Consider the following 57,671-nt stretch of genomic DNA (forward strand, 5'->3'; position numbering starts at 1 on the left):
GTCATCGATGTAATGTCCATACTCATGTAAAAGTACGATATATAGCCGTTGCAAATTGACATCATTTTCTAGTGCAGAAAGAATGGTATCTGCTGCAACATATATTTTCTTGTCTTGATGATTAAAACCAGCAGCATGACCATTGATACTTTTAGCCGTCACGATATGTTCAGGCGGTTGAATTACACCACTTTCCAAGTCCGCTTTAAACTTTAAATATAGACTGTCTGGAATATCAAAACCAAAAATTGGCGCAATCAGCGCAATAAAGTTTTCGTCAGAAAAGTCTTTTGCCAATACAACAATTTGATCATGCGCATAGGTACTTTCTAAAGTCGGTAATGCTGCGTCTGAACGTAGATTGACGATAGGCAATAGCGGTAATACAGGACTCACTTTGATCCCGCTTTGAAACATCTGTTGCCCAGACTTTACTTCAAACATTCGATCTGTTTCACATAAAATACCAGCGCCGTTCAAGGTAATCCTTGAAGATTTGCCTGTAATCTGAACTTCTTTCGAGCTATTGATTTCAACACGGTTTTCTGTCGAAGATATTGTGATCCCAAGTTTGGCAAATATATCTAGGGCATTTGCCTGCGCATGAATATTAAATTTTCCCTGTGCTGCGATAATGTTGATGCCATTCATCACTGAAAATAAACTTATTTTATTCTTGGCATGCACGATCCAGTTCTTTTGCGTACTAAAGTTAATGCTGTCACCAGCAATTTGATTGATTTGGGCATCCGCAGATAAATGGATATTTTCAGGTGTGCTTAAAGCAATCCCATCTTGGGAACTCAGTAAAAGCACCGCTTGATTAAATTTGGCAATTTCTTGTTGGAGCTGTTGAGCAAATATTTTAAGTTGCTCAACTGATTCTATTTCATCGGTCTTTTGCTTCTTGGCGATATCACTGAGTGCTTTACTTTTGTTTTGACTGTCTTCAAGTTGTTTCTTGGCAGGCGTTGCATCAAGATGATCGCCTTTGGCTTGGTCTTGAGTATAAGTGCTCAGCAATAAGCCTTTCCCTGCACGTACTGCGCCCCATTGGTCTGTTCTTAGCTCAAAACCTTCTCCGCGCCCTTCACTGGTCTCGGTTTCTTTTGGATGGCTTAAATTCCCAAGATTCAGTTGGCTTGTCGCATGACTGCTGTGTAACTGAGTACTGATCTGGTTGGTAGTATCGTCAAAGCGCAGTTGATTAAACCCATCAGATTTATATTCCTTAGTTTTGATCCCTGAAAGTTTTTTAGTATCAGGGAGCTTTCCTTGGTCATCAAACTTGGTCGGATAGCGATACCCTTCATGAATTCGTCCCACTACAAAGGGTCTATCAATGTCACCATCACTGAACGAGATCATGACGATCTCTCCGACCCTCGGTAAGAATCGTACCCCATAGCCTTCTCCTGCCCATGGCGTTAATACATCCACCCAAGCCGAGTCAGTATCATTATCGTTCGCGCCTGCGCCACCATCATGTTGGTGGTCTTCGTGACGGGTAAACAAGAAATTTACCTTAATCTGACCTCGTTCATTGACATAGATTTCCTCCCCACTCGGTCCGACTACTCTCGCTCGCATTGGATATGTAGTAGGTCGATATTTCAGCGGATTGTATTCAGGGACAACTGCTATATTGCGTCGTTGTAAAATGAGCTGATTGGCTTGGCGTTGTTCGCTGTTGTTTGTGTTGATATGGGCAACTTGCCATTGGCTTTGTTGGATGAGTGCTTCGACTTGGTGAGTTAAGTCTTTCGGTAAATTATTTTGGTGATAAAAGGTTTTGGAAATAATCAGAAATTGCCGATCGGCAACATCTTTTAGATCTAGGTTTGGATGTTGGTTAAGCTCAAAGTAATAGCCAACCTGCGCATCTCTTACTGTCGATACGGCAGTAAATTGTTTGGCTTGAGCGTCATAGTAATTGCTGAGGTTTTGGTTAAAGCGCTCAACCTGATTGTTACCCGATGGCGTTACTCCATCTTCTCCATTCAAGTCTTGGGTCCATGCAGGGCTAAACTGCCATACTTGTTCTAAACCTAAACTGGCATTGTCATAGTTTTCACTCTGCTGATACTTACTTAAAACATTGCCTGCGCCTTCTTCTATATCTAACATATCAGCTTGCCATCGTTGAATATGTACAGACGTCGGTTGAAGTGAACGTAAACCTGTCAATGCTGTGATGGTGTCTTGCTGTTCGACAGCCGAACTTCGATGAAAACGGATAATGCGACGTTCTAAACTTTTATATTGAGTATTGTCATCAATTAAACGAAGCTTTTGAGGTTGGATTGGTTCTGTTGAATGCGTAACTTTAAGCTGTGCTTCGTCAATCAAAAAATTAATAGATTCTTCACGCATCAAACGAGTTAAAAAATCATAGTCACTTTCAAATGCCTGTATACACACTGGTCTAACATCATAATCTTTGCTTAAACCACTGAGGTCCAAAGTTAGACTCGAAGCAAATAACGAACTCCGTTGTACCCATTCAGAAAAAAGTATTTGAATAACGTCAATAACCGACTTTGCCATAAACACACGGCTATTTCTTCGATACTTCCAAAGCGCAGTTGGGTCTTCTACAGAAAGGCGATAAACTGTCAACGCACCATCCGAGGAACCCAGCTCAGCTTTAGTCACAATTCCTGAAATGCGATGCAGCTCAGATCGGTCATTGACCATATCAACAGCGACTTGAGACCCGATAAAGGTCTTCAACATTATATTTGATCGCGTCGAAAGACAGATGAGCTGTAAATTTACTCCATCATTGATGGTATGTGTCCCATCGATACGTTGTAAAAAAACATGAGCAGCCAAATTGGGATTGCTAAATTGAATATGTAAAGCCCGTTTTTGAGCAGAAAGTCCCATTTTTTCCAAAACAAAATTAATATTATTAAACATGATCTATTGTGTATTTTTTCTAAATTCACCATCACCATATAATAAAATATCATGATTTGCCTACCACAAAGTATTTTTCACATGAAAGATAATTAATTGATTTATTGATAATTTTCACAGTATATTATAAATTACAGGACATATTATGAAATTGAATATTTTGCATTATTTCTTATCAATTATTTCTTTTATAAAAGAATTTATAATAGTTTTATATAAACTTAGGTTCAGTTAAAAAATCGTCAAAAAACTCCTTTTTGACTAAAAAGGAGTTTTAAGCTTTTTACCCATAATGATTAAAACAGAAAATAACGCTGTGCCATCGGTAAAACTTCAGCAGGCTCACAAGTCAAATGAACTCCGTCTGCACGAACTTCATAAGTTTCAGGGTGTACATCCATGACAGGACAATAACAATTATGTTTCATGTCATTTTTACTGATATTTCGGGTATTTTTACAGGGAGAAATCAGCTTTTTCAGTTGCAACTTTTCTGCAACACCCCGATCAATCGCAACCTGAGATAGGAAAGTAATACAGGTATTATGAACACCTCTTGGATATGCGCCAAACATCGGACGATAATGAACGGGCTGTGGCGTAGGAATTGAAGCATTAATATCGCCCATCGGCGCAGCAGCAATCATTCCACCTTTAATAATCATCGATGGTTTGACCCCAAAAAATGCAGGTTTCCACAACACTAAATCTGCCAACTTTCCTTCTTCAACTGAACCTACCTCATGGCTTAAACCATGAGTAATCGCAGGGTTGATGGTATATTTTGCAATATAGCGCTTTACACGATTGTTATCGTGATATTGATTATCACCCTCCAATGGTCCACGTTGCACTTTCATTTTATGCGCGGTTTGCCATGTTCTTAAAATCACTTCCCCCACACGTCCCATCGCCTGTGAATCCGATGACATCATCGAGATAGCACCGAGATCTTGCAAAATATCTTCAGCGGCAATCGTTTCCCGACGAATACGGCTTTCTGCAAAAGCGACATCTTCAGCAATTGCTGGATCTAAATGATGACAGACCATCAGCATATCTAAATGCTCATCAATGGTATTGATCGTATAAGGTCGTGTTGGGTTAGTAGAAGATGGCAAAACATTCGCTTGCCCAATGGCTTTTAAAATATCAGGTGCATGTCCACCACCTGCACCTTCTGTATGATACGTGTGGATTGTACGATTTTTAAAAGCGGCTAATGTTTCTTCAAGAAAACCACCTTCATTTAAAGTATCGGTATGAATCGCAACTTGTACATCATACTCGTCTGCGACAGTTAGGCAATTATCAATTGCAGCTGGTGTAGAACCCCAGTCTTCATGAAGTTTCAGCCCAACCACACCGGCTTGAATCTGTTCTGCAATGGGTGCAGGCTGACTCAAATTCCCCTTGCCCAATAAACCGATATTCATAGGTAAGTCATCTATCGCTTGTAACATCGTCGCAATATGCCACGGACCTGGGGTTACAGTTGTGGCTGAAGTTCCTGCTGCGGGACCTGTACCACCGCCAATCATTGTAGTCGTTCCCGACATCAATGCTGTTTCGACTTGCTGCGGACAAATCCAGTGGATATGTGTGTCTATTCCCCCTGCTGTTAATATTTGCCCTTCACCCGCAATAACTTCAGTTGCCGCACCTAGTGGAATGATAATATCTGGCTGAATATCAGGATTACCTGCTTTGCCTATCTTCCAGATTCGACCATTTTTTAAGCCAACATCTGCTTTGATAATTCCCCACCAATCGACAATCAAAGCATTGGTAATCACCGTATCAGCAACCTGATCTGCCAACAGTTGTGACTGCCCCATACCATCACGAATGACTTTACCACCACCAAACTTAACCTCTTCACCATAGGTGGTTAGGTCCTGTTCAACTTCAATAAATAGCTCAGTGTCTGCTAATCGAACACGATCTCCTACTGTAGGACCAAACATTTCAGCATATGCGCGACGTGACATTTTCATTATTCATTATCCTGTTGGTCTAATTTGCCCATGACGCGACCTGCAAAGCCATATACTTCACGTTTACCTGCAAGTGCAACGATTTCTACATCTCGACTTTGCCCCGGTTCAAAGCGTACTGCCGTGCCTGCGGCAATATTCAAACGAAAGCCTTTGGCACGCTCTCGATCAAATTGCAAAGCATCATTGGCTTCATAAAAATGAAAATGCGAACCGACTTGAATCGGGCGATCGCCTAGATTTGCTACACTTATTTTTAAGACTTCTCGTCCAACATTCATTTCAATATCACTATCAGGCGTGATCATTTCACCGGGTATCATCGTCTTGCTCCCAAATTTTGAATTTTATTTTATTCAATCGGTTGATGAACGGTGACTAACTTTGAGCCATCTGGAAAAGTTGCTTCAACCTGTACTTCAGCAATCATCTCTGCCACACCATCCATGACATCTTCACGACTGAGTAATGTCGTACCATAGTGCATCAATTCGCTGACCGTCATGCCATCACGTGCCCCTTCAAGCAATGCTGCGGAAATAAAAGCAATCGATTCTGGGTAGTTCAGTTTTAATCCACGGGCTTTACGTCTTTCTGCAACTAAACCGGCTGTAAAAATCAGAAGTTTGTCTTTTTCTGTAGGGTTGAGTTCCATGATTTATTCCTAACTGAGTTATATTGTTTACAAGCAAGATTCATGCAAAAAATTATTTTTTCTTCATCGTATTGAGAATATATTGCTTTAATTCTATGGATTGAATACATGCAGGATGATCTTGAGCAAGTTGACAGCTTTTATTCAATATCTTCAGCGCTTTTTGATAATCAATTTGAGGTTCTATTCCGCTGATAAGTTTTGATGCATACATGGTACAACCCCAAGGATCATTCATATCACAGGTTTGCTTGAAAGCTTTAGTAATACATTGATTTTGTTGGATAGATAGCCCTTGCTGTGCGTAAAATTCAATTCCTGATGCACGATTGGTACATGCAGTTGGTACACCCGCTTCACAACCTTTTTGAAATAATTTCTCAGCATCTATTTTGTAATTAGCACTTTGCAACTCTAAAGCGGTAAAATAACAAGCATAGCCGTCTTTATCTAAACATTTTGCATAACAACTTTTAATATTATTTTGACAACTTTGCTGCTTTTTAAAATAAGTTTTTGTTGTTTTTATTCCATCACTCAGTTTTTGATCGGCTGGACATTGATCTAATGTGTTTTTAAAAACAGGATTACTGTGTATTTTCGCCTGAATCTTTTCAAGATCTAGATTATTTACTTCAGCATAAGCCATCAAAGGTAAAAAGCTAAGTAATAGAATCAAGTTTTTCATTTATATTTCTCTCTTAAGGCACAGTTATTCTTGATAAAAACAATGCGTTTTAAATCAATTTATTGATTATAATAGACTGGCATAAAATTCTTTTTCCTATTTCTATTTTTCCATGAATTTTACGTTCGCCAAATTCTTGGAAATTCTTCATCTAAATCAAACCAAAAGCGTCTCAATTTGGCACGAATTGCAGCAAAAGCATCATGACAATGTCGAACATCATCACCGAGATAACGAGCACAGACCACATCACCCAGTAAGGTTAAAGTGACGGGCAGATTCATTCTCATGATCAATTCTCGGATTAAGTCGATATGTTGCTCTAAGAAAAAACTCGAACGAAACTTTTCAGGGGCTACCGCCCAAAAACTCCCCATCACCGCATGATGATTCATTCCTAGACAAGAACTTAACCAACGATCATTGCCTTTAAAATGCAATGTATCTGCGACCAATAATTGTTCATTGCGTTTCAGTTGAAATTGATTTTTATAAGCGCCTGTTTGAAATTTTTCTTCACGTGCCTGTCGCCCAATCACCAACATATCCCAACCAATGAAACTCGCCCGTGAATCAAGTTGAATAATGGTTTCTGAGCGCGCATTCGCACCATCAAACAACATGGTTTCTTGTGGCAACCATTCAAAAACTGCATCATTTTCTACATGGATAAAAATATGTTGGAATGCCTGTTTGGCATTGGTTCGGTACCATTTTCCTGCGCCCGGCGTAGTGACCAATGCATGTGCGGAAGCACCCACATGAATATCAAAGGTTAAATGATCTCCGCCTGCAATACCCGCAGGCGGATGAACAATAATGGCATGACAAATTCCTGTTCTTTCTGGCCAAAGCATTTTTTGAACACGTACAGGACCATAGTGCTTGCGATGACTTAGTACAGTTCGATCAGCCTGTACCTTAAAGCCCAATTCTAATTTGGCATACCACAAAGAATCATGGCATGTTTGGGTAATTAAATTTGTCATGACCATTTATACATTTTATACATCAAAGGCTTTTAAAGGTTTATTGAACATCAAGCCAATCCAATCACAGCGACTAATGCTGCCAATGTGCCAATGATCTGCTTGCCATAAGGCACATATTTTTTAATCAATGCACCAATGCCTAATCCACCTGCATAAATCAGTGCCATTGCTGTGACCATACCCAAAACTAAAAGACTGGCATGACCAGATTGACCTAATTCTGTGCCATGTGCGACTCCGTGAAAACTTGCCAATAACACAGCTGCAATCGGCAAGGCTTGATTGGATTTGCTCCACAGCGCGATCGCCAATAAAACCAAAGAAGCGATAATGCCATATTCAGCAACTGATGACGGAATTAGATCTTGACTGCCAATCATAAAGCCTCCGACCATTGCGATGGCAAGACCAATCAAACCAAATAATTTCCAACGCTGGTTCGCTGTCCACATCAACACGCCAAAAGCGATTGCCATCATCAAATGATCCAAACCTGTAAATGGGTGAATAAAACCAGCCCAAAAGCCTGTGTGATGATCATGCCCAGGATGAGCCAAAGCCAAAACAGGGATATATGCGATCAGTGTAATCAAACTTTTCTGAATTAAACGCATGTTAATTCTCCTTCAATTTTTATTAACTTTTTACAATATTTAATCTATGAATTAAGCTTTAAATAAGCCCTGTTTTTCAATAAACTCAATGATTTGATTTAAGCCATCTTGCGTTTTCATATTCGAAAATAAGAATGGTTTTTCACCCCGCATACGCTTTGCATCTTGATCCATGACGTCAAGATTCGCCCCAACCATCGGTGCTAAATCTGTTTTATTAATAATCAATAAGTCTGATTTGGTTATTCCTGGTCCGCCTTTGCGCGGAATTTTCTCACCGCCTGCAACATCAATTACATACAAGGTTAAATCTGATAATTCTGGGCTAAATGTAGCTGCTAAATTATCACCACCACTTTCAATAATAATCAGCTCCAGCCCATCAAACTTTTCACATAGATCATCGATTGCCGCAAGATTAATGGAAGCATCTTCACGGATTGCAGTATGTGGGCAGCCCCCAGTTTCAACACCTACGATTCGGTCAGGCGACATGGCTTCATGACGTGTTAAAAAGTTGGAGTCTTCTTTGGTGTAAATATCATTGGTCACCACAGCCATATTGTATTTGTTACGCAATGCTAAACAGAGATTTAAAGTTAAGGCTGTTTTTCCCGAGCCAACAGGTCCACCAATTCCGACACGCAAAGGGCTACGTTCTGTCATGATTTTTTCCTTTTTTTGTGCATGATACTGAGTCATCAAAAAGATACTTTAATCAGTATGTGTTTAACTATGATCTAAATAATCGTGAATATTGCGTTTCATGCGACATACTTAACATCGCATAGTTAGGTAAAGCACTGCTCAATTCATCATCTTCAAGTTGTAATGCTCGTTCTATTGCTTGAGGAATTAAACTGTGTAGATGCCATAAAATTCTTTGCCCACTCATTTGTCCAAGTGGAACAGTCTTTACCGTTGCAAGAACTTGGTTTTCTAAAACAGTGAATGTGTAAGCGGTCAGTACATCATGCAAATTCAGTTTTAGACTGCCACATAAATGTGCATAGACAGGGACAAAACCAAATTGCTTTTTCACTTCAACTTTTTGCAAAAGCACATCTCGAATCCATGCATTTAAAGAAAATGCCAATTGCTGTGATTCAGCCAACAATTCTTTAGATTCACGGCTGGCTCGATAAAAATTTGCCCAGACTAGAAAATGTTCATCATTCGAATAGTGTTGCATCAAGCGTTTTAAAATTGGCAATTCAAAACGCACCAACAACATCTCTAACACTTCATTAAAATAACCAATACTTGAAGCCTCATCATGAATTAAGCCTTGTTCAATTGCACTTTCTACACCTTGCGAATAGCAATAGGTACCAATAGGCAAAGCTGTAGATGACAGCGTGAGTAAGCTGAGTAATTGCGTTGCATTAGTGATGGACATGGTGCAAAGCCTTAATTGGGCTTAAACGATGATCATGCTGATGTTGTGCATAAGCCCCACTTTCAGGCTCAAACGGATGTTCAACTTCATTCACTGTTAGCCCAAGCCCTAAAATCATCTCAGCAAGCACATGATCTGGTTCGAAATAAAGTGCCGTTGGAGTCAGCATCAAAGGCACATGGCGATTGCCTAAATGATAAGCAGCTTTTAATAAATCAAAACTATTTGACGCAATGACTTGCATCAACTTTTCAGGTTTTGCATCTATTCTCAGCACTTCTCCTTGTTCAGTTGCGATATAAGACCCACTGCGCAAAATACCTGTTCTTGGTAAATCTGCACCAATATCGTGCCCATTATCTAAAGTTGCACGAAAACGGCTCTTTTGCCGAGTATCAAAAGTGAGCGCTACACTTTCTGCAGTTTTATCTGGGTGTATGCTTTCTAAACGTTTTGTATAAATTTTCATGCTCGTCCACTTTGATTAGACATCACATTTAAAATGTTCCAAATTGATGCCAAAAATTTATTCATTCATATTGCTTTGCATTAAATTAATGCATTTATCATGCCAATTTTTGTTTTGTATAGATCAATGACAGCATATTTAAAACTTTAACGATAAAATGAAATTCATATTTTTTATAAAATTATCCAGTATTTTGAAATGAAAAGTTAAGATTACAAAATAAAACCATAAAAAAAATATGTGTATTTCACAAAATATTGAAATAACAGATATTTAATCAAATTTAAATGCAATTATCGAATTGCGACAATGGCTACAATGTGTTATCAATGAATCAAGAATCAGATAAAAAGGAGACACTTATAATGGCTTATCAACATATCCTTCTTGCTGTAGATGACTCTCCTATTTCTTATGCTGCGGTTGAACATGCTGAGAAACTTGCACTTGCTTTTAACTGTAAAATTACCGTAACCAGCGTGATTGCTGTCGACCCATTTAAGGGAGTCGACTTCTATAAAGTTGCGCCTGCGGTGACTCAATATTTACTCGAAGCTGAGAAAAATGCGCTTGCACGTTTAAAAGATATTCAAGAAACATTACTGCACCATGGCGTGAGTGCTGTAGATACCAAAATTGTTCGTGAAGTTCCTCCAGCAACTGGTATTTTGAACGCTGCTGATGAATTGAATGTAGATCTTATTGTTATGGGATCACACGGGCGTACAGGTTTCAAAAAATTCTTTTTAGGTAGCGTTGCTCAGGAAGTTTTATCGATTTGTCCACTGCCTGTACTGATTATTAAATCGACACTCAGTGAAGATTAGTATTTTCAAGCTCAATAATTAAAAGGTGAAATTATGTCTTATCAAAATATTCTTGTTCCAGTTGACGGTTCAGACATTTCTTTCTCAGCAATCAAGCATGCTGCATCTATTGCCAAAGCATTTGGCAGTAAACTTACTGCGATCAGTGTTGTTGCAGATGATCCATTTGCAGCAGCGGACTTCTATTATTCTCCTGATATGCTGAAAGAATATATTCAAGAAGCAATCAAAAATGCTGAGGAAGCTTTAAGCAAAGCGAGACAGTTGGCAGAACAACAAGGTGCACAAATCGAAACTCAAGTGGTGAGAAATTCGGTGTCTGCAGAAACGTTCATTAAGACAGCGGAGTCTTTGAACACTGATCTTATTGTTATGGGATCACATGGACGAAAAGGCTTTCAAAAGTTTTTATTGGGAAGCTTCGCTCAAGACGTACTTGGACAAACTCAGTTGCCAGTGTTAATCATTAAACAATAAATTTAATTTGTTCAATATTAAAGCCCACGATATCGTGGGCTTTAATAATTAAAACGAATAGAAAATTATGTGATTGCAATCACTTTGACTAAAATGGTTTGCGACTCTTCGAAATCATCAAAAATTTGTTTTCGATTTAGCTCTTTTGACTTGACCTTGAATTCGTGATTTTGATAATGAATTACATCGGGTATTTGATCAAAATAATCACCTTCAGCTTCAATACTTTCTTCAAATAGAGGTGTGCCAAGCTGATATTCTCTGCTCTTTAAGACAACATATTTAACTGTTGTTTTCATTATTCACACTCCTTTTTCATATGCACTTTATTTTTATTTATATCACTTTTTTAGCTGTTTGAAAGATAAAATTTGATAATATTGAATAGTAATTCTCCAAATGGCATAAAAAGGAAAACCCACTGATTAAAAGTGGGTCGGCTGTAGATACAGACGTTTACGCTAATTATATTTTTAACTGATTTTGTAATTATCTTTTGTTTTTATTTTGTCTGAGTAAAGTATCGCAAAGAAATATGACAGTGTTATTTCAAAATCACGGAGGCTCATTCAGACTGATTATTTTTTACTCACAATAGTACACTATTCAGTAGGTTGATAAATTTTGCTATTATTTCAGCATTCAACTGATTGAATACAATATAATTCATCAAGAGTTCAGAACCAATGTCTTTAGTACAGTGTTGTAACCTTCTCGAACAAAAAGGTTTAAAAGTCGCCTTTATTGAAAGTGCCAGTTCTGGCTATTTGTGTAGTCAATTTTCAATTTATAAACATAGTGGTGCTGATATTTTATTAGGTGGATTAGTCAGCTATGATCCGTCTATTAAAGTTTCTGTGCTGAAAATCGCTCCTTCTCTTATCGAACAGTATACAGCTGAATCAGCTCAAGTGACTGAAGCAATGGCTGTACATGGAATGCAACTGTTTCCTTCGGCAGATATCATGGTGAGTTGTACTGGTTTGCTTAAACCAGGTGGTAGTGCAACAGATGAAAAACCGGAAGGTACATTTTTTATTAGTATCCTTTATCAGCAACGAAAATACAGTTACCAATATTTCATCGATGCAACACCTATTGCTCGCTTGGAGCAACTAACCGCAAATGTTGCCAGAGAAATTTTGAATATTTTAACAACTGATTAACATAACTGCTTCAAATATAGGCGCTGTACAATTTACTGAAATATTTTAATTCACTTTTTTACTAAAAAGCGGTAAATTTTATATACATTATGAACAATCAATAACACGAATGAACTTATTAGGAAGCGTTATGAAACTTCAATTTGCTTTAATTTCTTCTTTAGCATGCTTAACTTTGGCAGGTTGTGCTGGTTCTTATCCAGAAAGAGTCGTGACCAAAGGACCTTTAATCTGTGAAGCAAATGAAGTTTGCCCTGAGCTTTCGATGCGTTGGAAAGATGAAATCCGTGATGGTTTTAAGATTACTGCAGAAATCGATAATCCAACCAAATATGATATTACTCAGTTCGTTTTCCTTGTTGATGGTCAACCTTATACATACTCAACCATCAATAGCACACAATACGCAGGTACAGTATCATCAAACTCAATCAATGTTCCAGTAAGTTTCCTAAACTCGTTCCGTAACGGTAAAGAAATTTCGCTTAAACTGGTTACTAATCAAGGTGATGTAGAACGTTCAATTTTAAAAGCTGATGGACAACAGTCTTCTGCTTATTTGACTTTCTTAAAAGGTTATACAGGTCAGATCGTTGAAAAATAATTAAATTTTCAATGCGTTGAATAAAAAAACCAGACATCAAGTCTGGTTTTTTATGTATAGAAGTTACCATTTTTATGCAACTTCTCATACTTTTCAAAATCATAAGGGATATTTTTAATTAAAAATACCCCCGAATATTGAAATCATTTAGGCTCAATTGGCGTAAAAGGAGCAACGACATCCGCATTCTGTGCGCGATGACGCATAAAGTGATCCATCAACACAATTGCCAACATTGCTTCAGCAATAGGCGTTGCACGTACCCCAACACAAGGATCATGGCGACCTTTGGTTAATACATCCGTGTCTTCACGATTCAAATTAATGGTTTTACCGGGAGTCGTAATACTTGCAGTAGGTTTGAGTGCAATCGCGACACGAATAGTCTGACCAGAAGAAATTCCGCCCAATATGCCGCCTGCATGATTGGCAAGAAAGCCATCTGTGGTCAACTCATCACGCGTTTCATGACCAAACTGTTCTGCAACAGCAAAACCATCACCAATTTCTACGCCTTTGACGGCATTGATTGACATCATCGCATGTGCAATATCTGCATCCAAACGATCAAATACAGGTTCGCCCCAACCTACAGGCACTTTTTCAGCCAGAATCTCAAGTTTTGCCCCACAACTTGTGCCTTGTTCTCTTAAAGAAGTCACTAAGGCTTCAAAACGAGGTACTGCATTGATGTCACCACAAAAGAAAGGGTTATTAGGTACTTCATTCCAATCCAATGTTTCTGTTTTTTCAGTGCCGATCTGCGTCACATGCCCACGAATCACTATACCAAACTTTTCAGTAAGGAATTTTTTAGCGATTGCACCTGCTGCAACACGCATTGCTGTTTCACGTGCGCTTGAGCGACCACCACCTCGATAATCACGGAAACCATACTTTTGGGTATAGGTATAATCTGCATGCCCTGGGCGGAATGTTTGTGCTATATTGCCATAATCTTTGGATTTTTGATCTGTATTGCGAATCAATAAGCCAATTGACGTACCTGTCGTTTTACCTTCAAAAACACCTGAAATGATTTCTACTTCATCTGGTTCTTTACGTTGTGTAGAAAACTTGGAAGTCCCTGGTTTACGTCGATCCAGATCAATTTGTAAATCTTCGGCAGATAATTCCAATCCGGGCGGTACGCCATCCACAATTGCCATCAATCCTACGCCATGAGATTCACCACAAGTCGTTACACGGAAGAGCTGTCCAATACTATTACCTGCCATGCTTACAACTCCTTATGCTTGAATCGATTGAATAAATAAATCACGGAAAGTGCGGCATTGCTGAGCAGTAAGCGCAAATATGCCTGAACCACCTTTTTGGAACTGTAACCAGTAAAAATCAATCGTATTAAAATTCTGTTTCATTGCCCATTCAGAATTACCCACCTCAATGACAATCAAACCATCTTCAGTCAAGTAATCTGCCGCTTGAGCCAACATTTTACGGACTAAGTCCAAACCATCCTGACCAGCTGCCAACGCCAATTCTGGCTCATGATGGAATTCTTCTGGTAAATCAGCCATATCTTCAGCATCCACATATGGTGGATTAGAAACGATTAAATCATATTGATTTTCAGCAGGAATTTTTGCAAACAAATCTGATTCAAGTAATGCAACTTGATACTGCTTGTTATGATGTTCGGTATTGATAGAAGCAACTTCTAAAGCCTCTTTAGAAATATCAGTGGCATCAACCTCTGAATCTGGGAATGCATATGCCAATGCAATCGCGATACAGCCCGAACCTGTGCACATATCTAAAATGCGTTGAGGCGTTTTTGGATTTGGATTTTCTGGCAAATTATTTTTAGCTTCAAGAAGCTGTCCATTTTCATCCAAACAATAGGGTGCAAAACGATTTTCAATCAATTCAGCAATCGGTGAACGTGGAATCAATACACGTTCATCGACATAAAAAGGTTTACCAAAGAAATAAGACAAGTTTAATAAATAAGAGGTCGGAATTTTTTCATTGATACGACGTTCTAATAAATTAAGAAATTCAGCTTTTTCACTTGGCAACAATTTTGAATCTAAAATTTCAGCATCAGCATTCCACTCTAGAGATAGTGTTTGTAAGACCAGTGCAGAGCTTTCAGCAAAATAATCTTCTGTACCTTGACCTAAATGTGCATCGTATTGACGTAAAGCTGTAACCCCAAAACGAATAAAATCACGAATTGTTGAAAGGTTTTCAGCAGCTTCCTGTAAATGTTCAGGGCTAATAGTCGGTCGATCCACTTAGGGTTTCTCCAAGGTCATAATTTCAAACGCCTTATGATACCTTGTTTTCAACCAGATTTATAATCCTTTACTACAATTTACTTGCCAATTATTTATCCACTTTGTCAAAATTTACAGGCGATAAGTGAGTTTTTCTAGACTATTCGCGCGGTTTACAGTTTGTTTCAGGGCGCAATTGTAATATTTCATTTTATAATCGTCTGAAACAGATTTTTGAGCTTTATTACACTGTTGACTACGTTGTTTTAACCATTGTTTTTGATATTTTTTTTGCGCTTTCTTTTCTTTATCCGAATACAGATCAAGGGTCTGTTTAAAAAGTGATTTTAAACGATCATCTTGTTTGCTAAATTCACTTTGCATACAATTTGCTAGGCTTGCGGAATGTGTACCAGCAGCATTCATACAACTTAAATACTCTGTAGTATAACCTATTGCCTGTGCCTGAATCGGCAAAGCCAAAACCAATCCCAATGCCCAATATTTTAAATACATCAAATTCCCCATAAACAAGTTATTCTAATTTAAGTGCTTAAAATAGCAGTTTAAAAGATTTCAAATAAAATACAATCTCCTCATGTTTGTCTAGATTTTCAGTATTGAAATCGTTAAGCAATCGACTGGAAGTAAGGCTTCGCTTGAAATTGTATGGATTCGCCTTTATATATAGAAATGCCCTCAAATTTATTCTGAATTTAGTTAATTTATGAGTTACAAACACAACAATCTCATGGCCATGCGGCAATCTTGGTGGAATGATGAATCTACAGCAACTGTAAAAGCTGAAAAGCAATTTTTTCAACAAACACTCAGTGAAAAAGGTGTTTATGAAACCCCTTCACTTGAAGATGTAAAATATTTTTTCTTTAGTCTGCCGAGTATCATTATTGTCAAAGGTTATGCACTTGGATTTACAAGCCAACCAGTTAAAGACATGATTAGTCAACATATTGAAGTCAATCGACTAAGCTTATCTGCTCGGAATGAGATTAAAATTCAGTTCAGAATGTAATCATTTATTTTGCTGACGGTCTGTTGAATCAATTTAATTCCCCCATTCAGCGAATTGAACTATTTAAATACAGCCATTCCATGTAATATTCCTTACACTTAGTTCTTATTTATCTTTTCGAATCGCTTATAAAGGATTTTATCTTCATGTCAGATCAGAACGAAAAGCTCAAACAGTTAAAAACCTCGTCAATGGATCGCCGTTTATCAATTGCAAAAGCATCCTTATTGGCTGGTACACGCTGGGCAGCTTCAAGTGCGAGTTCAATCTTTTCAAGTGAAGAAGAAAAAGAGAAAAAACGTAAACAAGCGATGAAAGAACAAGCCAATTATCTGGTTCAGGAAATTGGCAAGTTAAAAGGCTCGATCGTCAAAATTGGTCAAATGATGGCACTCTATGGCGAACACTTTTTACCTGAAGAAATTACTCAAGCGCTCAATACATTAAACAATCAAACCGTTGCACTTGCTTGGCCAGCAATTAAACAACAATTGGTCAGCCAGTTAGGCTCCAAACTGAATGATTTAACCATCGACCACGAACCCATCGGCACAGCTTCCCTTGCCCAAGTTCACCGTGCAACGCGTAAATCTGATGGTTTAGAACTGGTTTTAAAAATTCAATATCCGGGCGTTGCAGATGCCATCGACTCTGACATGAGCCTATTTAAAAATATGCTCAAGTTAACGCGTATGGTTCCGCAAACACGTGAATTTGATCAATGGTTTGATGAAGTTCGCGAAATGATGCATCGCGAAGTAAATTATGAGGTCGAAGCGGCAACAACTCGACGTTTTGCACAACGACTCAAAGAAGATCCTCGCTATGGCGTTCCACAAATTATAGATGATTATTGTACCAATCAAGTGTTGTGTATGACATTTGAACGTGGTGTGCCGATTAACAGCCCAGTTATGCTGTCATTACCTCAAGAAAGACGTAATCTTTTGGGTGAAGCTTCACTCGAAATTGCAGTGCGTGAACTCTTTGAATGGGGTGAAATGCAGACAGACCCGAACTTTGGTAATTATTTGGTTCGTTTAGGCAATGGAGAAGACATCAAAGATAAAATCATCTTGTTAGATTTTGGCGCGATTCGTCAGTTTGATAACCAACTTCTTAAAGTTGCCTGTAATTTGATTAAAGCAGGTTATCACCATGATGCTGAAGCGATGGTCAATGCAATGTCTGGCTATGAGTTTTTTGATGCGATGCCGCTCAGTATTAAACCCGATATGGCAAAAGTTTTCTTATTGGCAACAGAAGCATTCAGCACACCACTAAATAACCCTGATCTACCTGCTGGTGTAATGGACCAAAATAATCGCTATGACTGGAAAAAAAGTCAGTTACACAGTCGTGTGATGCAGCGTGCTTCCAAATCAATGGCATCACGTTATTTCAGTATACCGCCGAAAGAGTTTATGTTTATCAGCCGTAAATTTATTGGTGCCTATACCTTTATGACTGTAATTGAAGCCAAAACCAATGTACGTAAAATGATTACTCCGTTTCTTTAGGTCAATCTTAAAGTTCTTTAAAGTGACTTTGCAAAAATGTCACTTTTACCAATACCCAACATTTGTTGGGTATTTTTATTTATAAATATTTCAATAAATACATAGTATTAAAATCGGTTTATTCCAAAAGTTAACCATTCATCTAAGGTCAATCAGTTTGTCATCTATGACATAGTTTTTTCTTTTTTTGCATGTCAGGATGATCGCATACCACCACTAGAATACAGGGTATTTCGGAATGACCAATATGGTAAATAAAGCTCAGGGGTTGGGCTTAAATCTAATTACAAAAATTGCAGGCAGCGATTTACTTGATCAATTTAAATTGCGCAAATTTATTGAAAGATCACTTTATCAAGGATCAAAAGCAGGTTTTAAAACGCTCAGTGCCACGCAAAAAGCCTTTAAATCAGATACAAATGTGTCTAAACAAAGACTACCCAACCAACAAAAATCGCTTTTTGATCTAAGCTTGACTGAAGAACAGCAAATGACTGTTGATGCAATGGATCAATTTGCCGCAGAAGTACTTTATCCATTGGCGCATCAAGCCGACCATCATGAAAAATTTCCTGTAGAACTCTGGCAGCACAGCATCGACTTAGGTTTGAATTACTATGCGTTGCCTGAAGCCTTAGGTGGAGTTGCTTCTGAGAAGAATATTGTCAGTAATATTTTGATTGCCGAGCGCTTAGCAAAAGGTGACTTTTCTCTTGCAGCGGGATTGCTCTCAACATTTAGTGTGATTAATGCAATTACGCAATGGGGTTCTGAGAAATCACAATCGCTTTATTTACCTAGTTTTGCCAATGATACTGAAATTCAAGCCACTTTTGCGGTACAAGAAGCAACCCCTGCCTTTAATCCAATGCGTTTAAAAACCAAAGCAACATCACAAAATGGTCAGTTTAGCTTAACGGGTGAAAAAACGTTGGTTTTGCTTGGTGAAACGGCTGATCTAATATTGGTTAGTGCTGAGTTTAATGGCAAACCTGATGTGTTTATTGTCAATCGTGACTCCAGTATTACGGTGAGAAAAACACCGGCAATGGGTCTAAAAGCGACGGAAACAGTGACCCTCAAGTTTGATCAAACGCCTGCACAACGATTGGGTGACGAGGACTTTAACTACCCTGCCTTTTTAGATTTAGGTAATTTAATGTGGTGTGCGCTGGCTGTAGGAACTTGTGAAGCAGTCAAAGAATACAGTATCAAATATGCCAATGAACGCACTGCATTTGGTGAACCTATTTCACATCGTCAAAGTGTAGCTTTTATGATTGCCGATATGGCAATAGAAATTGATGCAATGCGTATGCTGATCCTCAACGCTGCAAGTTTGGCAGAATCAGGGCAACCTTTCCATCGTGAAGCATATTTAGCACGCTTACTTTGTGCTGAAAAGTCGATGAAAATCGCCACAGATGGCGTACAAATTTTAGGTGGACATGGTTTTACCAAAGAGCATCCTGCTGAACGTTGGTACCGTGATCTGCGTGCTACAGCTGTTTTACATTCTGGTTTACATGCTTAAAACGAATAAAAAGGATATTACTCATGAATTTACAAAATCCCAAAAAATTCAAAATGCTTTTAGACCAAGCACATGAAACAGCTGTTAATGTATTACGTCCAATTTCACGTAAATACGATAAAGCAGAACATGCCTACCCAAAAGAGTTGGATATGCTTGCCTCTTTACTCGATGGTATGAACGATGGTGGTGATGGCTTAAATGCTGGTGCTGCAATCAACAAACGTGGTGACCATGATAACAGCAATAAAAATGGGACCAATATGTCAACCGCCTTAGGCATTATCGAAATGTGCTATGGCGATACTGGTTTACTTCTGTCTATGCCACGTCAAGGTTTAGGAAACTCTGCGATTGCTGCGGTTGCCAATGATGAACAGCTAGAACGATTTAAAGGTACATGGGCAGCAATGGCGATTACTGAACCGGGATGTGGTTCTGACTCCGCTGCTATTCGTACCACGGCAACACAAGACGGTGACGAATATATTCTCAATGGCGAGAAAATCTTTGTAACTTCAGGTGAGCGTGCAGATTCTGTGGTGGTCTGGGCAACATTAGATAAAAAATTGGGTCGAGCTGCGATCAAATCTTTTGTTGTACCTAAAGGTACACCAGGCATGAAAGTTGAACGCTTAGAACATAAACTCGGAATTAAAGCATCAGATACGGCTGCAATCAGCTTTATAGATTGTCGAGTACCTGCCGCGAATTTACTTGGCAATGCTGAAATTGATGTCGCAAAAGGCTTTGCAGGGGTAATGGAAACCTTTGATAATACTCGCCCTCTGGTTGCAGCAATGGCTGTAGGTTGTGCCAAAGCATCTTTAGAGCGAATCAAGGAAATTTTTAAAGATGAACTTGATGCTGACTATGCCACTCCATATTTACAGAGCTCCAATTTAGCAGCGCAAATTTATCGGATGGAAGCGGAATGGGAAGCTGCTCGTTTACTCACCATTAAAGCCACTTGGATGGCTGATAATAAAAAACCCAACTCGCGCGAAGCCTCAATTGCCAAAGCCAAAGCTGGACGTATTGGCAATGAAATTACATTGAAATGCGTCGAACTCGCCGCAAGTGTGGGCTATAACGAAGATGAATTGCTTGAGAAATGGGCGCGTGACTCAAAAATTCTCGACATTTTTGAAGGTACACAACAAATTCAACAGTTGATTATTGCCCGTCGTGAATTAGGAAAATCATCCAGTGAACTGAAATAGTTTCAAATGGTTGATCAAACCTCAACTGCTATAGTTTTGATCAATTAAATTATCAACTGATCACAAAAGGTAGAATTTTTGCTATAAAAATTCTACCTTTTTATTTTCATATTCTTATGTATCAAATTCGAACTATACACATACAAGATAATGCTGCGATTGCACAAGTCATTCGGGAGGTATCTAAAGAATTTGGTCTTGCACCTGAGTCTGGCTTTGCTGTTGCCGATCCTATTCTGGATGATTTATATCAAGTATACGCACAAGACAATGCACAATATTGGGTGATTGAGGATGGCAATGGTCGAATCGTTGGCGGTGGCGGTATTTCACCATTACAGGGCGATTCCTCTATTTTAGAAATTCAAAAAATGTATTTTTTACCCGAACTTCGTGGTCTGGGATTTGCAAAAAAGATCCTTGAACAATGTTTTGAGTTTGCCCAACATCATGGTTTTCAAGCCTGTTATTTAGAAACCACTAAAAACCTGTGGCAAGCGGTAAAACTCTATGAAAAATTAGGCTTTGAACATTTGCCCGCGCCTAAAGGCAACACAGGTCATAGTCATGCTTGTGAAGTTTGGATGCTTAAAACATTTGGACCTAGCACTTAATTCACTTTAGTCGTATTTTCATTGCTTTAAAGTCATTGGACAATGCGAAGATTAGAATCGTTTAAAAACTGAAATGTATTTTTTAATGCGACTTAAAAAAATGAATCCTTGGCAAAACAGTCATTGAAATTGCTTAACGGTAATTTACAATGAAAATGTTTAGATAATTTAATTTTTATACTTAGAAATTCATGATTTATAAGTATCTTGTGAAATTAAGGGAATGTATAAACAATGTTGTATTTGGAAGATTTAAACGTAGGTGATCATTTTAAAAGTCGTGAATACGAAATGACTTTGGATGAAGTTTTAGAATTTGCACATAAGTATGATCCGCAAGTGTTCCATACCGATGCAGAAAAAGCCAAAGATCATCCAATTTTTAAAGGATTAGCAGCAAGTGGCTGGCATACATCGGCGGTCACCATGCGACTCTGGACTGAATGCTTCCCTGTTGCATATGGACTGATCGGTTCAGAGTCCAGCTTACGATGGCCCAGACCTACACGAGTTGGCGATCGAATTCATGTCGATGTTGAAATTGTTTCGATTACCCCTTCTAAAACTAAAAATGATCGTGCTATTGTGACCTATATCACACAAGCTAAAAACCAAAATGATGATGTATTACTTATTTCAACCACCAAAATCGTGGTATTTAAACGTAATTTTGATGCGCATTAATCCTCAATTTGTCTTACAATATTTAAGGGTTTTTCCATATCATGACAATATGATGAAACAAGTAAAAGCAATGTTCAGAGCAATGGAAAGCACATGAAAACAGTCTCAGCTCGCCAAGATCAGGGAATTCCTGGTGTTTATGGACTATTATTATTAGATATCGTTTCGCGTTGGGGATATAGTGCGGAAACATTATTTGCACCGTTTAACTTTACCAGTGAACAGCTCGCAGAACCAGAATGTCGAATACCTACACCACTTGCCAATGAGCTCATTAAACATGCGCTGAAACTGACAGGCGAAAGCACATTAGGCTTTCACCTCGGAACACAGATGCGTATTTCAATTCATGGCTTTATTGGCTATGCCATCATGACTGCCAATGACATTACTGATGCATTGGTACTGGCAAACCGATTTATTCAATTGCGTATGCCCTTTTTGCAATTGTACTTCTCTACATTCGGTGAAAAAGCCACTTTACAGTTGCAATGTGATATTGAAATCGAACCTTTGCGTACTGAAATTGTGATGGGTCTGACTTTTGGTATTATGACCATGGCAAAGGCATTGACTGGAATTAATGACCTGCATGGTGATATTGATTTTGACTTTCCAAAGCCAGAAGGTTTTGACAAATACATTGAAAAACTGTCAAAGCAATATACTATGCGTTTCGAACAGCCACACTTAATTGCTAGTTTTGACAAAGCTTATTTGGGTTTAAAGATGGTCAATGCCGACCCAATTGCCAGTCAAATTGCGATTAACCAATGTGAAGCAGAACTTTCCGCTTTAGGCGAAAGACGCCGTTTAGCAATGCGTGTGCGTGATATTTTAACTCATTCAGAACAGCATTATCTCAGTATCGAAAATGTTGCAGATCGCCTACATATGTCCGATCGTACCTTAAAACGTCAATTGGCAGCTGAAGGAACTTCTTTTTCAACATTGGTTGACGAAGTTCGTTACCGTCACGCAACTTCGTTACTTTCACGTACCGACTATACCCTTGAGCAAATTGCTGATGAACTTGGCTATAGTGATGTGGCAAATTTTAGTCGTGCATTTAAACGTTGGAGTGGACGCAGTCCTAGCAGTTGGCGTAAAGATCCTTACTTATAATATGCTTTGCACTGATTATTGATTTATATGAATAAGTTTATCAGTATCTCTGCTTTTTGTTTTGTTTGAAAAAGCGGTATAACTCGTGGCAAAAATAAATGGATTAATGGAGTCATTATGAATCATCCTTCTGATTTGAAGTATGCAGCAACACATGAATGGGTAAAAATTGAGGGTGATCTTGTGATTACCGGTATTTCAGATCATGCTCAAGATGCTTTGGGTGACCTTGTTTATGTTGAAGCTCCAGAAGTAGGTAACCGTGTAACTGCTGGCGCTCAGGCAGGTGTTGTTGAATCAGTGAAAACTGCTTCTGATATTCATGCTCCTGTCTCTGGTGAAGTGGTCGAAGTAAATACCGCGCTTGAAGATGATCCAGATTTTGTCAATGATGACCCATATGGCAAAGGTTGGATTTATAAGATTAAACCAGACAATATCGCTGATGTTGATAAGTTACTCAGTAACACTGAATATGAAGCTGGGCTTTAATTTTCAGATTTTAACCGTAGTAATAAAAAGACCAGAATGTTCTGGTCTTTTTAATTTCATATCGAAAATTAGTACAGTTCTACAACTCATTAAGCCGAACACGCTAAAGTCTTTTCAGAAAGCTGTTCAGCAACTTCTAAAAGCAACTGCTCAGTTTTGCTCCAACCTAAACAGCCATCCGTAACAGATTGACCATAGGTCATATCACAAGAAATTTTTTGATTGCCATCAACCAAATGACTTTCCAGCATCACACCACGAACATGAGTTAAATGTCTTTCTTCAATAATTTGCTGTAAAACCAACGGTTGCTTTAAAGGATCTTTACTGCTGTTACCATGACTACAGTCAATCACCAGCGCAGGCAATTTTCCTTGATGTTGATGGCGAATCTGTTGAATCGATGCTGCATCATAATTGGTTCCTTTGTTAGAACCACGCAAGATGATATGCGCCAAAGGATTGCCCTGACTATGTACAATACACGGTGTACCTTTTTGACTCATGGCAAGGAATTGATGAGCATGGCCTGCAGATTGGATTGCATCTAAAGCAATTTGAATCGAACCATCTGTACCATTTTTGAAGCCGATACTGAAAGGCATGTGACTTGAAATTTCACGGTGAATTTGTGACTCACTGGTACGAGCACCAATCGCACCCCAAGCCAACAAATCATCAAAATAAGCTGTTGCCATCGGACTTAAAATTTCGCTGGCAATCGGTAAACCTTTTTCAATAATTTGCAAATAAAGTTGGCGTGACTTCTCTAAACCCAATTGCATATTGGCAGACCCGTCTAAATTTGGGTCGTATAAAAAACCTTTCCAGCCCACTGTTGTACGTGGCTTTTCAATATATGCACGCATCACTAAAAAAATATGATCTGAAACTTTTTCTTGGAGTTGAATTAAACGATCTGCATATTCAAGTGCAGACTTTTCATCATGAATTGAGCATGGACCTGTGATCACAAGTAAACGATGATCTAAACCATTGAGAATGTTTTGAATTGTTTGACGTTGTTCAGCAACTTGAAAAGCAAGTTTATGTTGTAATGGGAATTTTTCTTTTAACTCATAAGGCAAAGCTAACTGAGTTTCTATCGTTTGATTTTGTTGTAAAGCGATATTTAGAGCATTCATAATGTATTCCTTTGGACTCTCACTCAGTCCTAACTTTTATTTGAGCGTATGGGATCTATTCAAATGGGCAATCAAATTGTTCATTTGACCAAAGTAAAACCAATAAAAGTTGCTAAAATATACAGCGTTAAATTTCATCATGACATTCTCCAAAACTTTAAATTCAATCTATTTTAAAAGGTTAATATATAGGCATAAAAAAACCTGATCAGGGTTGCCGATCAGGTATTAACTTTGATGGGCAACCATTTCAGTGCCCGAACGACTTCAGGCAACTATCTAAAGAATTGCCAAAAATAATAAGAAGTAGCGATTACAGGTTGCTTTAACATCTTTATGTCGTTCATAAAAATCTATCTTGAATTCACAATACTCGCTGTGCCATGACTTTTCAAGCTCTTTTTAAAAATATTTTGATTTTATATAAATACGCTGAATAAACTGAATTAATTATGCATTTAATGATACATGTCCGGCGAAACGAGAATCTGTTTACCTAACATTTTTTGTACTTGATCTGCGTTGATCGCTTGGCTAAATAAGAAACCTTGACCGAATTTGCATCCTATCGCGATTAAACTGTCCAATTGTTGTGTGGTTTCAATTCCTTCAGCGACAATATCTAAAGATAAAATTGGACCAAGCTTGGCAATTCCTTCGACGATCGCTTTGATCGAATCTTCCTCATGCATACGGTTGACAAAATTATAGTCGATCTTGAGGCTATCTACTGGATAATCTCGGATATGTGACATTGAGGAATGCCCTGTCCCAAAATCATCTAAAGCAATACGAACCCCTGCATGTTTAAGTTTTTTTAATGCCCGAACCACATATTCATAACCACGATCTGCAAGTACATGCTCCGTTATTTCAATTTCAATCAAATGTGCCGGAATTGCATAGTTCGTCAGTCGTTTTAATAAAGTTTCGGCATAATTATCTCGCATAAACTCTACAGGTGATGCATTAATCGAAATCGGAACAACCTTTAAATCCAGATTCATCCAATGCGACATATCGGTAAAAATACGATCATGCATAATTTCACTGATTTTGGTGGCCAATTCAAAATCATTAAACGCCTCTGCTACGGTAGAGGGGAAATAGACCTCTCCTTCTACATCTCGCCACCGCAATAATGCTTCAAAGCCAATAATTGAACAATCATCCAGTTTTACTTTAGGCTGGTAAAATGCCTCAACCTGATTACTTCGTATCATGTATCGTGCAGTATGTAATTGTTTAGCTTTACGTTGTGCAGTCTCCAACATATCAGCCCCAAACATACGCACACCACCACGCCCACGCTCTTTTAAGTCATTCAATGCTGTATCGGCACATTTTAAAAGACCAGATCCATCTTTAGCATCATCAGGGTAGATTGCTCCACCAATACTCATTCCGCCGTTTAATAACTTACCAGTATAAGTAATTGGCGCTTCTAATTGTTTTAATAATTTTTTTGAGACTGTTTCAATTTGCTGATTGTTTTCTACATTTTCAACCACTACAGCAAACTCATCTCCACCTAGTCTCGCAATATAGGCATGTTCATCAAGACAATTGGCTAGTCGTTTCGATAAAACTTTGAGTAAATGATCCCCTGCTGAATGCCCTAAAGTATCATTAATGTGTTTAAAATGATCGAGGTCAAGTAACAATAATCCAATTTTGCCACGGGAATCTCGGGCTTTACTGATCGAAGATTTTAGCCTTTTTTTGAATACACGACGGTTCATCAAACTCGTCATTTCATCAAATTCACTGTTTAATCGTAGCTTTTCTTCAGCAATGCGTTGTTTCGTAATATCTCTTGATACACACAAAATACTGGTCGTTTGCCCTTGTGCATTGACAATAGGCGTCAATATATTGTCCCAATACATGGTGACATTATTAAAAATACTCTTTCCAGCAAATCGGGCATTTTTTCCTTTAGCCGCTTCTTTGATTGCTTTTTTACCTTGCTCACGCACTTCAGGGGGCAACAATCCCAACCATTCCATACCAAAACTTGTGACTTTTTCTTGTCCGAGTAGTGCGAGACTGCCCGATTTATTCATGTGTAAAACATAACCATCTGGGCTAATGATTTTGATACAGTCAACACTCGCATCGAGCATGTCAGTATTGGCTTTTAATAATTGTTGAGTTTCCTGTAATTTTGAAAGGCGTTCATGAATATTGCTACATGTGATTGTCCAATCAAAATATTGCTTTTGATATAACGCACTTTGTGCGTTCAATAAAAACCATTGATATTTACCATCATGGCGTCGGATACGGCATTCTTGTTCAAAACGTTGACCTGTTTTGTATGCTTTCATCCAAATGTTTTGCATCAGCGCTCTATCTTCTGGATGTAAAAACTCCATCCATTGATGAGCGTCAATCTCATTATGATCAATTCCGAAATATTGTTTTAAAGCAGTATTACAATAGCCTTCACCAAATTTAGTCATCCAAATTAAATGTGGAACTTGGTCTAAGGCAAACTTAACTTCATTTGAAATTTGCACACACTGCGGCTTTATAGAATTCCGAGACGAACCCACCTGATTTATATTTCGATCATAAGGTAAATGTGCGCCAGCCATAGATTAATCCTATAATATCAGTGCAAATTCAATATAAACTCTTTTTCTAGATGATATATTTTAGCCACATGTTTATTTTGCAATCATTAACAGAAATGTTAACCCTTTCATTTATCAGAAAATAAATTGAATCAAGTCACATTTATAATAAAAGAGTGCAAAATTATAGACAAATTTATCAATAAAATCTATGTTTAAATTATTGTCTACTATTTTTCTAATTTATCTTCATCAGATTAACACTGACATGTTTATTCACAATAATCAATTGAAGTTTGTCGGATAATATTTGGGACAATTGACTATTGTTTAAAATCACTTTTTTATTATTTAAAATAATTTAGCGGCAACTTCAAGTATCGAACCCCGTTACTTTCAGCTTCAGGAAATTTCCCTGCATCCATATTGATTTGGATCGCAGGAAGAATCAATTTAGGCATGGATAAGCTAGCATCACGCTGTTCACGCATATGAATAAATGCCAGTTTTGTGACACCACTATGGATATGAATATTTTCTTGGCGTTGAGTTTTAAGATCCGTTTGGCAAGCATAGTCTGTACGTGACTCAGAAAGATAGTCATGGCATAAAAAAATGCGAGTATCATCAACTAATTTAAAAATCTGCATGACAGAATCATAAAGTTGTGCCGCACTACCTTTTGGAAAGTCACAACGAGCAGTACCATAATCTGGCATAAACAATGTATCACCAACAAATGCCGCATCTCCGATCACATAGGTTAAACATGCAGGAGTATGACCAGGTGTCGGAATATTATAAGCCTCTAATTGACCTATTTTAAAAACTTCATGATCTTTAAATAAATGATCAAATGACTGATGAGCGTTTAATGCCTTTATATCGAGATGATAAATTTGGCTAAAAGTATCCTGTACGATAGCAATCTTTTCACTCATTGCAATTCGTCCACCAAGCTTTTGCTTTAAGTATTGTGAAGCCGTTAAATGATCAGCATGTACATGTGTTTCCAAAATCCACTCAACACAAAGTTGGTGTTGTTGAATATATTCAATGATTTGATCTGCATGCGTGGTGCTAGTGGTCGCTGATGCTGCATCATAATCCAATACACTGTCAATAATTGCACAACATTTGCTTATTGGATCAGTCACAACGTAACTGAACGTATTGCTGTTTTCATCAAAAAAATCTTGAACAATTGGATTCATCACCCACTACACTCCTACAACCTTACGGTGAATAAGGACACCAGCCAACATTGCGATAATAAAGTACAGTGCGGGATAAACACCTGCGCCGATCAAAGTAAATGCAGGAGCTGGACATATACCTGCGATTCCCCATCCTATTCCAAAAAGTACAGCGCCGAGGATCAACTTTGTATCGATTTTCGTATTGATCGGTAAGTCAATTTTTTCATTAAATAAAGTGACTGGCTGACGTTTCACCTTCTGAAATGGTAAAAATGCGACCATGATCGCGCCGATCATGACAAAAGCCAAACTTGGGTCCCAATGACCAAATATATCTAAAAAACCAATCACTTTTGCAGGATTCGACATGCCTGAAAGCATGAGACCAATTGCAAATAAACCACCAAAAACAAAAGCAAATATATTTTTCATGTTCATGCTCCCAACACATGACGCATCACATAAACAGTCATGAATCCTGCCAGCATAAAAGTACAGGTTGCAACGAATGAGCGTTTAGATAAGCGACTAATCCCACAAATACCGTGTCCACTGGTACAGCCTGAACCCAGTCGCGTACCAAATCCAACCAAAAGACCTGCAATGATCAATAAAATTGGATCTGTAGTCATCATTTCAATTTGTGGATGAACCATAGAATTATAAAAAAATGGCGTAATCAACAAACCTAATAAAAACCATAATGCAGGCGTTTTTAACAGGGTTTTAGGGTCTAATACTTGTGCAACTAAACCACTAATACCCGCAATACGACCATTCACCAATAAATAGCCGACAACAGCCAGCCCAAGTAAAGTTCCACCAATGAAAGCAAGGATAAAGTCATGCATCATTTTAAACCAAAACAATATATATTTTTATAATATATGTTTTAATAATTTATTCAATATCATTCTTGTATATCGATATAAACTTTTCTGCAAACACATGAATAATATAAATTTTCAAAATTAAGCGCTATGAGTTTGGCTAGACCAACTCATAACTCGTTGATACATTGACAGACCTTTGAATGAAAAATTGAATACAGAATCATTCTTCATTAAATTCATTCAATACTTTATCAACAAACCATTTGGGAAAATAATGGACAGCTGGATTTAATTTTAATACTTCGGCATTCTCAATTTCAGCAATAAAAGAAGCTTTTTCACCATCACTTGAATTATCAAAAATATATGCGCGATCAGAAACCTCAATAGCGGACATCAATAAATCTAAACTGCGATAGTATCGTTCATAGATCTTATGTTCTGGAACATCATGTCCACCGGCATAAACACGATACTTAACACGTGCAATATTTATTTTAGGATCTACTGTCGCAACATAATATAAATATGTTTTGAACCCTTGACGTTTTGCTTCACCTAAGAATTCGACTTTACTGGCATGTGACATCACTGTTTCAAATGTAAAGCTTATTTTGAGCTTTAAAAACGCCATTCGAATAAAATCAATGATGCGCGCACAAAGATATGAATCTATTTCATCTAATTCAAAAATAATCACTTGATCATGTATGATTTTAGGTTGAGTGAATAATAGAGGTACTAATGTTTCATTTCTTTTACGTTTATTTTGTTTTAAAAACGTCAATAAGGCAGGAGCTGATAAAGCTGCATGGTAATCACTTAAACAGAGTTGCTGAGTAGCAAGCAACTGTTTTTCCAATTCATCAGCATTTAAATACGCTCCAATTTGATTCGGAGCTAAATAGTCTTTGATGGTACTTTTACCTGATCCATTCGGACCAGCAAACATTCTTATTCGTGGTGGTCGCATGTAAAAATTATGCCAAGACCTCTTGTTTCTTTTTACGCTTTAAAACACTACGTTTTAATTTAGGTAATATATATGCTGTAGATAAATCTTGAATAACGGTGACTTCATCATGCAATTGTTGAACAAGTTGTCGATCTTTAACATAGGTGACACCCGCATCAGACATACTCGCCTGCCTAAATGCATCATGAAATGCATCAATAGCAAGCATTGGAATTGTTGCTTCTTCCCGTAATGAAGTTTTCATGACTGTAAATTGACTCATGGAAAAATCCCCAGTCTGTTTGCGTTGTTTTCGTTATCATAACATAAGACGTATTTTTGTCTATTTATTCAACATCTTTCATACATGTCAAAATACCGCTAAATATTGTATAAATATCAACATGTATATATTTATAAAATTGATTTAGAAATTCACGAAAAAACATATGTTCGAACCCATGCGACATGCTTGGACACAGTTATACTAAGCCAAACCATGATGGAAATGTTTTATGCCCAACGATCTTAAAATTGATGTCATGCGTGACTCTGCCTCATCAGTTGTTACAATCCTAAAATCTTTGGCGAATACTGATCGTTTACTCATTTTGTGTCATTTGGCTCAACAAGAGTTGAATGTTTCACAAATTGAAGAACACACTCAAATTAATCAACCAACACTCTCACAACAATTAATGATGTTACGTAAAAGTGATGTGGTTGCGACACGTAGAGATGGAAAACAGATTTATTATTCGATTAAAGATGACAAACTCACCACTGTTTTAAAAATGCTGTATGACCTTTACTGTCCTAAAATTTAAACTTTTTCTATAATTTTAAAAATAAAAACAGAAACTTATCTCTTAAGCACTTATTGTCGCTATTTTTCTTAGCATTTTTTCTGCATAATATATATGAAAATGTGATATTGAAAATTCAATGGCTACTCCTAGATTGCAATTTAGTAAAATGCTTCCTGCTTGGCAATGGTTACAAGACTATACTGTTCCTAAATTTCGAGCCGATTTACTCGCCGCTTTAATCGTTATTGCCATGCTGGTTCCACAAGGAATGGCATATGCAATGGTTGCAGGCTTGCCTCCAGTCACGGGGTTATATGCCAGTATTTTACCAATGATCATCTATGCCATCGTTGGCGGAAGCCCAACTTTGTCCATTGGTCCTGTTGCACTGATTTCGATGATGACCTTTGCAACGCTTGAACCTTTGTATGAGGTTGGATCACCTGTTTATATTCAAGCCGCATGCTTATTGGCAATTTTAGTTGGCATACTTTCGACATTACTTGGCATTTTTAGGTTTGGTTTTTTAATTCGTTTAATCAGCCATCCTGTAATTAAAAGTTTTATTATCGCCTCTGCTGTGTTGATTGCACTCAGCCAAGTGAAGTTTATGTTGGATATTCCACTAAAATCAGGAAATATCGTTGAGTTTATCCAAAGTGCTTGGCAATATCTTCGATTTACCAGTATTGAAACTTTAGTTTTTGGTATCGCTGCAACACTGTTTTTGCTCTATATGCCAAACCTTTTGAAGTCAAAAATCTGCCATACCTTTTCAACTTCTGTGCAATTTTGGATCAAGGCACTGCCTCTTATATTGGTGTTTATTTCAATTGCATTGATTCATTTTTTACATATAGATCAATATGGAATTAAAACTGTCGGTGAAATTCCTTCAGGATTTCCACCGTTTGCCATGCCTTACTGGAACTGGGATTTAGTGATTCAGCTTCTGCCTGGTGCAGCCATGATTACAATGGTCAGTTTTGTAGAGTCTATATCCATAGCTCAGACGACTGCCTTTCAACAACGTAGTGAATTAAATAGCAATCAAGAGCTTATAGCCTTAGGTCTTGCCAATTTTAGTGCTGGTGTTACCTCGGCATTTCCTGTGACGGGTAGCTTATCCCGTACTGTAGTCAATGCAGATGCTGGTGCAAAAACACCGATGGCTGGAGTTTTATCATCTATTTTTATTGTTATTGTCAGTTTATATCTTACAGGATTATTTAAAGAGTTGCCTCTGGCAATTCTTGCAGCAACCATTATGGTGTCGATTTGGAAGTTAGTCGATTTTAAGCCGTTTATTGAAACTTGGCGCTATTCAAAAGCAGATGGTCTTGCAATGTGGGTGACCTTTTTTGGCGTATTGTGTATCGACATTTCTACAGGTCTAATCATCGGCATTATTTCGACATTCATTTTGTTATTGTGGCGAATCAGTCGCCCACATATCGCTGTGATTGGTCTAGTTGAAGGTACTCAACACTTTCGTAATATTTCCCGCCATGAAGTGCTGACCAGTACCAATATTGTCTCAATCCGTATAGATGAGAATTTAACTTTTTTAAATGCTAATACTTTAAAAGAATTTGTGATTTTTGAAGTCAGTCAACATCCTGAACTACATCATGTTGTGATTAATTGTTCAAGTATCAGCAATATTGATGCAAGTGCTTTAGAAACATTGGAAGAAATCAATAATGAATTAAAGAATTTAAAAATTCAGATGCATTTTACTGAGATTAAAGGTCCAGTTATGGATCGTTTAAAACAGTCGAATTTAATCAATGAACTGAGTGGGACAGTCTATTTGACGCATTACCAAGCAATGCATGCCTTAGATGCTCAAACTTTCAGATAAAAAATCATTTAATTTATCAACAATTTTTAATATGATTGCTGAAAAAGCTATATATTTTTTAATATCTTAATTTTTATGGTGAAAATGTGGTATTTAAGTTTTCGCGTTTAGGTATAGAATAGCCGGCTTGTTCATTGATTTTAGACCAGTTTAGGCAAAAAGGTTCAATATGTTTGCTGCCCTAGCACGTTTAAGTTTAGTTACACGTATTCTTATTGCCATCATTCTTGGTTTTTTAGTTGCGTATTTATTTCCAAATTCAGCCGGATATTTCAATATTTTAGGCGAGCTTTTTATTAAAGCATTAAAATCTATTGCACCGATTCTGGTATTTGTATTGGTTCTGGCTTCAATTGCTAATTTTAAAGTGGGTGCCGGTGCAAGCAATTTAAGACCTATTCTGATTTTATATGCCATCGGAATGTTATTGGCTGCGATCAGCGCAATAATAATTAGTACCTTATTCCCAAGTACACTCATTTTCACGCATGCCAGTGAAGCAGCTTTACAACCACCAGGAAGCGTGGCTGAAGTATTAAAAAATTTACTGCTGAGTTTTATTACCAACCCAATCACAGCACTACATGAAGCCAATTTTATTGGTATTCTGGCTTGGGCTGTTGGTCTAGGTGCTGCACTTCGTCATGGTTCGGAAACCACAAAACAAGTGATTACAGATGTAGCAGATGCAGTTAACAGTATTATTCGTATTGTGATTTCATTTGCGCCAGTCGGTATTTTTGGTTTAGTGGTCGCTACTTTTGCACAAGCTGGTTTGGAAACGCTAAAAAACTATGCACATTTGATTGCAGTCCTTGTGGGAACAATGTTGTTTGTTGCATTGGTGATCAATCCATTGATCGTGGGTATTGTGATGCGTAAAAACCCATACCCTTTGGTACTCAAATGCTTAAGAGAAAGTGGTATTGCTGCATTCTTTACCCGTAGTTCTGCGGCCAATATTCCAGTCAATCTTGATTTGGCGAAACGTTTGGGTGTAAATGATGCCACTGCCAACGTTGCGATTCCTTTAGGTGCGACAATCAACATGGCTGGCGCAGCAGTAACGATTACGGTACTCTCTCTAGCAGCAGTACATACCCTTAATATTCATGTTGATATTGTCACCATGGTTATCTTATGTATTGTATCTGTTTTATCTGCATGTGGTGCTTCAGGTGTTGCCAGTGGTTCTTTGCTACTGATTCCAATTGCATGTGGTTTGTTTGGGATTCCTTCTGAAATCGCAATGAAAGTGGTGGCGATTGGGATGGTCATCAGTATATTGCAAGATTCAACAGAAACTGCATTAAATTCATCTACTGACGTTATATTTACCGCAGCAATTGACCTCTCAAAAAGGTAATTTGCCAAAAGTATGAAGAAAAGAAGGAATTATGCCTCTTCAATATTTACCAGCCTGGATTCAGCTTGGTGCTTTTATGCTTGCAGTCAATGCAGGCATAATTAATGTATTGGGCTTAATCACGGTTCTACACCAATCGATCTCTCATATGACAGGTAATGCCAGTTTGTTTGCTCAAGCACTGGTACATCAGCAATATAGTCATGTTGTTTATCTGCTGTTGATTATCATCAGTTATGTGCTGGGTTCAAGCTATAGTGGCTATATTTTAGGTAATAGTCATTTTCAACTTGGTCGCAGATATGGGATACCGCTGAGTCTAGTCAGTATTTTTATTTTTTTGTGTTGGGTATTTATTCTCTATCATCCGCAATACGCCTTACTTTGGGCAAGTGCCGCCATGGGTATACAAAATGCCATGGTGAGCCATTACAAAGGTACAATTATTCGTACCACGCATCTTTCAGGTGTATTAACAGATTTAGGATTAGCATTAGGCTATTTTTTCAGAGGGCTTGTGGTTGAAAAACGCCGCATAACTTTGCATTTACTGATTCTTTTTGGATTTATTCTGGGTGGAATCATTGCCAGTATTGTCCATCCTTATTTACAATTGAATGCATTCCTTATCCCTGCTGGATTAAGTTTAGTATTAAGCTTAGTGTATTGGTTTATTTATTTTCGGCATGGCTCGAAACACAGTTAATCGTTGGTTATTATTATGGTTAAAAACGCATTACAAGCGCAATTACTCAAAGCTGGCTTAGTTGATAATAAAAAAGCAAAGAAGCTTTCTAAGCAAGCACAACATGAACAGCGTACTGGTCAAAGTAATGAGGCTGAACTCAAAGCAAAAATTGAACAAGACAAACAAGAAAAAGTCTCTAAAGACCAGGCACTGAATCAAGAAAAACAAAGAATTTTAGATGAAAAAGCATTGAAAGCATCAATCATCCAAATGATCAAGCAACATAAAATCAAAGATACAGATGGTGATGTTACCTATCAGTTTATTGATGGTTCAATTAAGAAAATTTATCTTAATCAACAAGTCTACAATGCTCTGGTTGCAGGTAGCTTAGTGATTGCACATGATCATGATGCTTATGCCATTTTACCTAAAGCTTTAGCAGATCGTATCAATGAGAAAATGACTGGCTTTATTATTGTCAATAATTCTGAAAAGAATGAACAGGTCACAGATGAAGAAGATCCATATGCAGCTTACGTCATTCCAGATGATTTAATGTGGTAATTTTGGGTCAAATTAAAACGTATTTAATTATGTAAAAAATGGATTGTGTGCTCAGATGAATCGAAAAGAATCATCGACACAATCCAGCTTAAACAGCGCAATGAACGATCTTGAAATAAGCATTCTGGCACTAACCATATGTATTCTTATCACGCAATCAATGCATTGGTATCAATAGATATCAAATATAGCTGTGGCTTTGAAATCACTAAATCAAAAAATGTCTTGATTAATATTCCCACACTAAGAAAGATCAAGAATAATTAAAGATAAAAACCCAAAATCACAAAACTAAGCAAACAAACAGTTTCTGCAATCTCTATACTCGCACCAATCGTATCCCCTGTAATGCCATCAATTCTTTGAATAAATTTATGTCTGAGATAAATGAGCGTTAAAATAAAAATGATTGCTGTCGCTAATCCAACCCAAACAAAGTATCCGACAGCCAATAGACTGATACTAAAAATGATGATCGACCATGTTTTAGGGATGTATTGTGCAATGGTAGAACCTAAACCTCTTTCACGAACATATTCTGTGGTCAGAAATAAAAAAAGTGGCGTTAAACGTCCAAAAACTGGAAATAACACCAAAGCAGTGTAGAGCTGTTCTTGAAGTAAAACATACAATGCAGACCATTTAATGATACAAACAATGATCAGACTTAATACGCCAATTGGTCCACAGGCAGGGTCTTTCATTATTCTAAGGGTATTTTCTTTGTCACCAAAACCACCTACCCATGCATCGGCAGTATCTGCCAAACCATCCAGATGAAGTCCACCTGTTAACCAAATCCAGATCACCAGAATAAAAGTGCTTAATAAAACAACAGGTAAAACATGCAATAGGCTGGCTACTGCATAAAGTACTAAGCCAATTAATAAACCAACCACTGGATAGAATAATAATGAACAGCCATTCTGCCGCGGTGAAGGCATTTTTCTTAAATGAACAGGAACAATCGTTAGAAACTGCAATGCAATAAAAAATGGAGTCATCTACCATCCTCCAAAAGTTCTAGTTGCATGGTTTCACTGTCTAAAATAAAGCGATTTAATTGCCCTAAATCAGCAGTCATTTTTAAAATATCATCTAAAGATTGTTGCAGCGCCATACATTTTAATAACTTAATCACACCGCCATGTGTGACCACTAAAGCAGTTTGACTGTTTGATGCCAGCATATGTTGTTGAATCGAATACAATGCCTGATTGATTCGAGATTGAAAATCTAAATATTTTTCAGCATTGGGTGGGGTAAAACGAGTTGGGTACTGCCAAAAATTTGCCAAAAGCTCAGGAGAATCTGTATAAATCTGTTGAACAGAAATACCCTCCCAGTCCCCAAAATGTATTTCTTGAAGCCGTTGATCCTGCATCAACGGAATCCTGACTTGTTGTGAAAAAGACTGAGCAAATTGTGCACAGCGTTTTAAAGGAGAGCTGAACACATAATCCCACTGTGTTTGAACTGAGTTTTGATCTAAGAATATGCTCTGGTGCATTTGCTGCCAGCCCAATTCTGTTAAATCGTCATCAGTCGAGCCGCGCAAAGTATGACTTAGCGTGGTTTCGCCGTGACGTAATAGATCAACCCTCAGTTTCATTTATCTGCTCTTGTTTTGAATATTTTAAACTTTTTCACCAATCACAGCAGCTTCAGCAAATGTTGCCATATTGTTATGTAAGCTACATGCGAGTTTAATGACCCCTAGTGAGGCTCCTGCTCCACTTCCTTCCCCCAAACGCAAATTCAATTTTAATAATGGATCAGCATTGAGTTCTTGTAATATACGCAAGTGACCATATTCAGCAGATTGGTGTCCAAACAACATCCACTGACGAACTGCAGGATTCAACTGAACTGCTACCAAAGCTGCAACAGAACTGATAAATCCATCCACAATCACAGCTAAACCGACTTGAGCACAACGAATATATGCACCCGTCATTGCTGCAATTTCTAAGCCACCGACTGCACAAAGTGCCTTAAATACATCACTTTTAACATAATTTTTATGCATTTCAACAGCATTTTTAATTATATTTTTCTTATGTATCAATTGCTCTTCTCGAATCCCTGTACCTACACCTGTTAATTGCTCTGCTGGTTCATTTAATAAAAAGCTTGCAACGGCTGAAGCAGCACAGGTATTTCCTATTCCCATTTCTCCAGCAATATAAATCGAAGCATGATTGGCAAAGGCTTTTTCAACACTTTTACGTCCTAAATCCATAGCTTGAGCACATTGTTCTTCCGTCATCGCCACTTGTTTTGCAAAGTTTGCTGTTCCTGGCGCAATACAGTGACGTTCAACACCTTGATATTCGTAAGCGTCTCCGACCGTACCACAATCAATCACTTGCAATGTTGCTGCATATTCTTTGGCAATCACACTGATACATGCACCGCCAGTTGCAAAATTTTGCAGCATTTGTCGTGTTACCGCTTGCGGATAGGCAGACACATTTTCTGCCATTACCCCATGATCACCAGCAAATATTGTAATCCAAGGATGTTCAAGCTGTGGTTTAGGATTATTTTGTAGACTTGCCAATTGCACAGCGACATTTTCTAGAGCAGCAAGTGAACCCGTCGGCTTGGTCAATTGCGATTGACGTTCTTCAGCCTGTTGTTTCATCTCTGCACTTGGAACTTTGCATGTTTCTAACCACCAACTCATTGTTTTTCTCCGTTTCAATCATTTTTAAACATATAAATATCAATTCGATCTATGATTTCGACCACTAGAAATCATAGAGCTTCGTTTTTTAAAACTATTGGAAAACCAGCAACACAAAATACAACTTTATCAGCAATTTGCCCCAACTGCTGATGCAAGCGCCCAGACTCGTCAACGAATTTACGGGTGATTTCTCCCATAGGAACAACACCAAGTCCAGTTTCATTACTCACCAAGATCACTTGAGACTCTAATTTAGGCAGGATTTGCAGTAGTTTTTGACATTCCTGAATCTGTAGATTTTGATCATCATGTATTAACAAATTACTCATCCACAAAGTTAAACAATCGACTAGAATCAAATGCCCTTTTTGATCATTTTTTTCCAATATATCCGCGAGATAATGTGTTTCTTCAATCAATTCCCATTCAATTGGGCGTTGCGACTGATGGTGAGCTATGCGTACTTGCATTTCCTGATCCCAAGCTTGGGCAGTCGCAATATAGATCACTTTTAAATCTGAATCTTTTGCAATCTGTTCTGCAAGTTTACTTTTTCCAGAACGTGCGCCCCCTAAAATTAGTTGCAGCATGGATTCTGCTCCAAAGATACTTTTTTAGTATTTGAGTTAAATGAATAGTATTCTAAATCAAATAATTTGCCTTGTAGATCGTTTGCTTTATAAAAACCAAAATGCAGTTGATCTATCGTGATTTCAAACTGTTGTTGCTGTGTCATTTCAATTTCTTCTAAAATTTGTTGTGATGGAAACTCTGCTTTATAAAGCCCTAGAGTAATATGTGGACAATATTGTGTAGGTGCTATTTCTTGGGTTGAGTATGATAAAATTTTTTTAATATTGCTTAGGCTATTTTGATCATCATGAATATCAACAAAAAGTGCACTGCTAAAACTGTTTATCTTACCCGTCTTGAGTTTAAAAGGTTGAAGATTACTTTTCTTTAAATCTTGCAGGTGCTGTTGTAATTGTTTGAATTGGAAATCATCATCGAATTGTGGAGATAAATCTGTTAAAAACCCACAAATATGTATCGTGATATGAAATTGTCGTGTGTTGGGATGAAATAAAAAATTTGAAAACTTTTGTCTCAATTGATTTAGATAAGCCCCTAAGGCTGGATGCTTAATTTCAATGTACCATAAAGCGTAGTTTTCCCTCCCTTTGTGCCACTCAGGATAATCATATGCTTGTGTTGCTACAGTGGTACTTTGGGAATGTAAAAACATGTTAAAATTCACATTCGTTTGAATGACTCTATTAAAGCATGGAATCCACTGATTTAATTGCTAAATTGCATGAGTGTTGTTCAATCAAAAGAGAATTTTATTCAATTTAATTGTTCAAGCTTACTTTTAAAATCTTTCATTGACTCAAAATAATCATCTGCCATGTCCAACATGCACTGATTTGGCGCTTTAATATCTCGAATCAAAATAGCTACACCACTTGCATCATGTGCTGAACGAAGCCCATTTTCTGAATCTTCAATCATAAAGCAGTTTTTTGGTGCTAAATTGAATTTTTCACACGCAGTTTTAAAAATTTCTGGATGAGGTTTTCCTTGTAATACCTCATCACCACACACTAAAAATTTAAAATAATGCTCAATATTGGCGATTTGAAGGTATTTCTCCGCAATCTCCCGCGCACTTGATGTAGCGACTGCCATGGGAATCTGACGTGAATAGAAATACTTCAATGTTTCGAGTACACCCTCTTTTAATGGCACGCCATTTGACTCAATCATCGCCAATTCAATTTGAGCTGCACGTTTGCGAATCTGCTGATAAGGAATATTTGCGCCATAAAATTGCTGTGCTAAAAGTTCAGAGCTTGACTCATTAAGCCCTAAGCATTGCATTAAATAATCCAGTGAGAATTCAAGCTGCATAATGTCTAAAGAGGCTTGTTGTAAAGCTTTAAATCTAAGCCGTTCTGTATCCAGTAAAGTGCCATCCATGTCAAAGATCGCAGCTTGAATAATATGTTGATGAAACTTCACACTTGACCTATAGAAAATAAATAAAAGGGAGACGTATATCTCCCACACATTAAAATAGCAAACTATTAAATATTATAGCATTGCTTAAGCTTTAAATAATCATAATAATAACTCTTGGTTTTATAACGCGCATAATCACATTCTTGTTTAAAACTGATCTCTTTTTCGTTATACAACATTTTCAACAAAGTTTGACCTTGTGAATTTTGATAAATATCCCACTGTACATTTGCAGCCATTGGGGAGATATCTTCACCACGCCATGTGCTGTTGTTGTAACTAAAAGTCTGTGAAAAAGGCACAGATTGCATCATGCCTTTCAGTTCCAAACTGGTGGCTAAAGGAATAATGATTTCAGCGTGGGCAAAACGAAGTACAGCAATATTCTTTTGACGCTTATTGATCACATCATCTACTTGTTTAAATAAATCTTGCTTGAGCGACTGCGCAATTTCAGTTGTGATGGCTTTGCCCGCATCAAAACTCGGTCCTTTACTATAGAAATCATTGGCATCGTTATATTGTGCATAAAACTTGGCAGCATCGATTGGCATATATTTGCTAAAATCTGTAGCGCCTAGTTCATCTTGCATTCCACCGGTAATAGAATATAACTCATATAAATACGCCGCCGCATCTACTGCACTTGTAATGGTATTTTTACCTTTGCCTTTTTCAGTAATTTGTTCACCTTGAGGACTGGTGACAGTAAACGATCCTGTATTACTAAAGGTATAGCCAGCTTGCCCCAGTTTTTGAATAAACGTTGCTTTAAAAATAGGTGTTAACACCGCTGTTGCGATTTTTTGTGCATTATTGTCTGCGCTTAATTCTTTAAGCTTTTGTTTTAAACTTAAATCATTTTCTTCATACTCTTGGTATTTCAGGCTTGCATCATAGACTTGCTTTTCTAAATCCGTTTTGATGTTGGCAAGATCATCCTGTGCATTCAAACTGTGAAAATATAAGTTAAAGCGACTTACACCACCATCTGCGATACTCGGTACAGATCCACTGTTTAAACTTTGATAACTCGCAGGTGTAATCGAACTCTTTAAATTCGGTTGCTGTTTTAACAATTCATTGCTAAAGAATTTTGCACTGTCTACGGCGCGATCTACGCCCGAACTTACGATTTGAATGGTTTTGCCCTGCTGACTGGCTTGATTAAATAAGTCAGGTAAACGCTGCAACAGTCGATCTGCAATTCCACGATGTTCTTTAATCCCGATCGATGATTCATTGCCATAACCATATTGGCGGATGCCTTCTACACCATAACCCAATAGAATATTGGCTTTCATCATTGCTTCTAGATCAGCACCAAGTTTTTCGCCCAATGGCGTTAAAGCATTTTCTTGTTTGGCTTTTAGCCACATGTTGTAAAGTGCTAGATCATATTTAATACTCGATAAACCACGTGAGCCATGTCGTGCAACAAGTTCAGTAAAAACTGCCTGATAGCCAGCAGGTTGAGCTTCATAAGTGCTTAATTTCTGTTGCGGTAAATAAGGTTGTTTGGTCTGCAAATATAAAGATGTAGTTGTCTGTGGTGCCGTTGTAGTTGAGTTCCTATTATCCGTATCATCATTACAGGCAGTAAGAAATAAACCAGAGCTCAAACATATAAATAAAGAATGTTTAAATTTTAAATTTTTCATCAGCAAAGTGTCATATTGGACTAAATGCCGAAGAAACTAGTCCAATAATATGACACTGATATGACTTTATCGATATTATTTTTCTCTATTCCATTTAAAAACAATGAAATAAACATAAAATACGGCAAAAATACCAATCAATAAATAATATGGAAAAATTATGTTGAATTGATACAGTGCTGTACTCAACAAAGGTGCAACCACTAAGCTGAGCGCTTGCACCATTGTACATAAGGCTGCTATTTTCGTTTGATCATGGATAGAGACCGACTGTGATGCACCTGTGGTAAATGCAGGCATTAAACACGCCACGGCAATCCCATAAAAAATATAAGCGAGCTGAAAGATGATGATCTCTTGGGTATATGTCGACATCAACAACCCTATCAACATTGCCGATAATCCAGCCACCAATAAGGTTTGCAATGACCATTTTAACCATTTTGAAATTGCCACTTGCATAGCAACCAATGCAATACCAACAATTAATGAACATTGCGAAAAATACAATGCACTTTGTTCAATACTGAACTTAAATTTATCTTGGATATAAAAGCCAGCCGTTAAATTCAGGGTAACAATGGCGATGTACAAACTGAATCCTAAGATTAGCCAGATAAAAGCTTTGTTTAACGTATGTTTATTTTGATTCTTTGTTTGATACTGCTCATCAATATCCAGTGGTTGATTGGCTAAATCCGTATGGTTTTGATGCAAATTTTCTGGAAATTCGACTGAATTTTGATTATTTTTTTGGTAAAAGCTTACGATCAATATACTTAAGATTGCGAGAATCACCACAGCCAACCACATGGGAATTAAGATCCCATAAACGATCAATAATGTCGTTAGAAATGGTCCTAAAATTAATCCTAAACTGTTGAATGCACCAAACTTTGCCATCATTTGGCTACGTTGTTTTTCTTCTTCATAGCGTGTCATCACATAACTTTGTAAAGCAATCTGCGGCATTGCCATAAAAATACCTGTACTGCTGCGACTTAATAACAGTAAAGCAAATAACAGCCCTGCTGGTACACTATAATGCAATCCATAACTGAGTACACCTGAGAACAGTCCCCATGTGATGGTCATACCAATAAAACCTAAACTGAGTAAATAATATTGATTTTGTAATTGAGTTTTTTTTGAGATCCAGATTGCCGTTAAACTCATCAACAAAGCACTTGCAGAAATCAATAAGCCTGCTTGAAGTTCTGACATTTTAAGCTGCCGAATCAAGGGTGCAAGCAAAGGCAAAATCATGGAAAAACTCATTCCATTTGCTAGACTTGCAGCTAATAAAATCGTATTGTTTTTATTCATTTAGACCTTATTCAAATATCAAGTGAGCAGATAATCAAATACATTATGCAATTGAGACGCATTTCCATATTGATCAAATTAAAAAGCCTCTTTTACGTGATTGATTGGCAAAAGAGGCTAAAGGTTTAATTAATATTTCACGCTATAGCTTAGACCATAGGTACGACCTTGTGCTGGTAAGCTTGAGATTGCACCATAAACAGTTGAAACAGCTTGGCTATATACTGATTTATAATCTGTATTCCAGACATTATACACACCAAATCCAAGTGTCCCAGGTCCAACTTTGGCATTAGTAATCACATCCATCGTTGTAAATCCCTTAATCTCAGCGGGTGGACGAGTTGAGCCACTGTCGATCGCATCTTGACGCGCTTTGTCTGTCCCACCTATGGCTAAGGCTTGTACTCGCACACCAATGCCATCATCAAACTGCCAATCTGAATAAACCGTTCCTTTTAACGGTGCTATCCGTATAGCATCCAATTCTTGCCATTTACCTTGAGTATTCTTATATTGCCCAGTGGTATATGCTGCTGTTCCACCGACAGTCCAATTCGATGAAATTGGATAAGAGAGATTCGCTTCTGCACCATACACACGTTCATCCGTGTCAATAACCTCTATAGCATAATTCGGTGGTCCAAATTTCAGACTCTTGTCTGAATCATTATAAAACGCAGTAATACCTGCATTTAAACCTTTGGCACCTTGAATTCTCCAACCCAATTCATAGTTATTAACTTTAATTGGATCAATCGTTTGACTACTTACTACAAAGTTTGCAGGTACATCACGCAGCATACGTTGTATGTCTGGTAAATTTGAACCTTGTGAGAAATTGGCAAAAACTTGTTGTGCATCGGTCAGATGATAGACAGCCCCAATATTAAATAAAGTTGCATCATGTTTAACCGTTCCACCATTTAAGGTTTTTGCTTGATAAGTTGGCACTATATCAGCGACGACTGCTTCTGTGTAAGGTGTTGACGAATCAACATCACTTTCAACGCGCTCATATCTTATGCCCGCTTGTAAATCAATACGGTCGGTAATATCCAATTGGCTTTGCGCAAAAAAACCGAGCTTACTGGTTTCTACATCTGGACCGAATTGATAGCGCTTAAGCGGTTTAAAGGATAAACCATTACTTCCCATAAATGTGGCTAAATCATAACGTTGCATATCCTGACGGTCTTGCTCATTTTCATAATCTATCCCATAGGTCAGACCTAACTTACGACCTTGTAAATTAAAATCTTTTTGTAAAGCAAGTCGAGCGCCCCAAACATCAATATCTGTATCAGATTGATAGACTAAATAAGTGCTACCTGGCGTTGGTAATGCAGTATGAGCAATTGGATTCGCTGCTGGATACCAACGGGCTTGTTCATTACGATAATAGGCTTCAGCATTTAAAATCTGCGTAAAGAAGTCATCATTTTGGTATTGGGTATTAAAACTATAGCGTTTGGTTCTTGGCTGATCATCGAGCTGTAATCCTTTAACGGCTTTTTGGCTCGGTTGTGCACCAAATAAGACCGCAAGTCCTGGACCATAGTCTGGTCCATAATCACTGTCTTGTTCATCGTTATAATATTGACCACCAAAACTGAGACTTTGACCATCGGCAATTTTCCAAGTCAAACGTCCATTCACATCGATGGTTTCAGTATCTTGACGATCCGTCTGCGCAACTTCAGGTCCGACTCGATCGCCATGACTGTCTTGGATTTCACCACGTTTAGCATAGCCAATACCGAGTGTTCCTTTTAGAGCGTCTTGATTGAATGAAATGCTTTGTGATGCTTCATAAGCCATTGCATCACTTTTAAAGTTGTTGCCAGACGTGACACCGACTTTAGTTTCAAAACTTAAAGGTTCTTCGCCACCATTTTTTGTAATGATATTGATGATTCCACCTGTTGCGCCAGAGCCATAAATACTACTTGCGCCAGAAACTACCTCAATTCGCTCAATCATAGATGGGCTAATGCTATTGAGTTGTCGTGAACCATCGCGATAACCTGTTTGAGGTACACCATCAATCATGTATTGGACCACACGCCCACGCATCGTCATACCATAGTTTGATGTTGTACCCGTATTCGGCGTTAAAGACGGTACCAACAAGCCTAAAATATCTGCAGTGCTTTTACCCGCATTTGCCTGTTTTTCGATTTCAGCATGATTAATGCTATACACTGTTCCAGCGATTTCGGAAATACTTTTTGCAGAGCGTGTGGCAGTTACAACGATGGGTGCCAAGCTTTTCACTTCTGATACGGTATTGTCATTATTATTCGCAGGCTCTTGCGCATAAAGTTGAGTACATACAGCTAAACTTAAACAGGTCAGTTGTATATGTATTGATTTTTTTCTCATGAGTTATCCTTCCATAATCTTTGATTTTGGATTTATTTGCGATTTTGAAATAATGAGATGTGATAAAATTACACTCACTACAGATGCTACGGCCAGTACAATATAAAAATTGCCATAACCTAATGATTTGGCCAGAAAACCTGAGCCTGCCCCACCAATGAAATAGACCAACAATTCAAAACACACCAGAATTGTAAAATCAGTTCCTGCTTGTTCTTTTGAGCTATTTTGCATGAAGTATGCATAAAGCGAAGTCATTGCAATATAACGAATTGCAAGAAACGCAATGACAAAAATTCCCAATAATAAATGCCACTGGTTTAACCAACCGAGCAAAATAGCAAGTCCCAATAATCCGTAGATTAAAGTTCGTAGCCAGCCCGCCCAAACCAGTAACTGTGTTGCCTTTATTTTTTTCAATAAGAGTGCTGCTGAAACCGCAGCTAACAACCCCACACCTGCACCCACTACAGACATCAATACTCCAATCTGTGACAGTGACCAGTGTTGATCAATGAGCATTGGGTTAAGCATTGCCATTGCAGGTGCTTCGACAAAGCGATAGCAGACAATTAATAATAAAGCCCAACGAATTTCTGGTCGTTTAAATGCGCGAATCAGGCTTGGAGGATTTTGCGCAATATGTTGTTCTTTGGGTTTTTCTTTGATTTGAAACACAGCCAGCATGGTTAAAGCTGTCATCACCGCTAAACACGTTAATGCTGTTTGCCAACCATGATATTGATAGAGCCACAATGTCGCCGCACCACCAATCATACTCCCGATGGCAACACCAATACTCTGCGCCATACTGCCAAAACGATAATCTTGTTCAGAGAAAGCTTCAACAGTATAGCCGTCTATGGCAATATCTTGCGTTGCTGCAAATGTTGAAATCCATAGTCCAATCACGACAAACACAGCCAAACCATATGAAAACTGGGTAAATGCCAGTGCCAATACGCCCAGTACCAAAGCAATTTGCGTAAACAGCAACCAGGTTTTTCGTTTTCCTAATTTTTTAACATATATTCGATCAATCAACGGCGCCCAAAAAAACTTAAACGCCCATGGAATATATAACAGTGACAACATTCCAATCCAGCGTAAATCAACCCCTTGATGCCTTAAAATTGCAGGCAGTGCCACATTGTAAAAATACAAAGGCAAAGCATGTGCTAAATACAGAACAATCACAACACTCAAGCTTAATATTGAAATCTGCTGTGTCATTGATGTATTTTTTGAATTATCTATGTTCTGCATATCCACCTCTGCACCGCCCACTGCAGTGCATCACAACGATCCAACGTGACGTAATAAGGAACACGCCAAGCCACATGTAAAGCTGGTGAATTCAGGCGTTGTTGATCTGCATCATCAAGCGCAATCCGCACCAATCCCACACAATATTTAAAAAATTTGACTTTATTTTTTTTATACCAAGCGGCTTGAACTTGGCGATATTCCTCTGGGAAAGTCGTACCATCTAGACTTTGCATCACCAGTGCAAAATTTTGTTGATGATGCAAAAAGTTTTCAACTTCTGCGAGCCACTGCTCAAATTCAGCAATTGATACATCTTTTGAAAACGTCATATCCATAATTTGAATATGTGTAGACTGGTAACTCATATGGAGGGTTCAACTCGCTCTGTTTGGTTGGGAAATTTCTTTTGCGCAAGATATTGCTGGGACTGCGTAAGAAAATCACCAAATTTTTGATAAAAGGTCTCTTTAAAACAATAATACAGCATGGCATCTTTTTCAGGCATTGGAATTATACCCTGAGCTTCATAGCACATGTCTTCGACCACTGCTGCATAAGGTTTGACTTTAGAGTCAGGTTCACCCACGATTTTCAGAGATGCTGCATTTTCAAAAATATAAAAGCTTAATAAACGCATGACCGCTCTTAAATAACCTTTACCAAATGCTGATTTTTCACCAAAAAGTAGATGCCAACCTAAATCTAATTCATGTCCCGAATAATAACGCCCCAATCTATCACGTTTTCCTTCATAAATTTCGGTATAACCTACATCTTGCCCGTCTACACCAACAATTAACAAACGATGGTGGTCGTCAGCCAATTGTTTTTCAAAATATACTTTGAGTTCAACTTCAGACTTATTCAATTGCCACTGTGGAATTACATGCGGTTCATGCATCCACTTATGTAACAGTGCCATATCATCAGGATATTTCACTTGGCGCAGATAAAATTGTGTACCATTCTCATAGTATTCATAAAAATCAGGTAATTGGCTTGATAGTGTTTTCATTAATGTCACCTTGATAAAATTCATTAATTCAATATTTAAGATTCATTTTCAATGCTATACAGACAGACTTGCTGAATGCTTTTGTGTTAAATGCTGTCGTTGCGATTGTTGATCTGCCCACTGTTGTAATGTGGTTGGACTGACAGGATTGGCAATTAAATCTAAAAAGACAGGAACAGGACGCTCGGCTTCATCGTTATAACTGGTGGTAAATAAACGCACCCGATTTAAGCAGATCTTGTCATATTGGCTTCTAAACATTGCAAATTTTTCAATACGTGCTGAAAGCTCAGGGTGTTGTTGATGAAATTCAGCAATCACATCCGAAATTGTTTGCCAAAACTCCACTTCGTTATGTGTTGGAAAATCTTGTAGGAATACATTACTGATATAACGGTAATGCACCATGAACAAACCTGTAAAAATAAAGTGACTGAGCTCCAAAGCCGAATGGCGAAGTAAAATTTTTCCTTCTTCTGGAAGTTCTGAAAGCTCAGGGAAGTCTTCATCTACCAGATTAATATCATCAATAAAGTCTTTCAGTACCATGGCTTTGGGTACACCATTTTCGTGAATTAGCATGGTATTTTCACCATGTGGAGAAAATGCAAGACCATATTTATACAAGCAGATCAGTAAGGGTTTTAAACTGACTGTTGCGAATTGTTTTAACCATGCCAAAGGTGTTAGACCTGATGCTTGAACAAGCACATCTAGAACAGATCTGCCTTGAATATCACGATGTAATAACGCAGCTTGGGAGAGTACTTGCTGATGATCTGCGACATAAGGATCGATACTTTCACGCCACAAACAGCCAAATAACTCCTTGAATTGATAAGGTGCACCTTCGATTTGGTCATAACAAGGCTGCTGAATGGTTAGCGTCGCAACTTCACCTAGAAAAACCACGCCAGATTTTTGTAAATCTGCATCTTGTTTGAGTAAATTTTTTAGCCAAGCCGTCACAGCTGGCGCAGCTAAATTTCGTTTTGATGGTAATCCTCGATAAACTGCTGTATTAAAAATACTTACTGGTAGTTTAATGTAATGACGTTGTGTGTTTGATGTGTTGCATAATGTCCGAATAGATTGCATTGGTACATAATCATCTTGACCGATATCAAGCTCTACAATCCGCTGATGGACAATTTCGTTGCTGTAAGTCGGTACAATCCATTGGTGCCATTGCCAAGCATGTACAGGGATTAAATAATAATCCTCTGCATTCAAAGCATGGCTTTGCATTGTTTCACGAAATTTATTCAGTTCCTCAGCATCAAACTCATACAGATAAAGGTCACCTGCTTGCCATTCAGGTGTTGAACGAAATTCAGCCAAATCACGATGTACAGCTAGCCAGAGTAATTTGACTTTAGGTGAGACTTCGGGTGCAGCACTGAGGTAGTCGTCATAACCAAATCCCATACGCCCCTTGCTCATAATAAGCCATGGGTGTCCACGTAACATCCCTTCAATCTTATGGTGTGATTCAGTGAGTACCGCTGTACTATTTAAGCGATTTTCATCAAAGACATGCGCTTCTGCCAACCACGTATTATTCATTTCTTTGATCAAATAAGCTTTGGTAAAGGGCTTTACTTCGGCTTGATTAGAAAATGCTGCAATAAATTGATGCAGATTCCAAGCCGCTTGGGTGGAATCTGCATTCAAATCACGTACTGAGCCTTCTTCAATCAACCAATGTCCTAACAAATATTGTTTGGCATTAAACTGATAACGGCGGTCATCCAGCGTCAACTGAAATAAATCACCGCCTAAGTTTTCAGCCTGAATAATTTCCTCATATAAAAATTCAGCAATTGCCATTTCGATCAGGCGTTGTCCTGCACTCCGCCACTGCTTTTGATTAATTTGTAACTGTGCAAAACTCATATGCTTTTCTCAATATTTGAATATCTTTGTGGGTTTTGTTTATGCTGAGAACTTTGCGACAAAGTTGCTGATGTCATTTTCAGATTTTTTGCCGAATGCTCAATTTCATTAGACGGTCTATATGACTGTACTGCTGGATTTTTCTGAATCGCTTGTACTTGTGGATTTTGCAAAGGATCAAAGTGCTGGAAACATTGCGACTGTTCAGGTAGGTCATATAAGGCATAACCCAATAGCTGATTAGCAATCGTTGCCGCACGATATGCACCCAAGCCCAAGTCTGGTGTACCTACACCATGACTATGCATTTCCATATTTTGTACATAGATTTCGCCAATACCTGTATATGCAGTACGATAATCAACTGTAATATCCCAATGTCCCTGTGCATTGGTTTGAATATGTGGTTTAACATGCTTGAGAAATTCAAACTCTGGACTTATATAGCCTGTCGCGCAGACAACATAATCACTGTCAATACTGAACTGATTTAAGCTGACACGATCCTGAAAAATCAGTTTGATTTTCCCTTTATCTGTCAGCGCAGCATCAATTAAATTCGATTGGCTATGCAAATGTGTCGCAAGTTGTTGATTGGCAATATTTCGATGGTAAAACTTTTTATAAATTTCTCGAATGGTCTGAGCACTAATACCTTTATAAAGATAGGCTTGCTTCGCTAACTGCACATCCTTATTTAAATCATCAAATTTATAAAAATGCTGAATATAATCTGGACTAAAGTGTTCCAATCCTAAAGGCGTATATTCCATCGGGAAAAAGCCATTGGCACGTGTTAACCAGTTTAAGTTAAACTGTGGTTTAGACACTTGATCAAATTGATACTGTCGATCAAATAAATCTAAAAAGATTTCAGCTGCTGACTGACCCGAGCCTAAAACTACCACATTGCCTTGCAAATCTTGCGTTGAATGTTTCAGATAGTCTGCTGAATGCTTGCAACGTTCAGGATACGCTTGCATAAACTTACGCACACATTGTGGTACATAAGGAACATTCCCAGCACCCAATACAAGATTTCGACAATTGTAGCGTTGCTGAATACCATCTTGGTGCACAGACACTTCAAAACCATAGCTTTTCGGGATGATATCCGTCACTGTAGACAGATACTGAATACATTCAAGCTGATCAGCAACCCATTGACAATAATGGTTATATTCCTTACGCGGAATATGTGGCTGCTCAAGAAAATAAAACTTATATAACCTTTGCTGATCTTTTAAATAATTGAGAAAACTAAACGGACTGGTTGGATCTACCATAGAGACCAAATCTGCCATAAATGGAACTTGCAATAAGGTATTCGGCAACTGCATACCTGCATGCCAATCAAACTGTTCCTTTTTTTCAAAAAAGAGATATTGCAAATCAGATTTTTTGTGTAACAGACTGGCTAAACTTAAATTAAATGGACCTAAACCAACAGCAATAAAATCAAGCATAGATCGCATCCTTCTGTTTAAGACACAAAGGATTCGGCAATTGAACATAAACTGATTGCTGTTCAACAGGTGCAATCAACTCATCTAATTCATATAAACGCGTCAGCAAGTTACCTTTATACGGCAACGTAGGCTGATATAACAAAGCATGTAATAAAGTGCTTTCAGGATACTGTTGCAGCAAATCAGATAACTTATCCTGCAAGACATGTATGAGTCTTTGCTCTGAAATACTGCCAGTCGCGCCAATTGCATTAATAATGCCGAAAATAGTATTGCCAAAGAAATAGTAGCTAAATCTTTCATCTACAAAAGACTTAGGGCCAACAGCATGTGCTTTTTCATCAAGTTCAGGAAACTCTTTTAATATTTCAGTAGCATATTCTTCGATATAGTAAAAACCTTGATTATCCCTTAACCATAAATTTTTAGGATAGGCATTTTCTAACTCAACCAAGACATTCTGTTGATGGGATTCAAATGCCATGCCGTAACGATGATAGAGATACATCATCGGCACTAAACTGATTTCCAAGAATTGCTTAAACCAATTCAATGCGATTTGTTCAATATTGTGCTGTGGTTCAGCTTGGGCAATGTCTTCAAATAAATGATCAAAACGATTTAAATCCTTTTCAGGATGATCCTGACACAAGGATGCAATACAGGTAACCTGCTGCTTTTTATCAAAAGGTTGATCTCTAAAAATACAAATGGTTTCATCGACAATGTTGCCATCAAGCCTTAGAGCAGTCCAAGCGGGATCGTTCACTGCTTTGAGTGTAGGACAATGTTGAACAATTGACTGCCCCATCTGCCCATGCCATAAACGATGCGTCATTTCACCACGATGACATTCTTTGGCTAAATTAATTCGAATTGAGTTGGTGATCATCACCGATAATGAAGGCTTAACCATCCACGGCGCAGCATAACTTGCTAAGGTTCTTACTGAAGTGGTTGCTGAAAATTGCCAAGCTTTTTCGCCAAAATCGATTAACTTATGTTTAGCTTTTAATTCTTTATACCAGTCTTTACTTTGTAAATATCGTGCTTGCCAAGGATGCAAAGGCAATAACTTATAATTTGAATAGGTATTTAGCAAAGTGATTTCAGCTTCATTTAAATACCAATGTATCTCTTGCCTAAGTTGTGAAGTGATATCCTCTGCACACGAAGCATTACTCTCAGCGACATATTCTGGTGCAACCAACCAGTAATACAACTGAGTTTTACCTTGATGTTCAGGAGAAAATTTCAACCAGTCTTCATGGATAAATCCCAACCTACTTTTTGGCGCAGGATGCATACTATGTCCAAGAATTAATGCTTGTTCTGATTGAATGAAGTCCTGTTTTGCCTGAATTAAACGATCAAAATCAGGCTGTCGATGTGTTAAAAACTGAAGCAATGCATCTCGACTTTGAATCCACTTTTCGACCAGTGATGCGCAATCCAGTGTTTGTGAAGCATTTTGTACCAACTCTTCTAACAGCAAGCTGACCATCGCAATTGCGCTAAACTGTTGTATTTGTCCTTTAGTGAAGACTTGTGGAAGTCTGGCAATTCTGTGTCTGCCAACAAAACTACTATATGACAATGGAACAAATAATTGAGACTGAATTGATTCCAAAGGAATTATTAACAACGTCAAGCCTTGGCTAAACGTGAGTTGAGTAGAATTTTGTTGATATTTTTCAAGTAAAATTCCACTGCCTGTTTCTTGTGAGTATGCATTGATTAGGTGCTGCATCGCCAAACGGCTGGCAAGCTCTTTCATCTGACCATATCCTCTGTACAAGACTTTTTACTGCACTAAAAAGTTCTAAATTTAATTTATGTTTTTTCTTGGATCATGCTGTCATGCTCAGCACAAATCGATCTTAATGTTAATAATTCTCATTTAAGAATGCAATTTTGTATTTTTCATGTATTAGGATAGTTAACTTGATGATTTTATGAATTTTTATCATACATCGTATTTTTTTCGATCATTAATATCTTAAAATTTTCAATTGTAATAAATGATAATATTCTCATTTAGGATTGAGAGATTTCATGAAAATTTTCATCAAATTGCATTATTTGTATAGTTTCTTGTTCAATATCACAAATTAATTTAAAAAGTAGAAAGAAGAAATGAATCGAAATGGAAAATGTGTATTGGGTTTAAAATTATAAGCCATCTTGGCTTTTTTTGCGGCACTCAATATTTCTTCAGTTTTAAAATCAGCTAGATTGGCATTCAAGATTTGAGCATCAATAACATCACCTTTCTCATTGACCCAAAATTCAAGCTCCACAAAATAATTTGTTTGTTTCGCTGTTTGGTGAACATATTCAGCATCCTCAGGACTAAATTGAGGGCTGACAGGTACAATCCATTCGGGCTGAATTCTCGGAGTAAAGAATTCATCTTTATCTACGACCATACCATTTTTCCCCATAATGAGTCGATTGATGAAGTTATATGCATAAGCGGACTGTAAGGACAAAATTACCGTAAAAAAAACCAAAACTGTTATTTTATTTTTCATAAGATTGACCTTGTATTTTGATTTGGAAATCATACAGTTAATGATTAATATTATCTGAACTATCTTTCACGGAAATGATGATATAAAAATATGGACCATTTAGAAAAAGATATGATTGATTAAAATTTAAAGAAAACCTGAATTCACAAAATCCTATAACTTCATCTATCGTTTTGTTTAATCTTAGCGATATCATTTACAAGCTGCATCCAGAATAAATAATACGGCAGGATTGTTGGTTAGCTAAAGAACAAAACATTAGTGCAGCTTCTTTCGCCTTATCCTCTGAAACATTATATTTAATTTCAGATTTTTGACCGCCATTGATTGGATCAGCCACCGCAACACAACCATTTTTATAAGTATGGGATACCTCACACTTCTGTACAGCATGTTGCTGACATGCTGTTAATGCATCAGCTTGTGCTGCATCTTTCGATGTATGGTTTTTTGAGAAACCAACTGAACGTCCCTTTAATTCTCTGCCTTTTTCTTCTGCAATCGCTCCCCATAAGTTTTCAGCCATAGGATACAATGTTGGATTTTGATTATAATTTCCACTACCTCCGTTAGGAATCGGCGCGCAACCTTGAACACCTTGCCCACCGATTGGATAATATCCTGATGGACAATTGCCTTCTGCATAAACATTGGTAATTGCTAAAAAAATAATAAGACCAGCAAAAATAGGAAATTTAAAAATCTGATGACTAGTCATGATCACTTTATCTATTCCTTTATGAAAATAATCTCTAGTAAAAAATTATTCATCTTTAATTTTATCAATTTGTCATTGATTCATCATAAATCAAAAAAAATATTAGCAGCACATCAAGCTACAAGAATCATGTAATTTTTTATATTTATTCATGTTAGTTCTATTTTAACGATGAATATAAATCGACCTAAAAAACTTGCTTTTCCTTTAGATAGAAGAAAGTTTGAACTGATGGCTATTCTGCTTGTTCAAAAAGGAGGTTTCAGAAAATAATTAAAAATTTCATGAATAACATTTTTTTAATTCTTCGCTAAAGAAAGCTTAGATATCCAAAACATCTACAAAATTTGCACCCAAAACCTGTGCCAAATCTTGTGGCTTCACGCCAATATCCAGACCTCGTTTTCCACCACTGACATAAATTTTTACTAATGACGCTGCACTTGCATCTATGACGGTTTTTAAACGTTTTTTCTGACCAACAGGACTAATGCCACCGACTAAATAGCCAGTTAAACGCTCAGCATCTTTAGGATCTGCCATATGCAATTTTTTACAGCCAAAAGCACTTGCCACTTTCTTCAAATTCAGTTGATGATTCACTGGAACAACAGCGACAAAATAATTTTTATCATCAGTCACCATTAGTGTTTTAAACACTTCTTCAACGTTTAAGCCTAGTTTTTCCGCCGCTTCTAAGCCAAAACTCTTGGCGTTCACATCATGTTCATATTCATGGATAGAAAATTCAATTTTATTTGATTTTAAAACTTTACAAGCAGGTGTCATATGATCAACAAGATATGGAAATTAAAAAGATATTGAAATTATAGGACGATTGTTAAAATTTTTAAATTCGTTTTCAACATTCGTCGCTTAAAATTATCGCTTGTAAAATCTTGAACAACCTGATTAAAATTACCACAAAGACTTTATTTTAATAGAACAATGCCATCTATCTATCAATTAAAACCAGCCTTTCAAAACTTACTCCGCCCCTTAGTACAATGGCTTTTTAAGCGAGGTGTAACTGCCAATCAAGTGACACTTTTTGCGATGTTTATTTCATTGGCTTTAAGCATTTTTTTATACTTATATTATTTGAATCATCCTGTGAATTGGTGGTTGTTATTGTTTCCGTTGTGGATGCTGATTCGAATGGCTTTTAATGCAATTGATGGCATGTTGGCACGAGAATTTAATCAACAATCCAATTTAGGTGCTTTTTACAATGAATTAAGTGATGTTATTGCAGATACAGCACTCTATGTCTGTCTAATTGCTTTTGCTTTTATCCATGCAAAATTACTGTTATTGGTGGCTTTCCTTGCTATTTTAAGTGAGTATACAGGTGTCATGGCACCTCTGATCGGTCAACAACGTCGTTATGATGGTCCTATGGGAAAAAGTGACCGTGCATTTTGGTTTGGCTTAATGACTGTGGTCATTGTATTTTTTCCACTGCTCAGTACAAATTTACAACTACTCAGTTTAATCTGTAATGGCATACTCAGCCTTATGGGTGTGTTACTGGCTTTAACAATCTATAACCGAATTAAAAATAGTTTAAAAACAGCTTCATAAAATAGTTTCATCTTTCAGGGTAAATTGCTATGTATAACAATAGTCACCACACCTTCACCAGTCACGATGGCACAGCATTGTTCTATCAACACTGGGCGACACAAGCACCATCGGAAACAAAAAAAGCCATTATCTTATTTCATCGTGGTCATGAACATTCTGGACGTATGGCACATTTAGTTGAGGAACTTAATCTTCCAGATTTTGATTTCTTTGCATGGGATGCCCGAGGTCATGGCGACTCTCCAGGTGAACGTGGAGATGCCCCAAGCTTTTCTGCTTGTGTTAAAGATATTCAATACTTTGTTCAGCATATTCAGCAAAACTATGCCATTGACCCAGAGAATATTGCAGTTGTTGCACAAAGTGTGGGCGCAGTACTTGCAGCCACATGGGTGCACGACTATGCTCCTAAAATTCGTGCTTTGTGCTTAGCATCGCCAGCATTTGACATTAAGCTGTATGTCCCCTTTGCTGAACCAAGTTTAAGGATCATGGCAAAGCTACGTGGCAACTTCTTTATTCAAAGTTATGTCAAAGCCAAAATGCTGACTCATGATGAAGATCGAGCGCAAAGCTACGATACTGACCCGAAGATTGCCAAAGCGATTTCGGTAAGAATGTTACTCGGGCTTTATGATGCCTCAAAACGCATTGTTGCTGACTCACAAAATATTTTTGTACCAACACAAGTATTATGCTCAGGCTCAGATTTTGTGGTTTTCCAAAAACCACAACGTGAGTTTTATCAAAAGCTTCCGCATCCGAAAAAAGAATTACACATTTTAGATGGTTTCTTTCACGATACATTAGGTGAAAAAGACCGACATATTGCAACGGAGAAAATACGTCGCTTTATTCAACAATGTTTTGCGACTGCTTATCAGGCACCTGATGTTTTAAATGCCGATAAAATTGGTCCAAGCTGCGCAATTGCAGAAGATCTCAGCTCACCATTACCGGCTAAATCAATCAAAAATGCATTTTGGGAAGTCACCAAAAAGAACTTAAAAATAGGTAGTCATTTATCTCAAGGTTTAAAAATTGGTGAAGATACGGGTTATGACTCAGGCAGTACTTTAGATTTTGTTTATCGTAATCAAACCGAAAGTAGCAACCCGATTGGTAAAATTATTGATCGTCAATATCTCAATGCAATTGGTTGGCGTGGTATCCGAGTACGCAAACAAAATATCGAATCTTTACTGCAAAAGTACGCTGATATTCTGATTAAAAAGCGTAAACCACTTCGAATTATGGATATTGCATCAGGTCATGGGCGCTATATTTTAGATGCGGTTGCTCAATTGCCTAAACAGCCTGAGTCAATTCTGCTCCGTGACTATAGTGACATTAATGTAGCTGCTGGACAGAAAATGATTGCTGAACGTGGCTTAACGGATATTGCAGAATTTGTTCAAGCAGATGCTTTTGATACTCAATCTCTGGCATCGGTAAAACCAAAACCATCACTCGCTGTGGTATCTGGTTTATATGAGTTATTTAGTGATAATGATTTATTGCGTCAGTCACTCGATGGGTTAAGCAAAGCTGTTCTAAAAGATGGTTACTTGATTTATACAGGTCAAATCTGGCACCCACAACAAGAGTTTATTGCTCGTGCGCTCACTTCACATCGTCAAGGTGATGCATGGGTGATGCGTTTACGTTCACAGGCTGAAATGGATGCACTTGTTGAAGCTGCTGGCTTTAAAAAAGTCGATCAGTGCATTGATGAGTTTGGAATATTTACCGTTTCAGTCGCACAGAAACTTTGACACCATCAAATCAAGTTAGGATTCAATAGAATGTGCAGG

At 37.7% G+C, this 57,671-nt stretch carries 58 protein-coding genes (1 of these 58 only partly in view); 19 read left to right on the forward strand and 39 right to left on the reverse strand.

What is annotated here, in order from left to right:
• The 10 genes from tssI to ureE form a co-directional block, all read right to left on the reverse strand.
• Positions 1–2,922: the 5' portion of a type VI secretion system tip protein TssI/VgrG gene (gene tssI / locus AC1Z3T_RS03010; RefSeq protein WP_483396458.1), read on the reverse strand. 2,292 nt of this gene lie to the left of the window's left edge; the window shows 2,922 of its 5,214 coding nt (coding positions 1–2,922); its start codon is at positions 2,920–2,922; its stop codon lies beyond the left edge, outside the window.
• 296 nt (positions 2,923–3,218) lie between these two features.
• Positions 3,219–4,919, reverse strand: coding sequence for an urease subunit alpha (ureC, locus tag AC1Z3T_RS03015; protein ID WP_419319557.1), 1,701 nt, complete (start codon positions 4,917–4,919; stop codon positions 3,219–3,221).
• Positions 4,919–5,242: an urease subunit beta gene (locus tag AC1Z3T_RS03020; protein WP_004830685.1), complete on the reverse strand. Its 324-nt coding sequence runs from the start codon at positions 5,240–5,242 to the stop codon at positions 4,919–4,921. Before AC1Z3T_RS03020 ends, ureC begins: the two co-directional genes overlap by 1 nt.
• 29 nt (positions 5,243–5,271) lie before the next feature.
• Positions 5,272–5,574 (reverse strand): urease subunit gamma, encoded by a 303-nt coding sequence (gene ureA / locus AC1Z3T_RS03025; RefSeq protein ID WP_004830684.1) that lies wholly within the window; start codon positions 5,572–5,574, stop codon positions 5,272–5,274.
• A gap of 52 nt (positions 5,575–5,626) precedes the next feature.
• Positions 5,627–6,262 (reverse strand): SEL1-like repeat protein, encoded by a 636-nt coding sequence (locus AC1Z3T_RS03030; protein WP_004830683.1) that lies wholly within the window; start codon positions 6,260–6,262, stop codon positions 5,627–5,629.
• Positions 6,263–6,381: 119 nt separating this feature from the next.
• Positions 6,382–7,251, reverse strand: a complete 870-nt coding sequence (locus AC1Z3T_RS03035) for an urease accessory protein UreD (protein WP_100886293.1) — start codon at positions 7,249–7,251, stop codon at positions 6,382–6,384.
• A 50-nt stretch (positions 7,252–7,301) separates the two neighbouring features.
• Positions 7,302–7,868 (reverse strand): HupE/UreJ family protein, encoded by a 567-nt coding sequence (locus AC1Z3T_RS03040; protein WP_100885278.1) that lies wholly within the window; start codon positions 7,866–7,868, stop codon positions 7,302–7,304.
• A 51-nt stretch (positions 7,869–7,919) separates the two neighbouring features.
• Entirely contained in the window at positions 7,920–8,534 is a 615-nt protein-coding gene (ureG, locus tag AC1Z3T_RS03045; RefSeq protein WP_004830680.1) for an urease accessory protein UreG, read from the reverse strand.
• Between the two features lie 67 nt (positions 8,535–8,601).
• Positions 8,602–9,267 (reverse strand): urease accessory protein UreF, encoded by a 666-nt coding sequence (locus AC1Z3T_RS03050; RefSeq protein ID WP_100885279.1) that lies wholly within the window; start codon positions 9,265–9,267, stop codon positions 8,602–8,604.
• Positions 9,254–9,736, reverse strand: coding sequence for an urease accessory protein UreE (gene ureE / locus AC1Z3T_RS03055; RefSeq protein ID WP_100885280.1), 483 nt, complete (start codon positions 9,734–9,736; stop codon positions 9,254–9,256). The genes AC1Z3T_RS03050 and ureE overlap by 14 nt, the downstream gene beginning before the upstream one ends.
• A gap of 365 nt (positions 9,737–10,101) precedes the next feature.
• Between ureE and AC1Z3T_RS03060 the strand changes: the two genes are divergently transcribed.
• Together AC1Z3T_RS03060 and AC1Z3T_RS03065 are read left to right on the forward strand one after the other, a co-directional pair.
• Positions 10,102–10,563 carry a universal stress protein gene (locus AC1Z3T_RS03060; RefSeq protein ID WP_100885281.1) on the forward strand — a complete coding sequence of 154 codons (462 nt, stop codon included), beginning with the start codon at positions 10,102–10,104 and terminating at the stop codon, positions 10,561–10,563.
• Positions 10,564–10,596: 33 nt separating this feature from the next.
• On the forward strand, positions 10,597–11,040 hold the full coding sequence (locus AC1Z3T_RS03065) for a universal stress protein (RefSeq protein ID WP_004830674.1): 444 nt from the start codon (positions 10,597–10,599) through the stop codon (positions 11,038–11,040).
• Positions 11,041–11,105: 65 nt separating this feature from the next.
• Here AC1Z3T_RS03065 and AC1Z3T_RS03070 read toward each other — a convergent pair whose 3' ends face one another.
• Positions 11,106–11,339 carry a hypothetical protein gene (locus AC1Z3T_RS03070; RefSeq protein ID WP_004830673.1) on the reverse strand — a complete coding sequence of 78 codons (234 nt, stop codon included), beginning with the start codon at positions 11,337–11,339 and terminating at the stop codon, positions 11,106–11,108.
• A gap of 387 nt (positions 11,340–11,726) precedes the next feature.
• On the opposite strand from AC1Z3T_RS03070, the gene AC1Z3T_RS03075 reads away from it, so the two are divergent.
• Both AC1Z3T_RS03075 and AC1Z3T_RS03080 read left to right on the forward strand, forming a co-directional pair.
• Entirely contained in the window at positions 11,727–12,206 is a 480-nt protein-coding gene (locus AC1Z3T_RS03075; protein WP_004830672.1) for a CinA family protein, read from the forward strand.
• Positions 12,207–12,336: 130 nt separating this feature from the next.
• The gene (locus AC1Z3T_RS03080; protein ID WP_005031671.1) at positions 12,337–12,810 is read left to right on the forward strand and encodes a hypothetical protein; all 474 of its coding nucleotides are present in this window, start codon (positions 12,337–12,339) and stop codon (positions 12,808–12,810) included.
• 143 nt (positions 12,811–12,953) lie between these two features.
• Here AC1Z3T_RS03080 and aroC read toward each other — a convergent pair whose 3' ends face one another.
• The 3 genes from aroC to AC1Z3T_RS03095 form a co-directional block, all read right to left on the reverse strand.
• Positions 12,954–14,048: a chorismate synthase gene (aroC, locus tag AC1Z3T_RS03085; RefSeq protein WP_483396459.1), complete on the reverse strand. Its 1,095-nt coding sequence runs from the start codon at positions 14,046–14,048 to the stop codon at positions 12,954–12,956.
• A 12-nt stretch (positions 14,049–14,060) separates the two neighbouring features.
• The gene (prmB, locus tag AC1Z3T_RS03090; RefSeq protein ID WP_004830669.1) at positions 14,061–15,071 is read right to left on the reverse strand and encodes a 50S ribosomal protein L3 N(5)-glutamine methyltransferase; all 1,011 of its coding nucleotides are present in this window, start codon (positions 15,069–15,071) and stop codon (positions 14,061–14,063) included.
• Between the two features lie 114 nt (positions 15,072–15,185).
• Positions 15,186–15,569 carry a lysozyme inhibitor LprI family protein gene (locus AC1Z3T_RS03095; RefSeq protein WP_100885283.1) on the reverse strand — a complete coding sequence of 128 codons (384 nt, stop codon included), beginning with the start codon at positions 15,567–15,569 and terminating at the stop codon, positions 15,186–15,188.
• 211 nt (positions 15,570–15,780) lie between these two features.
• Between AC1Z3T_RS03095 and AC1Z3T_RS03100 the strand changes: the two genes are divergently transcribed.
• The 8 genes from AC1Z3T_RS03100 to gcvH all read left to right on the forward strand — a co-directional run bounded on the left by AC1Z3T_RS03100 (position 15,781) and on the right by gcvH (position 23,278).
• A complete protein-coding gene (locus AC1Z3T_RS03100; RefSeq protein WP_034708648.1) occupies positions 15,781–16,086 on the forward strand; it encodes a hypothetical protein in 306 nt (101 codons plus the stop codon).
• 146 nt (positions 16,087–16,232) lie between these two features.
• Positions 16,233–17,606 (forward strand): ABC1 kinase family protein, encoded by a 1,374-nt coding sequence (locus AC1Z3T_RS03105; RefSeq protein WP_100885284.1) that lies wholly within the window; start codon positions 16,233–16,235, stop codon positions 17,604–17,606.
• Positions 17,607–17,853: 247 nt separating this feature from the next.
• On the forward strand, positions 17,854–19,140 hold the full coding sequence (locus AC1Z3T_RS03110; RefSeq protein ID WP_171266155.1) for an acyl-CoA dehydrogenase family protein: 1,287 nt from the start codon (positions 17,854–17,856) through the stop codon (positions 19,138–19,140).
• Between the two features lie 23 nt (positions 19,141–19,163).
• Complete coding sequence (locus AC1Z3T_RS03115) at positions 19,164–20,363, forward strand: acyl-CoA dehydrogenase family protein (RefSeq protein ID WP_005031685.1); 1,200 nt, start codon at positions 19,164–19,166, stop codon at positions 20,361–20,363.
• Between the two features lie 116 nt (positions 20,364–20,479).
• The gene (locus AC1Z3T_RS03120; protein ID WP_004830662.1) at positions 20,480–20,977 is read left to right on the forward strand and encodes a GNAT family N-acetyltransferase; all 498 of its coding nucleotides are present in this window, start codon (positions 20,480–20,482) and stop codon (positions 20,975–20,977) included.
• Positions 20,978–21,211: 234 nt separating this feature from the next.
• The gene (locus AC1Z3T_RS03125; RefSeq protein ID WP_004830661.1) at positions 21,212–21,661 is read left to right on the forward strand and encodes a MaoC family dehydratase; all 450 of its coding nucleotides are present in this window, start codon (positions 21,212–21,214) and stop codon (positions 21,659–21,661) included.
• A gap of 93 nt (positions 21,662–21,754) precedes the next feature.
• Complete coding sequence (locus tag AC1Z3T_RS03130; protein WP_004830660.1) at positions 21,755–22,786, forward strand: AraC family transcriptional regulator; 1,032 nt, start codon at positions 21,755–21,757, stop codon at positions 22,784–22,786.
• A 117-nt stretch (positions 22,787–22,903) separates the two neighbouring features.
• A complete protein-coding gene (gene gcvH / locus AC1Z3T_RS03135) occupies positions 22,904–23,278 on the forward strand; it encodes a glycine cleavage system protein GcvH (protein WP_100885286.1) in 375 nt (124 codons plus the stop codon).
• An 89-nt stretch (positions 23,279–23,367) separates the two neighbouring features.
• Here the strand turns inward: gcvH and AC1Z3T_RS03140 are convergent, their stop codons facing one another.
• The 7 genes from AC1Z3T_RS03140 to AC1Z3T_RS03170 all read right to left on the reverse strand — a co-directional run bounded on the left by AC1Z3T_RS03140 (position 23,368) and on the right by AC1Z3T_RS03170 (position 30,272).
• The gene (locus tag AC1Z3T_RS03140) at positions 23,368–24,423 is read right to left on the reverse strand and encodes a 3-deoxy-7-phosphoheptulonate synthase (RefSeq protein ID WP_151713188.1); all 1,056 of its coding nucleotides are present in this window, start codon (positions 24,421–24,423) and stop codon (positions 23,368–23,370) included.
• 458 nt (positions 24,424–24,881) lie between these two features.
• Positions 24,882–27,023 carry a sensor domain-containing protein gene (locus AC1Z3T_RS03145; protein ID WP_100885288.1) on the reverse strand — a complete coding sequence of 714 codons (2,142 nt, stop codon included), beginning with the start codon at positions 27,021–27,023 and terminating at the stop codon, positions 24,882–24,884.
• 326 nt (positions 27,024–27,349) lie between these two features.
• Positions 27,350–28,216: an MBL fold metallo-hydrolase gene (locus AC1Z3T_RS03150; RefSeq protein WP_100885289.1), complete on the reverse strand. Its 867-nt coding sequence runs from the start codon at positions 28,214–28,216 to the stop codon at positions 27,350–27,352.
• Between the two features lie 6 nt (positions 28,217–28,222).
• Entirely contained in the window at positions 28,223–28,633 is a 411-nt protein-coding gene (locus AC1Z3T_RS03155) for a DUF6691 family protein (RefSeq protein WP_005031691.1), read from the reverse strand.
• Positions 28,634–28,635: 2 nt separating this feature from the next.
• Complete coding sequence (locus AC1Z3T_RS03160) at positions 28,636–29,052, reverse strand: YeeE/YedE family protein (protein WP_034708834.1); 417 nt, start codon at positions 29,050–29,052, stop codon at positions 28,636–28,638.
• Between the two features lie 202 nt (positions 29,053–29,254).
• Positions 29,255–30,007, reverse strand: coding sequence for an ATPase (locus AC1Z3T_RS03165; protein ID WP_100885290.1), 753 nt, complete (start codon positions 30,005–30,007; stop codon positions 29,255–29,257).
• 7 nt (positions 30,008–30,014) lie between these two features.
• Positions 30,015–30,272 (reverse strand): hypothetical protein, encoded by a 258-nt coding sequence (locus tag AC1Z3T_RS03170; RefSeq protein WP_100885291.1) that lies wholly within the window; start codon positions 30,270–30,272, stop codon positions 30,015–30,017.
• 232 nt (positions 30,273–30,504) lie between these two features.
• Here AC1Z3T_RS03170 and AC1Z3T_RS03175 point away from each other — a divergent pair, with 232 nt between their 5' ends.
• The 5 genes from AC1Z3T_RS03175 (at position 30,505) to AC1Z3T_RS03195 (ending at position 35,283) form a co-directional block, all read left to right on the forward strand.
• The gene (locus tag AC1Z3T_RS03175; RefSeq protein ID WP_004830638.1) at positions 30,505–30,816 is read left to right on the forward strand and encodes an ArsR/SmtB family transcription factor; all 312 of its coding nucleotides are present in this window, start codon (positions 30,505–30,507) and stop codon (positions 30,814–30,816) included.
• Positions 30,817–30,934: 118 nt separating this feature from the next.
• A complete protein-coding gene (locus AC1Z3T_RS03180) occupies positions 30,935–32,662 on the forward strand; it encodes a SulP family inorganic anion transporter (RefSeq protein WP_005031695.1) in 1,728 nt (575 codons plus the stop codon).
• Between the two features lie 169 nt (positions 32,663–32,831).
• A complete protein-coding gene (gene sstT, locus AC1Z3T_RS03185) occupies positions 32,832–34,028 on the forward strand; it encodes a serine/threonine transporter SstT (RefSeq protein WP_100885292.1) in 1,197 nt (398 codons plus the stop codon).
• 31 nt (positions 34,029–34,059) lie between these two features.
• Positions 34,060–34,734: a YoaK family protein gene (locus AC1Z3T_RS03190; protein ID WP_004830634.1), complete on the forward strand. Its 675-nt coding sequence runs from the start codon at positions 34,060–34,062 to the stop codon at positions 34,732–34,734.
• 15 nt (positions 34,735–34,749) lie between these two features.
• Positions 34,750–35,283, forward strand: coding sequence for a DUF2058 domain-containing protein (locus AC1Z3T_RS03195; RefSeq protein ID WP_004830633.1), 534 nt, complete (start codon positions 34,750–34,752; stop codon positions 35,281–35,283).
• A gap of 263 nt (positions 35,284–35,546) precedes the next feature.
• Here AC1Z3T_RS03195 and AC1Z3T_RS03200 read toward each other — a convergent pair whose 3' ends face one another.
• The 18 genes from AC1Z3T_RS03200 to ybaK all read right to left on the reverse strand — a co-directional run bounded on the left by AC1Z3T_RS03200 (position 35,547) and on the right by ybaK (position 55,059).
• Positions 35,547–36,287 (reverse strand): adenosylcobinamide-GDP ribazoletransferase, encoded by a 741-nt coding sequence (locus AC1Z3T_RS03200; RefSeq protein ID WP_100885293.1) that lies wholly within the window; start codon positions 36,285–36,287, stop codon positions 35,547–35,549.
• Positions 36,284–36,895 carry a histidine phosphatase family protein gene (locus AC1Z3T_RS03205; protein ID WP_004830631.1) on the reverse strand — a complete coding sequence of 204 codons (612 nt, stop codon included), beginning with the start codon at positions 36,893–36,895 and terminating at the stop codon, positions 36,284–36,286. The genes AC1Z3T_RS03200 and AC1Z3T_RS03205 overlap by 4 nt, the downstream gene beginning before the upstream one ends.
• Before the next feature lie 24 nt (positions 36,896–36,919).
• Positions 36,920–37,972, reverse strand: a complete 1,053-nt coding sequence (gene cobT / locus AC1Z3T_RS03210; RefSeq protein WP_100885294.1) for a nicotinate-nucleotide--dimethylbenzimidazole phosphoribosyltransferase — start codon at positions 37,970–37,972, stop codon at positions 36,920–36,922.
• Positions 37,973–38,043: 71 nt separating this feature from the next.
• Positions 38,044–38,565 (reverse strand): bifunctional adenosylcobinamide kinase/adenosylcobinamide-phosphate guanylyltransferase, encoded by a 522-nt coding sequence (cobU, locus tag AC1Z3T_RS03215; RefSeq protein ID WP_100885295.1) that lies wholly within the window; start codon positions 38,563–38,565, stop codon positions 38,044–38,046.
• On the reverse strand, positions 38,553–39,221 hold the full coding sequence (locus AC1Z3T_RS03220) for a 2'-5' RNA ligase family protein (protein WP_100885296.1): 669 nt from the start codon (positions 39,219–39,221) through the stop codon (positions 38,553–38,555). Before AC1Z3T_RS03220 ends, cobU begins: the two co-directional genes overlap by 13 nt.
• A gap of 101 nt (positions 39,222–39,322) precedes the next feature.
• The gene (locus tag AC1Z3T_RS03225) at positions 39,323–39,997 is read right to left on the reverse strand and encodes an HAD family hydrolase (protein ID WP_100885297.1); all 675 of its coding nucleotides are present in this window, start codon (positions 39,995–39,997) and stop codon (positions 39,323–39,325) included.
• Between the two features lie 65 nt (positions 39,998–40,062).
• The gene (locus AC1Z3T_RS03230) at positions 40,063–41,658 is read right to left on the reverse strand and encodes a histidine-type phosphatase (protein WP_100885298.1); all 1,596 of its coding nucleotides are present in this window, start codon (positions 41,656–41,658) and stop codon (positions 40,063–40,065) included.
• A 75-nt stretch (positions 41,659–41,733) separates the two neighbouring features.
• Positions 41,734–42,984, reverse strand: a complete 1,251-nt coding sequence (locus AC1Z3T_RS03235; protein WP_100885299.1) for an MFS transporter — start codon at positions 42,982–42,984, stop codon at positions 41,734–41,736.
• 129 nt (positions 42,985–43,113) lie between these two features.
• On the reverse strand, positions 43,114–45,369 hold the full coding sequence (locus tag AC1Z3T_RS03240; RefSeq protein ID WP_100885300.1) for a TonB-dependent receptor: 2,256 nt from the start codon (positions 45,367–45,369) through the stop codon (positions 43,114–43,116).
• 3 nt (positions 45,370–45,372) lie between these two features.
• Positions 45,373–46,635, reverse strand: a complete 1,263-nt coding sequence (locus AC1Z3T_RS03245) for an MFS transporter (RefSeq protein ID WP_004830622.1) — start codon at positions 46,633–46,635, stop codon at positions 45,373–45,375.
• The gene (locus AC1Z3T_RS03250; RefSeq protein ID WP_004830621.1) at positions 46,623–47,003 is read right to left on the reverse strand and encodes a hypothetical protein; all 381 of its coding nucleotides are present in this window, start codon (positions 47,001–47,003) and stop codon (positions 46,623–46,625) included. The genes AC1Z3T_RS03245 and AC1Z3T_RS03250 overlap by 13 nt, the downstream gene beginning before the upstream one ends.
• Positions 47,000–47,653: a GNAT family N-acetyltransferase gene (locus AC1Z3T_RS03255; RefSeq protein WP_100885301.1), complete on the reverse strand. Its 654-nt coding sequence runs from the start codon at positions 47,651–47,653 to the stop codon at positions 47,000–47,002. The genes AC1Z3T_RS03250 and AC1Z3T_RS03255 overlap by 4 nt, the downstream gene beginning before the upstream one ends.
• 54 nt (positions 47,654–47,707) lie before the next feature.
• Entirely contained in the window at positions 47,708–49,549 is a 1,842-nt protein-coding gene (locus AC1Z3T_RS03260; protein ID WP_100885302.1) for an IucA/IucC family protein, read from the reverse strand.
• Positions 49,546–51,015: a lysine N(6)-hydroxylase/L-ornithine N(5)-oxygenase family protein gene (locus AC1Z3T_RS03265; protein WP_100885303.1), complete on the reverse strand. Its 1,470-nt coding sequence runs from the start codon at positions 51,013–51,015 to the stop codon at positions 49,546–49,548. The genes AC1Z3T_RS03260 and AC1Z3T_RS03265 overlap by 4 nt, the downstream gene beginning before the upstream one ends.
• The gene (locus tag AC1Z3T_RS03270) at positions 51,008–52,795 is read right to left on the reverse strand and encodes an IucA/IucC family protein (RefSeq protein ID WP_151713178.1); all 1,788 of its coding nucleotides are present in this window, start codon (positions 52,793–52,795) and stop codon (positions 51,008–51,010) included. The genes AC1Z3T_RS03265 and AC1Z3T_RS03270 overlap by 8 nt, the downstream gene beginning before the upstream one ends.
• A 334-nt stretch (positions 52,796–53,129) precedes the next feature.
• Positions 53,130–53,552: an energy transducer TonB family protein gene (locus tag AC1Z3T_RS03275; protein WP_100885305.1), complete on the reverse strand. Its 423-nt coding sequence runs from the start codon at positions 53,550–53,552 to the stop codon at positions 53,130–53,132.
• Positions 53,553–53,748: 196 nt separating this feature from the next.
• Positions 53,749–54,270: a DUF4189 domain-containing protein gene (locus AC1Z3T_RS03280; protein WP_373867682.1), complete on the reverse strand. Its 522-nt coding sequence runs from the start codon at positions 54,268–54,270 to the stop codon at positions 53,749–53,751.
• A 321-nt stretch (positions 54,271–54,591) separates the two neighbouring features.
• Positions 54,592–55,059, reverse strand: a complete 468-nt coding sequence (gene ybaK / locus AC1Z3T_RS03285) for a Cys-tRNA(Pro) deacylase (protein WP_004830613.1) — start codon at positions 55,057–55,059, stop codon at positions 54,592–54,594.
• Between the two features lie 159 nt (positions 55,060–55,218).
• Between ybaK and AC1Z3T_RS03290 the strand changes: the two genes are divergently transcribed.
• Positions 55,219–55,854, forward strand: coding sequence for a CDP-alcohol phosphatidyltransferase family protein (locus AC1Z3T_RS03290; RefSeq protein ID WP_004830612.1), 636 nt, complete (start codon positions 55,219–55,221; stop codon positions 55,852–55,854).
• Positions 55,855–55,883: 29 nt separating this feature from the next.
• Complete coding sequence (locus AC1Z3T_RS03295) at positions 55,884–57,632, forward strand: bifunctional alpha/beta hydrolase/class I SAM-dependent methyltransferase (RefSeq protein WP_100885306.1); 1,749 nt, start codon at positions 55,884–55,886, stop codon at positions 57,630–57,632.
• Positions 57,633–57,671: the final 39 nt, after the last annotated feature.

The organism is Acinetobacter sp. B-6 (assembly GCF_056930735.1).

Excerpts from the sequence above, each read along its gene's own strand:
- ureC (WP_419319557.1), bottom strand. The coding sequence starts at position 4,919 with ATGAAAATGTCACGTCGCGCATATGCTGAAATGTTTGGTCCTACAGTA.
- AC1Z3T_RS03020 (WP_004830685.1), bottom strand. The coding sequence starts at position 5,242 with ATGATACCCGGTGAAATGATCACGCCTGATAGTGATATTGAAATGAAT.
- ureA (WP_004830684.1), bottom strand. The coding sequence starts at position 5,574 with ATGGAACTCAACCCTACAGAAAAAGACAAACTTCTGATTTTTACAGCC.
- AC1Z3T_RS03030 (WP_004830683.1), bottom strand. The coding sequence starts at position 6,262 with ATGAAAAACTTGATTCTATTACTTAGCTTTTTACCTTTGATGGCTTAT.
- AC1Z3T_RS03035 (WP_100886293.1), bottom strand. The coding sequence starts at position 7,251 with ATGACAAATTTAATTACCCAAACATGCCATGATTCTTTGTGGTATGCC.
- AC1Z3T_RS03040 (WP_100885278.1), bottom strand. The coding sequence starts at position 7,868 with ATGCGTTTAATTCAGAAAAGTTTGATTACACTGATCGCATATATCCCT.
- ureG (WP_004830680.1), bottom strand. The coding sequence starts at position 8,534 with ATGACAGAACGTAGCCCTTTGCGTGTCGGAATTGGTGGACCTGTTGGC.
- AC1Z3T_RS03050 (WP_100885279.1), bottom strand. The coding sequence starts at position 9,267 with ATGTCCATCACTAATGCAACGCAATTACTCAGCTTACTCACGCTGTCA.
- ureE (WP_100885280.1), bottom strand. The coding sequence starts at position 9,736 with ATGAAAATTTATACAAAACGTTTAGAAAGCATACACCCAGATAAAACT.
- AC1Z3T_RS03060 (WP_100885281.1), top strand. The coding sequence starts at position 10,102 with ATGGCTTATCAACATATCCTTCTTGCTGTAGATGACTCTCCTATTTCT.
- AC1Z3T_RS03065 (WP_004830674.1), top strand. The coding sequence starts at position 10,597 with ATGTCTTATCAAAATATTCTTGTTCCAGTTGACGGTTCAGACATTTCT.
- AC1Z3T_RS03070 (WP_004830673.1), bottom strand. The coding sequence starts at position 11,339 with ATGAAAACAACAGTTAAATATGTTGTCTTAAAGAGCAGAGAATATCAG.
- AC1Z3T_RS03075 (WP_004830672.1), top strand. The coding sequence starts at position 11,727 with ATGTCTTTAGTACAGTGTTGTAACCTTCTCGAACAAAAAGGTTTAAAA.
- AC1Z3T_RS03080 (WP_005031671.1), top strand. The coding sequence starts at position 12,337 with ATGAAACTTCAATTTGCTTTAATTTCTTCTTTAGCATGCTTAACTTTG.
- aroC (WP_483396459.1), bottom strand. The coding sequence starts at position 14,048 with ATGGCAGGTAATAGTATTGGACAGCTCTTCCGTGTAACGACTTGTGGT.
- AC1Z3T_RS03095 (WP_100885283.1), bottom strand. The coding sequence starts at position 15,569 with ATGTATTTAAAATATTGGGCATTGGGATTGGTTTTGGCTTTGCCGATT.
- AC1Z3T_RS03100 (WP_034708648.1), top strand. The coding sequence starts at position 15,781 with ATGAGTTACAAACACAACAATCTCATGGCCATGCGGCAATCTTGGTGG.
- AC1Z3T_RS03105 (WP_100885284.1), top strand. The coding sequence starts at position 16,233 with ATGTCAGATCAGAACGAAAAGCTCAAACAGTTAAAAACCTCGTCAATG.
- AC1Z3T_RS03110 (WP_171266155.1), top strand. The coding sequence starts at position 17,854 with ATGGTAAATAAAGCTCAGGGGTTGGGCTTAAATCTAATTACAAAAATT.
- AC1Z3T_RS03115 (WP_005031685.1), top strand. The coding sequence starts at position 19,164 with ATGAATTTACAAAATCCCAAAAAATTCAAAATGCTTTTAGACCAAGCA.
- AC1Z3T_RS03120 (WP_004830662.1), top strand. The coding sequence starts at position 20,480 with ATGTATCAAATTCGAACTATACACATACAAGATAATGCTGCGATTGCA.
- AC1Z3T_RS03125 (WP_004830661.1), top strand. The coding sequence starts at position 21,212 with ATGTTGTATTTGGAAGATTTAAACGTAGGTGATCATTTTAAAAGTCGT.
- AC1Z3T_RS03130 (WP_004830660.1), top strand. The coding sequence starts at position 21,755 with ATGAAAACAGTCTCAGCTCGCCAAGATCAGGGAATTCCTGGTGTTTAT.
- gcvH (WP_100885286.1), top strand. The coding sequence starts at position 22,904 with ATGAATCATCCTTCTGATTTGAAGTATGCAGCAACACATGAATGGGTA.
- AC1Z3T_RS03140 (WP_151713188.1), bottom strand. The coding sequence starts at position 24,423 with ATGAATGCTCTAAATATCGCTTTACAACAAAATCAAACGATAGAAACT.
- AC1Z3T_RS03145 (WP_100885288.1), bottom strand. The coding sequence starts at position 27,023 with ATGGCTGGCGCACATTTACCTTATGATCGAAATATAAATCAGGTGGGT.
- AC1Z3T_RS03150 (WP_100885289.1), bottom strand. The coding sequence starts at position 28,216 with ATGAATCCAATTGTTCAAGATTTTTTTGATGAAAACAGCAATACGTTC.
- AC1Z3T_RS03155 (WP_005031691.1), bottom strand. The coding sequence starts at position 28,633 with ATGAAAAATATATTTGCTTTTGTTTTTGGTGGTTTATTTGCAATTGGT.
- AC1Z3T_RS03160 (WP_034708834.1), bottom strand. The coding sequence starts at position 29,052 with ATGCATGACTTTATCCTTGCTTTCATTGGTGGAACTTTACTTGGGCTG.
- AC1Z3T_RS03165 (WP_100885290.1), bottom strand. The coding sequence starts at position 30,007 with ATGCGACCACCACGAATAAGAATGTTTGCTGGTCCGAATGGATCAGGT.
- AC1Z3T_RS03170 (WP_100885291.1), bottom strand. The coding sequence starts at position 30,272 with ATGAGTCAATTTACAGTCATGAAAACTTCATTACGGGAAGAAGCAACA.
- AC1Z3T_RS03175 (WP_004830638.1), top strand. The coding sequence starts at position 30,505 with ATGCCCAACGATCTTAAAATTGATGTCATGCGTGACTCTGCCTCATCA.
- AC1Z3T_RS03180 (WP_005031695.1), top strand. The coding sequence starts at position 30,935 with ATGGCTACTCCTAGATTGCAATTTAGTAAAATGCTTCCTGCTTGGCAA.
- sstT (WP_100885292.1), top strand. The coding sequence starts at position 32,832 with ATGTTTGCTGCCCTAGCACGTTTAAGTTTAGTTACACGTATTCTTATT.
- AC1Z3T_RS03190 (WP_004830634.1), top strand. The coding sequence starts at position 34,060 with ATGCCTCTTCAATATTTACCAGCCTGGATTCAGCTTGGTGCTTTTATG.
- AC1Z3T_RS03195 (WP_004830633.1), top strand. The coding sequence starts at position 34,750 with ATGGTTAAAAACGCATTACAAGCGCAATTACTCAAAGCTGGCTTAGTT.
- AC1Z3T_RS03200 (WP_100885293.1), bottom strand. The coding sequence starts at position 36,287 with ATGACTCCATTTTTTATTGCATTGCAGTTTCTAACGATTGTTCCTGTT.
- AC1Z3T_RS03205 (WP_004830631.1), bottom strand. The coding sequence starts at position 36,895 with ATGAAACTGAGGGTTGATCTATTACGTCACGGCGAAACCACGCTAAGT.
- cobT (WP_100885294.1), bottom strand. The coding sequence starts at position 37,972 with ATGAGTTGGTGGTTAGAAACATGCAAAGTTCCAAGTGCAGAGATGAAA.
- cobU (WP_100885295.1), bottom strand. The coding sequence starts at position 38,565 with ATGCTGCAACTAATTTTAGGGGGCGCACGTTCTGGAAAAAGTAAACTT.
- AC1Z3T_RS03220 (WP_100885296.1), bottom strand. The coding sequence starts at position 39,221 with ATGTTTTTACATTCCCAAAGTACCACTGTAGCAACACAAGCATATGAT.
- AC1Z3T_RS03230 (WP_100885298.1), bottom strand. The coding sequence starts at position 41,658 with ATGAAAAATTTAAAATTTAAACATTCTTTATTTATATGTTTGAGCTCT.
- AC1Z3T_RS03235 (WP_100885299.1), bottom strand. The coding sequence starts at position 42,984 with ATGAATAAAAACAATACGATTTTATTAGCTGCAAGTCTAGCAAATGGA.
- AC1Z3T_RS03240 (WP_100885300.1), bottom strand. The coding sequence starts at position 45,369 with ATGAGAAAAAAATCAATACATATACAACTGACCTGTTTAAGTTTAGCT.
- AC1Z3T_RS03245 (WP_004830622.1), bottom strand. The coding sequence starts at position 46,635 with ATGCAGAACATAGATAATTCAAAAAATACATCAATGACACAGCAGATT.
- AC1Z3T_RS03250 (WP_004830621.1), bottom strand. The coding sequence starts at position 47,003 with ATGAGTTACCAGTCTACACATATTCAAATTATGGATATGACGTTTTCA.
- AC1Z3T_RS03255 (WP_100885301.1), bottom strand. The coding sequence starts at position 47,653 with ATGAAAACACTATCAAGCCAATTACCTGATTTTTATGAATACTATGAG.
- AC1Z3T_RS03260 (WP_100885302.1), bottom strand. The coding sequence starts at position 49,549 with ATGAGTTTTGCACAGTTACAAATTAATCAAAAGCAGTGGCGGAGTGCA.
- AC1Z3T_RS03265 (WP_100885303.1), bottom strand. The coding sequence starts at position 51,015 with ATGCTTGATTTTATTGCTGTTGGTTTAGGTCCATTTAATTTAAGTTTA.
- AC1Z3T_RS03270 (WP_151713178.1), bottom strand. The coding sequence starts at position 52,795 with ATGAAAGAGCTTGCCAGCCGTTTGGCGATGCAGCACCTAATCAATGCA.
- AC1Z3T_RS03275 (WP_100885305.1), bottom strand. The coding sequence starts at position 53,552 with ATGAAAAATAAAATAACAGTTTTGGTTTTTTTTACGGTAATTTTGTCC.
- AC1Z3T_RS03280 (WP_373867682.1), bottom strand. The coding sequence starts at position 54,270 with ATGACTAGTCATCAGATTTTTAAATTTCCTATTTTTGCTGGTCTTATT.
- ybaK (WP_004830613.1), bottom strand. The coding sequence starts at position 55,059 with ATGACACCTGCTTGTAAAGTTTTAAAATCAAATAAAATTGAATTTTCT.
- AC1Z3T_RS03290 (WP_004830612.1), top strand. The coding sequence starts at position 55,219 with ATGCCATCTATCTATCAATTAAAACCAGCCTTTCAAAACTTACTCCGC.
- AC1Z3T_RS03295 (WP_100885306.1), top strand. The coding sequence starts at position 55,884 with ATGTATAACAATAGTCACCACACCTTCACCAGTCACGATGGCACAGCA.